At 72.6% G+C, this 56,125-nt stretch carries 54 protein-coding genes, 1 rRNA gene and 1 pseudogene (1 of these 56 cut by a window edge); 16 read left to right on the top strand and 40 right to left on the bottom strand.

Annotated elements, in window-relative coordinates; genetic code table 11:
* The 4 genes from folB to VM95_RS02475 all read right to left on the bottom strand — a co-directional run.
* Positions 1–133: the 5' end (the start) of a dihydroneopterin aldolase gene (gene folB, locus VM95_RS02490; RefSeq protein ID WP_045692418.1), read on the bottom strand. It extends 227 nt beyond the left edge of the window; the window shows 133 of its 360 coding nt (coding positions 1–133); it begins with the start codon at positions 131–133; its stop codon lies off the left edge, out of view.
* Between the two features lie 273 nt (positions 134–406).
* Positions 407–886 (bottom strand): nuclear transport factor 2 family protein, encoded by a 480-nt coding sequence (locus VM95_RS02485; RefSeq protein WP_045692301.1) that lies wholly within the window; start codon positions 884–886, stop codon positions 407–409.
* A 14-nt stretch (positions 887–900) separates the two neighbouring features.
* Complete coding sequence (folP, locus tag VM95_RS02480) at positions 901–1,782, bottom strand: dihydropteroate synthase (protein ID WP_244178590.1); 882 nt, start codon at positions 1,780–1,782, stop codon at positions 901–903.
* 69 nt (positions 1,783–1,851) lie between these two features.
* A complete protein-coding gene (locus tag VM95_RS02475; protein WP_078859532.1) occupies positions 1,852–3,693 on the bottom strand; it encodes a phosphatidylglycerol lysyltransferase domain-containing protein in 1,842 nt (613 codons plus the stop codon).
* Positions 3,694–4,071: 378 nt separating this feature from the next.
* Between VM95_RS02475 and VM95_RS02470 the strand changes: the two genes are divergently transcribed.
* Positions 4,072–5,226, top strand: a complete 1,155-nt coding sequence (locus VM95_RS02470; RefSeq protein ID WP_045692415.1) for an alpha/beta hydrolase — start codon at positions 4,072–4,074, stop codon at positions 5,224–5,226.
* Between the two features lie 113 nt (positions 5,227–5,339).
* Positions 5,340–6,128 carry a hypothetical protein gene (locus tag VM95_RS02465; protein WP_045692300.1) on the top strand — a complete coding sequence of 263 codons (789 nt, stop codon included), beginning with the start codon at positions 5,340–5,342 and terminating at the stop codon, positions 6,126–6,128.
* An 8-nt stretch (positions 6,129–6,136) separates the two neighbouring features.
* Here the strand turns inward: VM95_RS02465 and folE are convergent, their stop codons facing one another.
* From folE to dacB, 6 genes are all read right to left on the bottom strand, one after another.
* Positions 6,137–6,742, bottom strand: coding sequence for a GTP cyclohydrolase I FolE (gene folE, locus VM95_RS02460; RefSeq protein ID WP_030309924.1), 606 nt, complete (start codon positions 6,740–6,742; stop codon positions 6,137–6,139).
* Positions 6,743–6,847: 105 nt separating this feature from the next.
* On the bottom strand, positions 6,848–8,905 hold the full coding sequence (gene ftsH / locus VM95_RS02455; protein WP_045692299.1) for an ATP-dependent zinc metalloprotease FtsH: 2,058 nt from the start codon (positions 8,903–8,905) through the stop codon (positions 6,848–6,850).
* A gap of 223 nt (positions 8,906–9,128) precedes the next feature.
* Positions 9,129–9,683: a hypoxanthine phosphoribosyltransferase gene (hpt, locus tag VM95_RS02450; RefSeq protein WP_045692298.1), complete on the bottom strand. Its 555-nt coding sequence runs from the start codon at positions 9,681–9,683 to the stop codon at positions 9,129–9,131.
* A 71-nt stretch (positions 9,684–9,754) separates the two neighbouring features.
* Entirely contained in the window at positions 9,755–10,882 is a 1,128-nt protein-coding gene (gene tilS, locus VM95_RS02445; protein ID WP_045692414.1) for a tRNA lysidine(34) synthetase TilS, read from the bottom strand.
* A gap of 277 nt (positions 10,883–11,159) precedes the next feature.
* Positions 11,160–12,347: a zinc-dependent metalloprotease gene (locus VM95_RS02440; protein ID WP_045692297.1), complete on the bottom strand. Its 1,188-nt coding sequence runs from the start codon at positions 12,345–12,347 to the stop codon at positions 11,160–11,162.
* Between the two features lie 503 nt (positions 12,348–12,850).
* Positions 12,851–14,476 carry a D-alanyl-D-alanine carboxypeptidase/D-alanyl-D-alanine endopeptidase gene (gene dacB, locus VM95_RS02435; RefSeq protein WP_167352886.1) on the bottom strand — a complete coding sequence of 542 codons (1,626 nt, stop codon included), beginning with the start codon at positions 14,474–14,476 and terminating at the stop codon, positions 12,851–12,853.
* A gap of 76 nt (positions 14,477–14,552) precedes the next feature.
* On the opposite strand from dacB, the gene VM95_RS02430 reads away from it, so the two are divergent.
* Positions 14,553–15,044 (top strand): inorganic diphosphatase, encoded by a 492-nt coding sequence (locus tag VM95_RS02430; protein ID WP_045692412.1) that lies wholly within the window; start codon positions 14,553–14,555, stop codon positions 15,042–15,044.
* A gap of 144 nt (positions 15,045–15,188) precedes the next feature.
* On the opposite strand, the gene VM95_RS02425 is transcribed toward VM95_RS02430, so the two are convergent.
* The 3 genes from VM95_RS02425 to VM95_RS02415 form a co-directional block, all read right to left on the bottom strand.
* A complete protein-coding gene (locus VM95_RS02425) occupies positions 15,189–15,398 on the bottom strand; it encodes a dodecin (protein WP_045692296.1) in 210 nt (69 codons plus the stop codon).
* A gap of 100 nt (positions 15,399–15,498) precedes the next feature.
* Positions 15,499–16,458 (bottom strand): asparaginase, encoded by a 960-nt coding sequence (locus VM95_RS02420; protein ID WP_045692295.1) that lies wholly within the window; start codon positions 16,456–16,458, stop codon positions 15,499–15,501.
* 73 nt (positions 16,459–16,531) lie between these two features.
* Positions 16,532–17,173 carry an RsiG family protein gene (locus tag VM95_RS02415; protein ID WP_244178589.1) on the bottom strand — a complete coding sequence of 214 codons (642 nt, stop codon included), beginning with the start codon at positions 17,171–17,173 and terminating at the stop codon, positions 16,532–16,534.
* A gap of 510 nt (positions 17,174–17,683) precedes the next feature.
* Here VM95_RS02415 and dtd point away from each other — a divergent pair.
* Positions 17,684–18,124: a D-aminoacyl-tRNA deacylase gene (gene dtd / locus VM95_RS02410; RefSeq protein WP_045692294.1), complete on the top strand. Its 441-nt coding sequence runs from the start codon at positions 17,684–17,686 to the stop codon at positions 18,122–18,124.
* A 33-nt stretch (positions 18,125–18,157) separates the two neighbouring features.
* On the opposite strand, the gene ygfZ is transcribed toward dtd, so the two are convergent.
* From ygfZ to VM95_RS02395, 3 genes are all read right to left on the bottom strand, one after another.
* The gene (ygfZ, locus tag VM95_RS02405) at positions 18,158–19,120 is read right to left on the bottom strand and encodes a CAF17-like 4Fe-4S cluster assembly/insertion protein YgfZ (protein WP_063773439.1); all 963 of its coding nucleotides are present in this window, start codon (positions 19,118–19,120) and stop codon (positions 18,158–18,160) included.
* Between the two features lie 19 nt (positions 19,121–19,139).
* On the bottom strand, positions 19,140–19,622 hold the full coding sequence (locus VM95_RS02400; RefSeq protein ID WP_045692292.1) for a Fur family transcriptional regulator: 483 nt from the start codon (positions 19,620–19,622) through the stop codon (positions 19,140–19,142).
* 122 nt (positions 19,623–19,744) lie between these two features.
* Positions 19,745–20,329 carry a heme-binding beta-barrel domain-containing protein gene (locus tag VM95_RS02395; RefSeq protein WP_045692291.1) on the bottom strand — a complete coding sequence of 195 codons (585 nt, stop codon included), beginning with the start codon at positions 20,327–20,329 and terminating at the stop codon, positions 19,745–19,747.
* Positions 20,330–20,714: 385 nt separating this feature from the next.
* Here VM95_RS02395 and VM95_RS02390 point away from each other — a divergent pair, with 385 nt between their 5' ends.
* Complete coding sequence (locus VM95_RS02390) at positions 20,715–21,077, top strand: DsrE family protein (RefSeq protein WP_030059603.1); 363 nt, start codon at positions 20,715–20,717, stop codon at positions 21,075–21,077.
* An 18-nt stretch (positions 21,078–21,095) separates the two neighbouring features.
* On the opposite strand, the gene VM95_RS02385 is transcribed toward VM95_RS02390, so the two are convergent.
* The 7 genes from VM95_RS02385 to VM95_RS02360 all read right to left on the bottom strand — a co-directional run bounded on the left by VM95_RS02385 (position 21,096) and on the right by VM95_RS02360 (position 25,785).
* Positions 21,096–21,374, bottom strand: a complete 279-nt coding sequence (locus tag VM95_RS02385) for a DUF3099 domain-containing protein (RefSeq protein WP_078859530.1) — start codon at positions 21,372–21,374, stop codon at positions 21,096–21,098.
* An 82-nt stretch (positions 21,375–21,456) separates the two neighbouring features.
* On the bottom strand, positions 21,457–21,747 hold the full coding sequence (locus tag VM95_RS02380) for a DUF1416 domain-containing protein (protein WP_045692289.1): 291 nt from the start codon (positions 21,745–21,747) through the stop codon (positions 21,457–21,459).
* A 39-nt stretch (positions 21,748–21,786) separates the two neighbouring features.
* Entirely contained in the window at positions 21,787–22,623 is an 837-nt protein-coding gene (locus VM95_RS02375; protein WP_045692410.1) for a sulfurtransferase, read from the bottom strand.
* Positions 22,624–22,869: 246 nt separating this feature from the next.
* A complete protein-coding gene (locus VM95_RS45560; protein ID WP_350517234.1) occupies positions 22,870–22,950 on the bottom strand; it encodes an Ms5788A family Cys-rich leader peptide in 81 nt (26 codons plus the stop codon).
* A 250-nt stretch (positions 22,951–23,200) separates the two neighbouring features.
* Positions 23,201–23,920, bottom strand: coding sequence for an LmeA family phospholipid-binding protein (locus VM95_RS38465; protein WP_052707099.1), 720 nt, complete (start codon positions 23,918–23,920; stop codon positions 23,201–23,203).
* 165 nt (positions 23,921–24,085) lie between these two features.
* Positions 24,086–25,486, bottom strand: coding sequence for a hypothetical protein (locus VM95_RS02365; RefSeq protein ID WP_052707098.1), 1,401 nt, complete (start codon positions 25,484–25,486; stop codon positions 24,086–24,088).
* Between the two features lie 5 nt (positions 25,487–25,491).
* Positions 25,492–25,785, bottom strand: coding sequence for a MoaD/ThiS family protein (locus VM95_RS02360; RefSeq protein ID WP_045692288.1), 294 nt, complete (start codon positions 25,783–25,785; stop codon positions 25,492–25,494).
* A 688-nt stretch (positions 25,786–26,473) separates the two neighbouring features.
* Between VM95_RS02360 and VM95_RS02355 the strand changes: the two genes are divergently transcribed.
* From VM95_RS02355 to VM95_RS02335, 5 genes are all read left to right on the top strand, one after another.
* Positions 26,474–27,205, top strand: coding sequence for a response regulator transcription factor (locus VM95_RS02355; protein WP_045692287.1), 732 nt, complete (start codon positions 26,474–26,476; stop codon positions 27,203–27,205).
* 113 nt (positions 27,206–27,318) lie between these two features.
* A complete protein-coding gene (locus VM95_RS02350; protein ID WP_045692286.1) occupies positions 27,319–28,377 on the top strand; it encodes a LacI family DNA-binding transcriptional regulator in 1,059 nt (352 codons plus the stop codon).
* Positions 28,378–28,492: 115 nt separating this feature from the next.
* Complete coding sequence (locus tag VM95_RS02345; RefSeq protein WP_045692285.1) at positions 28,493–29,665, top strand: S1C family serine protease; 1,173 nt, start codon at positions 28,493–28,495, stop codon at positions 29,663–29,665.
* A 78-nt stretch (positions 29,666–29,743) separates the two neighbouring features.
* Positions 29,744–30,517: a response regulator transcription factor gene (locus VM95_RS02340; protein WP_045692284.1), complete on the top strand. Its 774-nt coding sequence runs from the start codon at positions 29,744–29,746 to the stop codon at positions 30,515–30,517.
* Positions 30,514–31,989, top strand: coding sequence for a sensor histidine kinase (locus VM95_RS02335; protein WP_244178588.1), 1,476 nt, complete (start codon positions 30,514–30,516; stop codon positions 31,987–31,989). The genes VM95_RS02340 and VM95_RS02335 overlap by 4 nt, the downstream gene beginning before the upstream one ends.
* A gap of 66 nt (positions 31,990–32,055) precedes the next feature.
* On the opposite strand, the gene VM95_RS02330 is transcribed toward VM95_RS02335, so the two are convergent.
* The 6 genes from VM95_RS02330 to VM95_RS02305 form a co-directional block, all read right to left on the bottom strand.
* Complete coding sequence (locus VM95_RS02330; protein WP_045692283.1) at positions 32,056–33,855, bottom strand: bifunctional metallophosphatase/5'-nucleotidase; 1,800 nt, start codon at positions 33,853–33,855, stop codon at positions 32,056–32,058.
* A gap of 227 nt (positions 33,856–34,082) precedes the next feature.
* Positions 34,083–35,432 (bottom strand): ATP-binding protein, encoded by a 1,350-nt coding sequence (locus VM95_RS02325; RefSeq protein ID WP_045692282.1) that lies wholly within the window; start codon positions 35,430–35,432, stop codon positions 34,083–34,085.
* Positions 35,433–35,491: 59 nt separating this feature from the next.
* Complete coding sequence (locus VM95_RS02320; protein WP_045692281.1) at positions 35,492–37,081, bottom strand: SCO6880 family protein; 1,590 nt, start codon at positions 37,079–37,081, stop codon at positions 35,492–35,494.
* Between the two features lie 7 nt (positions 37,082–37,088).
* A complete protein-coding gene (locus tag VM95_RS02315; protein WP_045692280.1) occupies positions 37,089–38,363 on the bottom strand; it encodes a hypothetical protein in 1,275 nt (424 codons plus the stop codon).
* Positions 38,353–39,168 carry a DUF8175 domain-containg protein gene (locus VM95_RS02310; RefSeq protein WP_045692279.1) on the bottom strand — a complete coding sequence of 272 codons (816 nt, stop codon included), beginning with the start codon at positions 39,166–39,168 and terminating at the stop codon, positions 38,353–38,355. The genes VM95_RS02315 and VM95_RS02310 overlap by 11 nt, the downstream gene beginning before the upstream one ends.
* Positions 39,169–39,331: 163 nt before the next feature.
* Positions 39,332–39,682, bottom strand: a complete 351-nt coding sequence (locus VM95_RS02305) for a hypothetical protein (protein ID WP_045692278.1) — start codon at positions 39,680–39,682, stop codon at positions 39,332–39,334.
* A 248-nt stretch (positions 39,683–39,930) separates the two neighbouring features.
* Between VM95_RS02305 and VM95_RS02300 the strand changes: the two are divergent.
* Together VM95_RS02300 and VM95_RS02295 are read left to right on the top strand one after the other, a co-directional pair.
* Positions 39,931–40,926 (top strand): annotated as a pseudogene (locus VM95_RS02300) (C40 family peptidase); the annotation flags it as partial.
* A gap of 417 nt (positions 40,927–41,343) precedes the next feature.
* Complete coding sequence (locus VM95_RS02295; protein ID WP_045692277.1) at positions 41,344–42,072, top strand: phosphatase PAP2 family protein; 729 nt, start codon at positions 41,344–41,346, stop codon at positions 42,070–42,072.
* A 36-nt stretch (positions 42,073–42,108) separates the two neighbouring features.
* On the opposite strand, the gene VM95_RS02290 is transcribed toward VM95_RS02295, so the two are convergent.
* Entirely contained in the window at positions 42,109–42,297 is a 189-nt protein-coding gene (locus VM95_RS02290; RefSeq protein WP_078859548.1) for a hypothetical protein, read from the bottom strand.
* 160 nt (positions 42,298–42,457) lie between these two features.
* Between VM95_RS02290 and VM95_RS02285 the strand changes: the two genes are divergently transcribed.
* Entirely contained in the window at positions 42,458–43,357 is a 900-nt protein-coding gene (locus VM95_RS02285; protein ID WP_052707096.1) for an SCO4651 family lipoprotein, read from the top strand.
* 218 nt (positions 43,358–43,575) lie between these two features.
* Entirely contained in the window at positions 43,576–43,803 is a 228-nt protein-coding gene (locus tag VM95_RS02280) for a hypothetical protein (protein ID WP_157881974.1), read from the top strand.
* A gap of 11 nt (positions 43,804–43,814) precedes the next feature.
* Here VM95_RS02280 and VM95_RS02275 read toward each other — a convergent pair whose 3' ends face one another.
* Positions 43,815–44,183, bottom strand: coding sequence for a metal-sensitive transcriptional regulator (locus tag VM95_RS02275; RefSeq protein ID WP_078859528.1), 369 nt, complete (start codon positions 44,181–44,183; stop codon positions 43,815–43,817).
* Positions 44,184–44,542: 359 nt separating this feature from the next.
* On the opposite strand from VM95_RS02275, the gene VM95_RS02270 reads away from it, so the two are divergent.
* Together VM95_RS02270 and VM95_RS02265 are read left to right on the top strand one after the other, a co-directional pair.
* Positions 44,543–45,163, top strand: coding sequence for a DUF47 domain-containing protein (locus VM95_RS02270; RefSeq protein WP_030059626.1), 621 nt, complete (start codon positions 44,543–44,545; stop codon positions 45,161–45,163).
* 5 nt (positions 45,164–45,168) lie between these two features.
* A complete protein-coding gene (locus VM95_RS02265) occupies positions 45,169–46,164 on the top strand; it encodes an inorganic phosphate transporter (RefSeq protein WP_045692275.1) in 996 nt (331 codons plus the stop codon).
* Positions 46,165–46,298: 134 nt separating this feature from the next.
* On the opposite strand, the gene pstB is transcribed toward VM95_RS02265, so the two are convergent.
* The 9 genes from pstB to rrf form a co-directional block, all read right to left on the bottom strand.
* Positions 46,299–47,075, bottom strand: coding sequence for a phosphate ABC transporter ATP-binding protein PstB (gene pstB, locus VM95_RS02260; protein WP_045692274.1), 777 nt, complete (start codon positions 47,073–47,075; stop codon positions 46,299–46,301).
* Between the two features lie 42 nt (positions 47,076–47,117).
* On the bottom strand, positions 47,118–48,194 hold the full coding sequence (pstA, locus tag VM95_RS02255; RefSeq protein WP_045692273.1) for a phosphate ABC transporter permease PstA: 1,077 nt from the start codon (positions 48,192–48,194) through the stop codon (positions 47,118–47,120).
* Entirely contained in the window at positions 48,191–49,168 is a 978-nt protein-coding gene (gene pstC, locus VM95_RS02250; protein WP_045692272.1) for a phosphate ABC transporter permease subunit PstC, read from the bottom strand. The genes pstA and pstC overlap by 4 nt, the downstream gene beginning before the upstream one ends.
* Before the next feature lie 150 nt (positions 49,169–49,318).
* Positions 49,319–50,455 (bottom strand): phosphate ABC transporter substrate-binding protein PstS, encoded by a 1,137-nt coding sequence (gene pstS, locus VM95_RS02245; protein WP_045692271.1) that lies wholly within the window; start codon positions 50,453–50,455, stop codon positions 49,319–49,321.
* 227 nt (positions 50,456–50,682) lie between these two features.
* On the bottom strand, positions 50,683–51,180 hold the full coding sequence (locus tag VM95_RS02240) for an NUDIX hydrolase (RefSeq protein WP_425265280.1): 498 nt from the start codon (positions 51,178–51,180) through the stop codon (positions 50,683–50,685).
* Positions 51,181–51,230: 50 nt separating this feature from the next.
* Positions 51,231–52,319: a CHAD domain-containing protein gene (locus VM95_RS02235; RefSeq protein ID WP_052707095.1), complete on the bottom strand. Its 1,089-nt coding sequence runs from the start codon at positions 52,317–52,319 to the stop codon at positions 51,231–51,233.
* Positions 52,320–52,435: 116 nt separating this feature from the next.
* Entirely contained in the window at positions 52,436–54,613 is a 2,178-nt protein-coding gene (locus VM95_RS02230; protein WP_045692270.1) for an RNA degradosome polyphosphate kinase, read from the bottom strand.
* A gap of 348 nt (positions 54,614–54,961) precedes the next feature.
* A complete protein-coding gene (gene mshD, locus VM95_RS02225) occupies positions 54,962–55,939 on the bottom strand; it encodes a mycothiol synthase (RefSeq protein WP_045692269.1) in 978 nt (325 codons plus the stop codon).
* Between the two features lie 99 nt (positions 55,940–56,038).
* A 5S ribosomal RNA gene (gene rrf / locus VM95_RS38460) occupies positions 56,039–56,125 on the bottom strand; the annotation flags it as partial.

Below are 56,125 nucleotides of genomic sequence, written 5' to 3'. Positions count from 1 at the left end.
CTCCGGACGCGGCGGGGCGGGTGTCCAGGTACAGCACGAGGTCGACCACGAAGGTCTGGCCCTCGATGCGCTCCCGCTCGAAGACACCGTGGTGGCCCCGGGCACGCAGCCCCCGCAGGGTGACGCGGTCCAGCAAACGAATCACTGCTCCCAGTCGGACGGGCCCCGCCCGGAGGAACGAAGCACGGACGGGCAGGGCGAAAGGCGGGCGGCGGACCCGCCACTCCGTTTCGAATCTACCCGCGAGCGCGGACAACACCCGACCGTCCTACCCGGCACGAACCGTCGCCACGCGCACCGGAATGGCGATTGACGTGAACGTTCGGTGACCACTCGGGAATTCCCCGGCGACGCCGCGGCGCGGATTCCCCGGCGCGCCCGGAACAGCCCGGGAATGCCCCCGGAATCAGTCCTCGTCCTCCTCGTCCCCGCTGGTCAGGACGGGTGAACCGTGGTGCGACCAGAGCTTCCACCCGGCCGGCGTACGGCGGAACAGATTCGTCGACACGACCTTTCCGCCGACCAGCGGTCCGAGTTCCCCCTCCTCCTCGGCCTCGCCCCCCGAGAGGATGTTCTCGGTGCACGTGACAAGGGCCACATCCCCGTGCACCTCGGCCTCGACATCGGTCAGGAAGAACTGGATGTACTCCGTGTTCATCATGATCAGCATGTACGACCGGGTCACCTGGGCCCGCCCGCGCAGCACCGGCCAGCCGGGGTGCACGCACACCACGCCGCCCTTGTCGTCGGCGTCGGCGGCGCCCAGCCAGACCTCCTCGACCGCCTCCAGGTCCCCGCGCTCCAGCGCCTCGTAGAGCGCCCGGTTCGCCGCGAGCACCGCCTCCAGGTCCGCCTCGCGGGCCCGTCCCGCGGTCCCGCCGCTCAACCTGCCGTCACCTGTCACAGACCCTCCCTCACCCCAGCCGCACGCTGCCAGGCCGCGACCACGCGGACGGCGTCCGCCGTGCCGGACACGTCGTGCACCCGTACCGCCCAGGCGCCGGCCCGCGCCGAGAGCACCGAGACGGCCGCGGTCGCGTCGTCGCGCTCCCGGGCCGGGCGCAGTTCCCCGGTTTCCGGGTCGGCGAGCAGCGTACCCAGGAACCGCTTGCGCGAAGCGGCGACGAGGACGGGGCGGCCGAGCGCGGTGAGCTCGTCCAGCCGGCCGAGCAGCGCCCAGTTGTGCTCGGCGGTCTTGGCGAAGCCGAGCCCCGGGTCGAGGATCAGCTGGTCCTCCTTGACGCCGGCCGCCAGCAGCGCGTCCATCCGCGCGGTCAGCTCGGCGACCACGTCGGCCACCACGTCCCGGTAGACGGCCAGCCGGTCCATGTCCGCGGACTGCCCGCGCCAGTGCATCACCACGAAGGGCGCGCCGGTCTCGGCGACCACCCGGGCCATCGCCGGGTCGGCGAGCCCGCCGGAGACGTCGTTGACGACCACCGCGCCGGCCTCGACGGCCCGCTCGGCGACGGAGGCCCGCATGGTGTCCACGGACACCGCCACCCCGGCGGCGGACAGCTCGCGCACCACCGGCAGCACCCGGCGCAGCTCCTCCTCCTCGGGCACCCGCTGCGAGCCGGGCCGGGTGGACTCGCCGCCGACGTCCACCAGGTCCGCGCCGCGGGCCCGCAGCGCGAGCCCGTGCGCGATCGCCTTGGCGGGGTCGTGCCAGAGCCCGCCGTCCGAGAAGGAGTCGGGCGTCACGTTGACCACGCCCATCACGGCGCAGCGGCCGAGCCGCGGCAGTCCGGCCGGCAGGGTGTACGACGGCGAATCGTTCATGACCCCATTATCGAACGGGGCCCCCGCCGAGGATTCTCGACGGGGGCCCCGGGGCGACGCGGGCGCGGCTCAGGCGGCCTCGCCGACCTCGCGGGTCGACGGCACCGGCATCAGTCCCTCGCGCTGGCGCTTGCGGCCGAAGCGCGGCATGCCGAGGGTGATGAAGGCCTCGGCCTGCATCGCGGCGAAGCCGATCCGCAGCAGGTCCCGGGTGTTCGGGAAGACCAGGAAGCGCGGCTCCCACTCGGGCTGGAACTTGGCGTTGAACTTGTACAGCGACTCGATCTGGAACCACCGGGAGAGGAACACCAGCAGCCCGCGCCAGGCCCGCAGCACCGGCCCGGCGCCGATCCGCTCGCCGCGGGCGAGCGCCGAGCGGAACATCGCGAAGTTGAGCGACACCCGGCGGATGCCCATGGCGCCCACGGCCTGCAGGGCGGCGACGATCAGCAGCTCGTTCAGGCCGGGGTCGGCGGCGCGGTCGCGGCGCATCAGCTCCAGCGAGATGCCGTCCGGCCCCCAGGGCACGAAGTGCAGCACGGCCTTCAGGTCGTCGCCGCTCTCGCCCTCCTCCGGGGCCTTGTGGGCGGTGACGACCACGCAGTCGTCGTCCAGCGGGTCGCCGAAGCGGCCGAGGGCCATCGAGAAGCCGCGCTCGGTGTCGGTGCCGCGCCAGCGGGCGGCGGCGTCGGCGATCCGGTACTTCTCCTCGACGCTCAGCTCGGAGACCCGGCGGACCTTGCACGAGTAGCCGTTGCGCTCGATCCGCTTGACCATCTGGCGGACGTTGCGCATGGCCCGGCCGGCCAGCGAGAAGGTGGCGGTGTCGACGATCGCCTCGTCGCCCAGCTCCAGCGCGTCCAGGCCCGCCTCGCGGGTCCAGACCTCGCCGCCGACCTCGCTGCAGCCCATCACGGCCGGCACCCAGGCGTGCTCGCGGGCCTCGGCCATGAACACCTTGATCGCGCCCGGCCAGGCCTCCACGTCGCCCACCGGGTCGCCGGAGGCCAGCATCACGCCGGAGACGACGCGGTAGGAGATCGCCGCCTTGCCGGTGGGCGAGAACAGCACGCTCTTGTCGCGGCGCAGGGCGAAGTAGCCGAGCGAGTCGCGCTCGCCGTGCCGCTTCAGCAGCTCGCGGACCTTCTCCTCGTCCTCCACCGTCAGCACCGGCTTCGGCTTGCTCGGGCGCAGCGCCAGGTAGGCGGTGGTGAAGGCGGTCAGCAGGCCGAGGCCGCCGAGCAGCATGGAGACCAGGTCGAACATCCGGTCGTTGCTGTAGCGCAGGGGCCCCTCGAAGCCGACCAGCCCGTACCCGACGTGCTGCAGCCGCTCGCTGAAGCCGGGGTGGCCGAGCTCGTACTTGGTGCGGGTCCAGACGATCACCAGGCCGAGCAGGACGCTGAGGGCGCCCATCACGACCAGGTTGACCACCGCGCTCCGGCGGGTGCGCGGGTCGGCCTTGGCGTAGAACTCGCGCTGGTGCACCAGCATCACCGCGAGGACGACCAGCGAGACGACCGCCGGGCCGATCTGGTGCCAGCGCACGATGTGCAGCGAGGCGCTGACCGGCAGCAGCACGCAGACCGCCCGCCAGGCCCGCCGCTTGCGCCGGCGCAGCGCGTGCGCGAGCGGCACCAGCAGGATGCCGACCATCATCGTGCCGACCGCGGCCAGGCTGGTGGTGCCGCCCGGCAGCTGCCCGGCGAAGGTGTGCATCCTGGTGTGCCGGAGCTTGGGGAACACCGCGCTCGCGATGTTCACCAGCCCGATCAGCAGGCAGGCGTAGCCGACCGCGCTGGGGAGCCAGGACCTCGGGACGGCGGCCGCCTGGTTGCGCAGCGTCTGCAGGCCGCGGCGACGGCGCGGCGGCTGCTCGGGGCTCGGCTCAACGGACACGGGGACGCTCATGGGAGTTCAGCGTAGAGGCTGCGGGGAGGTGCCCGGTCGCCCTGGTGGGCGACGCGTGATGGACCTTCATGCCTATTCCTTCATCAGGCAATGCGCATACCAAGGACCCGGAAACGGTCGGTAAACCGGGGCCGTGGTCGCGCTGCGGGTTGAGCCGGTGGCGGGAGTGGAGCGCTCGTCGCCGCGTGGCGCGACGAAGCCCTCCGGGACGCGTTACGTACGGTGGACGCCGCATTCTAGGGCGCCGGTTGCCGGCGATTCCCCCCGCCCTCCCCGGTCCGCCCGGGCGTCCGGACAGCCTAGCTGCGGTGGCCCCGCCTGACGGGCCGCCAGACGATGAAGCCTGCACCGACAGTGTCCCACCGGAAGGCCGACGGCATGGAACTGACCAGCGACGCGCTGGTGAACTCGCTGCTCGCCCTCGGCGCTGCGGCCCTCGTCACCACCCTGTGGATCTGGCCCCGGCTGGCGCGGCAGCGGCCGCTGCCGGTGCTCGGCCGGATCGGCCTGCTGACGGTCACTCAGGCGTCCGTCCTGGCCGTGCTGGCGCTGTCGGTCAACAACTCCTTCGGGTTCTACACGTCCTGGGACGACCTGCTGAACCCCGGCGGCACGCAGCTCGCGCTGACCAGCAACGAGAACCACAAGGGCGGCGCCCCGGCCGGCGACGCCCTGATCCAGCCGACCACCGAAGGCGGCCTGGAGACCGTCACCGACCTGCCCAAGGGCCCGCCCGAGGAGGTCGGCAAGGTCGAGTCGGTCCGGGTGTCCGGCAAGGAGACCGGCCTGTCCGACCAGATGTTCGTGTACCTGCCGCCCGAGTACTTCGACCCAAAGTTCGCCCTGGTCCGCTTCCCGGTGCTGGTCTCCATCGCCGGCTTCCCCGGCACGACGCTCAACCTGATGAAGGAGCTGCCGGTCGTCCGGACCGCCGCCGAGCTGCAGAAGACCGGCAAGATGCCGCCCACCATCGTGGTGCTGGCCCGGCCGACCGTCGCTCCGCCGCGCAACACCGAGTGCGTGGACGTCCCGGGCGGCCCGCGCGCCGAGACCTGGTTCGTCAAGGACGTCCCGGAGGCGCTGCGCACCACCTACCGGATCGGCCGCTCGGCCGGCTCCTGGGGCGTCTTCGGCTACTCCACCGGCGGCAGCTGCGCGATGCGCCTGGCGATGCGCTTCCCGAACGTCTACGGCAGCGCGGTGGGCCTGCACGGCGACTTCTCGGTGCACGAGGACCAGTTCACCGGCGGCAGCCTGTTCAACGGCGACAAGGCGCTGGCCCAGCAGAGCGACCTCTCCTGGCGGCTGCAGAACCTGCCGGCCCCGCAGCTGGCGATGCTGGTGGTCTCCACCCGCAAGGAGGCGGACTACCCGCAGACCGTCCGCTTCGTCGAGCAGGCCCAGCAGGTGGCCGCGGCCAACCCGCAGTTCTCCGTCGAGTCGCTGTACCTGGACGACGGCGGGCACAACTTCGACAGCTGGGTCCGGGAGCTGCCCGCCTCGCTCGAATGGGCGGGCGCGCACCTCGGCTGACGCGTGCGAGTGACTACCCGCCGGTCGGCCCGTCCATCCGGCGGCCGGGGGGAACGTATCGCGACCGCCCGCCCGCTCCCCGCGGGCGTCGCCCCGTCCGCGCAGGAGGCACCGTGCTGAGCACCAGATCGCTGTTCGACGAGATCTACCGGAACGACCAGGCCTACCAGCTGTTCTGCAGCATCGCGGCCGGCGGCGAGGACCAGGGCGGCTGGGAGAACGAGCGGATCACCGCCCTCACCCGGGACCCGGTCCTCGCCCCGAAGGTCGCCCGGCACGGCGCCGACGAGCGCAAGCACGGCCGGATCTTCACCCAACTGCTGAACAAGCGCGGCCTGCCCAAGGTGCCCGTCCCGGACGAGGCCGACTACTGCATGCTGCTGGAGCGCCAGGGCGTCGGCCTCTCGCACGAGCGGCTGAACAGCGACGTCCCGCTGAGCGAGCGCGAGATCATCACCTACCTCGCGCACAGCCGGGTCACCGAGCAGCGCGCCGCCGAGCAGATGCGCCAGCTGGTGAAGGCCTACGCCGACAACCCGGACCTCGACCGGGCGATGCGGATGATCTCCTCGGACGAGGACGACCACCTGGCGTACTGCCACGAGGAGCTGCTGCGGCTGGTCGCGGCCGGCCACGGCCCGTACGTCCGGCACGCCCTGGAGACCTGCGCCCGGGGCGAGATCCGCACCCACCGGGACGTCGGCCTGGCGGTCACGTCCCGGATGGCGGAGATCCTGCGCTGGCCGCGCTGGCAGCTCGCCCTGGTCACCCTCGGGGTGCACGCGCTCTACCTGTACGACCGCGCCTTCGGGTGGCGCCGGATGGTCTCGCTGCGGATGCCGGAGCGCCGCAACGCGCTCGGCACCCCGGCTCCGCCGCACGCGGAGCACGGGGTGCTCTGAGGAACGGCCTACCGGCCGATGATGAGGCTCATCGCCTCGGCCCGGGTGGCGGGGTCGCGCAGCTGGCCGCGCACGCACGAGGTGATGGTCTTCGCGCCGGGCTTGCGGATGCCGCGCATCGACATGCACATGTGCTCGCACTCGACGACGACGATCGCCCCGCGCGGCTCCAGGATGCGCATCAGCGCGTCGGCCACCTGGCTGGTCAGCCGCTCCTGCACCTGCGGGCGGCGGGCGTAGACGTCGACCAGCCGGGCCAGCTTGGACAGGCCGGTGATCTTGCCGCTGGTGGACGGGATGTACCCGACGTGCGCCACGCCGCGGAACGGCACCAGGTGGTGCTCGCAGACGGACGTCAGCTCGATGTCCTTGACCAGCACCATCTCGTCGTGCCCGAGGTCGAAGGTGGTGGTGAGGACGTCCTCGGGCTCCTGCCACAGGCCCGCGAATATCTCCTTGTAGGCGCGCGCGACGCGGGCCGGGGTCTCCAGCAGACCCTCGCGGTCCGGGTCCTCACCCACGGCGAGCAGCAGCTCGCGGATGGCGTTCTCGGCCCGCTTCTGGTCGAAGGTCCCGACGGCGGGCGGACCGTCGAGCGTCACCGGGTCGATCATGCGGGCCTCGCTTAGGTGTGGGACGACTTGGGCTGGACAGCACGGATGCCGCGCCTCCAGGGTACAAACCCTGATGACGCGGCATCCATTCCGTACCGGGAGCGGTCAGCTCTCGGTCGGGCGCTCCGGGGCCTGCAGCGGCGGGAGCTTGACGATGTCGACCGGCGCGCTCTCCACGGCGGCGGCGGCACCGTTGGTGACCGCCAGCTCCTTCGGCGACTGCACCGGCGGCCGGGTGGACGGCGTCCGCCGGGCCGAGCCGGTCCACGCCGCGCGGTGCGGGCGCTTGACGATCGGCGCGAAGATCTCGGCGATCTGCTCCTTGTTCAGGGTCTCCTTCTCCAGGAGCTCCAGGACCAGGTTGTCGAGCACGTCGCGGTTCTCGACCAGGATCTCCCAGGCCTCGTTGTGCGCGGCGTCGATGAGCTTCTTGACCTCTTCGTCCACCAGCCCGGCGACCTCTTCCGAGTAGTCGCGCTGGTGGCCCATCTCGCGGCCCAGGAACGGCTCCGAGTTGTCCGAGCCGAACTTGATCGCGCCGAGGCGCTCGGTCATGCCGTACTGGGTGACCATGGCCCGGGCCGTCGCGGTGGCCTTCTCGATGTCGTTCGAGGCACCGGTGGTCGGGTCGTGGAAGACCAGCTCCTCCGCCGCGCGCCCGCCCATCATGTAGGCCAGCTGGTCGAGCATCTCGTTGCGGGTGGTGGAGTACTTGTCCTCGTCCGGCAGCACCATGGTGTAGCCGAGGGCCCGGCCGCGGGACAGGATGGTGATCTTGTGCACCGGGTCGCTGTACTGGCAGGCCGCCGCGACCAGGGCGTGGCCGCCCTCGTGGTACGCGGTGATCTTCTTCTCCTTGTCGGACATGATCCGCGTGCGCTTCTGCGGACCGGCCACGACGCGGTCGATCGCCTCGTCCAGGATGCCGTTGTCGATCAGCTTCTTGTCCGAGCGGGCGGTCAGCAGGGCCGCCTCGTTCAGCACGTTCGACAGGTCGGCGCCGGTGAAGCCGGGGGTGCGCTTGGCGACGGCCGAGAGGTCGACGTCGGGCGCGATCGGCTTGCCCTTCTGGTGCACCTTGAGGATGTCCAGGCGGCCCTGCAGGTCGGGGCGCTCCACCGCGATCTGGCGGTCGAAGCGGCCCGGGCGCAGCAGCGCCGGGTCCAGGATGTCCGGGCGGTTGGTGGCGGCGATCAGGATCACGCCGCCCTTGACGTCGAAGCCGTCCATCTCGACCAGCAGCTGGTTGAGGGTCTGCTCGCGCTCGTCGTGGCCGCCGCCGAGGCCCGCGCCGCGGTGCCGGCCGACGGCGTCGATCTCGTCGACGAAGACGATCGCCGGGGCGTTCGCCTTGGCCTGCTCGAACAGGTCGCGGACGCGGCTGGCGCCGACGCCGACGAACATCTCGACGAAGTCCGAGCCGGAGATGGAGTAGAACGGCACCCCGGCCTCGCCCGCGACGGCGCGCGCCAGCAGGGTCTTGCCGGTGCCGGGCGGGCCGTAGAGCAGCACGCCCTTGGGGATCTTGGCGCCGACGGCCTGGAACTTGGCCGGCTCCTGCAGGAACTCCTTGATCTCGTGGAGCTCCTCGACCGCCTCGTCGGCGCCCGCGACGTCCGCGAAGGTCGTCTTCGGGGTGTCCTTGGTGAGCAGCTTGGCCTTCGACTTGCCGAACTGCATGACGCGGGAGCCGCCGCCCTGCATCTGGTTCATCAGGAAGAGGAAGACCAGGACGATGATCACGATGGGCAGCATCGACAGCATCAGGCTGACGAGGGTGCTCTGCTTCTCCGGGCTGACGGTGTAGCCCTCGGACAGCGTGTTCGGGTCCTTGTCGTTCATCTGGATCTGCAGCTTGTCGGCGATCGCCACGCCCTGGTCGCCGATGTACGACGCCTGGAACTTGCTGCCGGACGGGGCCTTGCCCGACCCGGCGGCGGGCAGCTTCGCGCCGTCCTTCAGCTGGATCTTGATCGTGTTCGAGTCACCCGTGGTGAGCTGCGCTGACTTGACATCGTGCGCGTCGATCGCCGAGATCACCTGACCGGTGTCCACCGTCTTGTAGCCGTTCGAATCCGAAACGACCTGCATCAGAACGATGACGGCGAGGACGGCCAGCACGATCCACATGATCGGCGCACGGAAGTATCGCTTGACGTCCATCCATGCGGGGCGTTGCCGCCCCGTCCCTCCTGCCACTCAACGGCGCCGTGTGGCTGTGGGCCGCGGCGCATCCGGTCGGTGCTCATGTGAAGAGCGGTTTATTGGACCGTACCGCAGTCGCGCCCGTCCATGACGGGAGCGCGGCGGCACGGCTGTGCTTCTTCCCCACCGGACAACGGGCGGGAACCACCTGCTGTTCCCACCCGTAGCCCGAACGGGGCTCTCAGCCGCCGTAGACGTGCGGGGCGAGGGTCCCGATGAAGGGGAGGTTACGCAGCTTCTCGGCGTAGTCCAGGCCGTAGCCCACCACGAACTCGTTCGGGATGTCGAAGCCGACGTACTTCACGTCGATCTCGACCTTGGCCGCGTCCGGCTTGCGCAGCAGGGTGCAGACCTCCAGCGACGCCGGGCCGCGCGAGCCCAGGTTGCCCAGCAGCCAGGACAGCGTCAGACCCGAGTCGATGATGTCCTCGACGATCAGCACGTCGCGGCCCGCGATGTCGGTGTCGAGGTCCTTGAGGATGCGCACCACACCGGAGGACTTGGTCCCCATGCCGTACGAGGAGACGGCCATCCAGTCCATCGTGACCTGCGAGTGCAGGGCCCGGGCGAGGTCCGCCATGACCATCACGGCCCCCTTGAGGACGCCGACGATCAGCAGGTCCTTGCCTGCGTAGTCCCGGTCGATGCGCTCGGCCAGCTCCTGGAGCTTGGCGTCGATCTCGTCCTTGCTGATGAGCACCTTCGCGAGGTCAGCGCCCATGTCGTTCTGGTCCACCGGGGATACGTCCTCAAACGTTCGGGGTCTGTGTGGCCGGCGGCCGGCCACCCCTGGGCATGCCGCGCCCGTCAGTCACCCTGCCGCCGAAAGACCAGCGTGCCACACCTGCGGGTGGCCTCGACTCCCCCGGGTAGGTGCAGCGGGCCCTGGCCGCGCCATCCGGTGACCAGCAGGTCGATCGTCTCCAGGTGCCGCGCGAACAGGTCCCCGGCCGGGCAGCCCGCCCGCAGCGCGGCCCGGCGCAGCACCCGGCGGCGCACCGCCGGCGGCAGCTCGGCCAGTTTCACCGCGTCCAGGGCGCCTTCGCCGGTGCGGAGGTCGCGCTCGGCCAGCGCGGCCCACTGGTCGAGGGCGTCGGCGTCGTCGCGGAACAGCCGCGCGGTGCGGGCCAGCGCCTCCACCACTCCGCCGCCCAGGTGCTTCTCCAGCACCGGCAGCACCTCGTGGCGGACCCGGGAGCGGGTGTAGGCGGGATCACAGTTGTGCGGGTCGTCCCAGACCGGGATCGACTGCGCCGAACAGGCCTGCCGGGTGGCCGCCCGGTCCAGCTCCAGCAGCGGGCGGCGGTAGCGGCCCTTCTGGGCCGGCATCCCGGCCAGCGAGCGGGCGCCCGAGCCGCGGGCCAGGCCCAGCAGCACCGTCTCGGCCTGGTCGTCGCGGGTGTGGCCGAGCAGCACCGCGATCGCGCGGTGCCGGTCGGCGGCCTCGTCCAGGGCCGCGTAGCGGGCGTCCCGGGCGGCGGCCTCCGGGCCGCCGGCCCGGCCGACCCGCACCGGGACGGCCTCGACCGGGTCCAGGCCCAGCGAGCGCAGCCGCTCGGCCACCTGGGCGGCGCGCTCGGCGGAGCCGGCCTGCAGACCGTGGTCGACGGTGACGGCGCCGACCCGCAGACCGATCTTCGGGGCCTCGAACGCGGCGGCGATGGCCAGCGCCATGGAGTCCGCGCCGCCGCTCACGGCGACCAGCACCAGCGGCGAGCCGGGGGCCGCCGGGGTGCGGGGCAGGCCGGACGGGTGCCGGGCGGCGTTGCCGATCAGCGTGGTGCCGAGCGCGGCGCCCACCAGCGGGGCGCCGGCCGGGCGCTCGCGGGGCGTACGGGCGGGCGGCGTGAAGGTGGAGCCGGCTTCGGCGGCCAGCTCGGTGAGCGAACGGCGGACGGCCAGGCGTATCGCGGCGACGGCGGGGTGAGGGCCCACGGACGACTCCTCGGCGGGAGGTGCGGACAGGACGGCGACGAGCGCGGTGGTGCCGCGCGGCCGCATGAGCGCCGCGTTACCGGGCGCTCACAGATGGTGGCAGATAGTGGCTACCCGCTACGCCACCCGCGCCCCCGGTACGACCACCGTCCCACGTTCGGGTGAATGGAGAAACGTATCTTCACTAGCGGTCTGCCCGATTGGACCACTCGTACGAGCGGGTTTGACCACCGCACGCCCCTTTTGCCGCCCGGCTCGGGGCGGCCGTGGCCCTCCGCTACCGGGCCACCCGGGCCACCCACGCGGCCGGATCGTGGATCTCGTCCTTGGTCGGCAGGGTGTTCGGGGAGGTCCACACCCGGTTGAACCCCTCCATCCCGACCCGCTCGACCACCCCGCGCACGAACACCGCGCCGTCCTGGTACTGGCGCAGCTTGGCGTCCATGCCGAGCAGCCTGCGCAGCATCAGGTCGAGCCGGTTCGCACCGCGGTCGCGGCGCTGCTGGAACTTCTCCCGGATCTCCGCGACGGTCGGCACCACGGCCGGGCCGACGCCGTCCATCACCACGTCCGCGTGGCCCTCCAGCAGCGACATCACCGCCGTCAGCCGGCCCAGGATCTCCCGCTGCGCGGGCGACTGGACGATCTCCAGCAGGTTCGACGAACCGGAGCCCGAGCCGGAGCCCTCCTTGCCGCCGGCCCGCGGCAGGCCGCCGCCCAGCGCGCCGGCCGCGTCGCGCAGCCGCTCCAGCAGCGCGCCCGGATCGACGTCCGTCTCGGCCAGGAAGGACTGCACCTCGGACTGGATGTGGTCGCGCAGCCACGGCACCGCCGTGAACTGCGTCCGGTGCGTCTCCTCGTGCAGGCAGACCCAGAGCCGGAAGTCGGCCGGGTCGACGTCCAGTTCGCGCTCCACGTGGACGATGTTCGGCGCCACCAGCAGCAGCCGGCCCGGCCCGGGGCCCTCCGGGCCCGTGCGCGGCTTGTCGAACAGCGCCGCCGGGCTGTCCGGCGCCTCCAGCGAGGGCTCCGCCGGGGCGAAGGTCTCGTACTGGCCCAGCACCTTGGTGGCCAGGAACGCCAGCAGCGCCCCCACCTCGATCCCGGTGGCCTTCTCCCCCACCGAGCCGAACACCCCGGCCGCGGCGCCGCCCGTCCGGCGCGCCTGCAGCTTCTCCACCAGCGGCTGGACGACCGTCCGGAAGCCCGCCACGTTCGCCCGCACCCAGCCCGGGCGGTCCACCACCAGCACCGGCGTCGCGGTGGCGGCCGTCAGGCTGCTCGACCGCATCCCGGTGAACGCCCGGACGTGCTCCTCCGCCTCCAGGGCGTGCCGGCGCAGCTCGGCGACCACCGCCGCCGCCTCCGCCCGGCTGACCTCCGGCCCCGGCCGCACCAACCTGGTCGCGGTTGCGACCGCGAGGTTCCAGTCGACCATCTCAGCCCCGCCACTCGCGCTCGTCATGTCCTCACCGTACGTGCTCGCCTCCGCCAACGGCAGCCACCCGTCCCCCAACACCTACCCGGGGCCGGCCCCGCCCTCACCCGCCCGACGCCCGCACCCGGACCACCGTGCCCGGGCCCGCCGGGAAGCGGCCCGGTCCGGCACCCCGTCGATCGCGGACGGTCCGCCGAGGACCGGCTCACGCGTCCCGGGCCCGCCCCCGGAACAGGGGCGGGCCGAGGCCGGACGGCGCCCGGGCACGCCCCGAGCCCCGGTGCCGGGCGGCGGCCACGGCCCGGCCGTCCGAAGCCCCGCGTGCCACACGTCGGAACACGGGTACGGAACCCCGCCGGAGGAACCGGACCGGCTCACCTGCCCGCCCGAACCCGCACACGTACCGGCGGTCCCACCCCGTCGCCGGACGACGGGGCCACGCCCGGGTCCGGACAGGATTCGGCCGCCCGCCGCGCGGGCAGCGCCTCGCCGTCCGGTCGGCGCCCGGCGAGGGCCCGCCGCTCGGGCGGTCAGTGGCAGCCGCAGGTGGCGAGTCGGGCGGCGATGCGGTCCATGGCGGCACGGGTGGAGTCGGCGAGGGCGGGGCTGCGGGTCATGACGGCGAAGACGAGGAGGCGGCCGTCCGCGTCGACGACGGTGCCGGCGAGGGTGTTGACCCCGCTGAGGCTGCCGGTCTTGGCGCGGATCAGTCCGGCCGCGTCGGCGGCGCCGGAGGCGGAGCCGTAGCGCTTGGCGAGGGTGCCGGTGAAGCCGGCGACCGGGAGGCCGGTGAGGACCGGGCGCAGCGCGGGGTGCTGGTCGGAGGCGGCCAGGGCGAGCAACCGGACCAGGACGGCCGGCGGGATGCCGTTGCCGGTGTGCAGGCCGCTGCCGTCGTTGAGGGTGACGCCCGCCATCGGCACGCCGAGCTTGCTGAGCTCCTGGGTGACGGCGGCGGCCGCGCCCTCGAAGCTCGCCGGCTGGTGGGCGGCGAGCGCGGCCTGGCGGGCGACCGCCTCGGCGAGCTGGTTGTCGGAGGTGGTGAGCAGCCGCTCGACCAGCCGGGCGATGGTCGGCGAGTCGACCCGGCCGAGCAGCGGCGCGTCGGCGGCGGCCGGGGCGGCGGCGGGCTTGGCCCGGCCCTCGACGGTGACGCCCTGGGCCCTGAGCAGGCCGGTGAAGGCCTCGGCGGCGGAGGCGGCCGGGTCGGCGACCCGCTTGGGCGCCTCCTCGCGGCTCTTCGGGTCGACCTTGCCCTCGTCGACCATCAGCGGCACGACCGGGGCGATGTTCGTGTCGTCGTCGTGGAACTTGTGCAGCGGGTTGCCGCTGTACAGCGAGACGTCGTAGTCGAGCGTGACGGTGGTCGTACCGGCGGCCTTGAGGGCGGCGGCGGTCTGCCGGGCGAGCGCGTCGAGGGAGGCGGGGGCGGTGTCCGGGTCGGTGGGCTGCCCGCCGATCTGCACCTGGTCGGCGGGCAGCGCGGTGAGCGTCGGGTCGCCGCCGCCGACGAGGGTGATGCTGCCGGGGGTGGTGCCCTTGACGACCCGGGTGGTCAGCCGGGTGTCGCCGGGGACGAGGGACAGGGCCGCGACGCAGGTGGCCAGCTTGGTCGTGGAGGCGGGGGTGGCGGCGGTGTTCTCGCCGGAGCCGTACAGGAGTTGACCGCCGGCGGCGTCCGCGACGGCGAGGGTGACGGTGCCGAGGTTCCGGTCGGCGAGGGCGGCGGCGAGCGCCTGCTGGAGGCCCTGGGTGGTGGGGAGGGCGGCCTCGGGGCCGGTCTGCGCGGTGGCCAGGACGGCGGCCGCGGCGGGCGCGGGGCGCGCGGCGGTCGGGTCGCCCCCGCCGGGGGCGGGCGGCTCGGCCCGGCGGGTCGGGCTCGCGCCCGGGCGGGGCCTGCCCTTGTCCTTGTCCCTGTCCTGGTCGCCCTTCCTGCCGTCGTGCTCGCCCTGGCCGCCCTGGTCGTCCCGGCCCTGGTCGTCCCGGTCGCCCTGGTCCCCGCCGGCGCGCGCGGTGCTGTGGCCGCCCGGGGTCGGCGCGGGCTGCGCGTACGCACCGCCCGAGGTCAGGACCGTGCCGGCGACGAGCAGCGCCGTCCCGAACAGTCCGGCGGCCGTCCCCCTGCGGCGGCGCGCCGCCCCCACCCCTGCTCCCACCGACCGGCCCCTTTCCCGAGCACTCACTCCCGTAGGAGACACTTGGATTCTGTCAGTCCCTACCTTGGAGGAACCGTTGGAGTTCGACGTCCTTATCGAAATCCCGAAGGGCTCTCGTAACAAGTACGAGGTCGACCACGAGACCGGCCGTCTGCGGCTCGACCGGATGCTCTTCACCTCGACCCGCTACCCGGCCGACTACGGCTACGTCGAGGGCACCCTGGCGGACGACGGTGACCCGCTGGACGCCCTGGTCATCCTGGACGAGCCGACCTTCCCCGGTTGCCTGATCAAGTGCCGCGCCATCGGCATGTTCAAGATGACGGACGAGGCCGGCGGCGACGACAAGCTGCTCTGCGTCCCGGCGACGGACCCGCGCTGGGAGCACCTGCGCGACATCCACCACGTGTCGGAGTTCGACCGCCTGGAGATCCAGCACTTCTTCGAGGTCTACAAGGACCTGGAGCCGGGCAAGTCCGTCGAGGGCGCCGACTGGGTCGGCCGCGCCGAGGCCGAGGCCGAGGTCGCCGCTTCGATCAAGCGTCTGGCGGACCAGGGCGGTCACTGAGCCGTCGTTCCGACCGTTCGAGGACAGTTTCGAGGTAGGTCGGGACAGCCGGAGGCCGGGGTTCGCGGATTCGTCCGCGAACCCCGGCCTCCGCCGTTTCCGGGAGCGGGCCGCCGGCACCGCCCCGGGCGCGCCCGGGGCGGGTCAGTCGTCCAGGCGGAAGCCGACCTTCATGCACACCTGGTAGTGCTTGATCCGGCCGTCCTCCAGGTGGCCCCGGACCTGCGAGACCTCGAACCAGTCGAGGTTGCGCAGGGTCTGCGCGGCCCGGTCCACGCCGTTGCGGATCGCGGCGTCGACGCTCTCGGACGAGGATCCGACGATCTCGGTCACCCGGTACACGTGGTCACTCATGGCGGACTCCCTCAGCTGTGCGACGGCCCCCGGTCCACCGTGCACCGCCGTCCGCCCGGCCGCACCCCGGCACCGCCCGCACGGGCGTGCCCCGGAGGGCTCAGAACGCCGCCCGCACCCCGCCGACCGGGCGGCCGCCGCCGAGCAGCGGGGCCGCGCCGATCCGTTCGAGCGTGTCGTCCGCGCCGGTCACGCCGAGTCGGCGCAGCGCGGCCGCCAGCACCGGGCCGCGGGCCCGCTCGCCGCCGTCGTCGATCTTGAAGGCGAGCGCCCGTCCGTCCGGCAGGGCGACCACCTGGACGGCCTCGGCGCCCATCTTGGAGAGCGCGCCGGGGACGGCCCGCATCAGCCAGGTGTCTGCGCGGCGGGTGCCGGCCACGTACTCGGGGTGGGCGCGCATCGCGTCGGCCACCCGGCGCTGCGCGGTGCCCTCCGCGGCCAGCACCAGGGCCCGGTAGCCGCGGGCCAGGGCGGTGAGCGGGACGGCGAGCAGCGGCGCGCCGCAGCCGTCCACCCCGGCGTGCGCGGGGGCCGCGCCGGTGCTCTCCTCCAGGGCCTCGCGGGCCAGCCGCTGGATCGGGTGGGCCGGGTCGAGGTAGCTCTCGGTGTCCCAGCCGTTGGCGACGCAGGCGGCCAGCCAGCCGGCGTGCTTGCCGGAGCAGTCCATCAGGACGGGGGCGCGGCGGCCGCCGGCGGCGAGCAGCAGCTCCGCCTCGGTCTCGTCGAGCGGGAGGTCCGCCGGGGTGCGCAGGGCGCTCTCGTCCAGCCCGGCGGAGCCGAGTATCGCTCGTACACCGTCGAGGTGAAACGATTCTGCCGAGTGGCTGGACGCCGCCAGCGCCAGCAGCTCGCCCTCGATCGCCAGCCCGGCCCGCAGCGTCGCCATCGCCTGGAACGGCTTGGCGGTGGACCGGGGGAAGACCGGCGCGTCGGGGTCACCGAGCGCGAACTCGACCGAGCCGTCGGCGGCGAGCAGCACCAGCGAGCCGTGATGACGGCCCTCGGTGAAACCCGAACGGACGACCTCGGCGAGGACGGGCGGGGTGGCGGACTGGGGCATGGCAGGGAGCCTTCCGGGGGGCGAGGGTGGGACCGGGGGCGAGCCGGGCCCCCGCCCGCAGTGCCTCAACCGATCAGAGCGGGCCGCCCGCGAGCAGGTCGTCGACCCGTGCTTCCCCATCACGGTACCTGCGGGTGATCTCGGCATTGCAACCGTCCGCCGTGCGCAGCAGCCGCTGACGCCGTCCGGACACCTCCCGCTCGTGGGCGCGCAGGCGCTCCAGCGCGGCCAGCAGCTCCTCCGCCGGGTGCGCGGCCAGGTCGGCGAGCTGGACGTCGCCCATCAGCTCGTCCGCCTCCAGCCGGGACTCCCGGGTGCGCGGCGGGCCGAGCGTGACGTGCCGGGCCGAGCGCCGCACGGTGGAGGGGGCGTCGGTGAGGATGGCCGCCAGGCGGCCCAGCAGGTCGCCGGGGGGCTGCTCGCCGACCGCCGCCGCGGCCCGGGCCGGGCCGCCGCCGGGGCGCCGGTCGAGCTCGGCGCGCAGGATGTCCATCCGGCCGTGCAGCAGCCGCCGCAGGTAGGAGAGGTCGGCCTCCTGCTCCAGGGTCTCGCGGCGCAGGATCCGCAGCTGGTCCAGGCCCAGCCGCTCCAACTCGGGCTCGCCGTCCGCGCCGGCCGGATCCGCCAGGTCCACCAGGTCCGCCGGGTACCCGGGGGCCCCGGGGGCCGGGGCCGACCGATCGGAGCGCTCCGGTGCCGCGCTGCTCGCGTCCATCATCCAACCACCTGCCGTCGTCCGATCCCGCCCGCTCACGGCACCCCGTCCCTGCCGCCGGTCCGGCCCGTCGGTCGACGGGCTCGCGCGTCCCGTACGTCGGCACGCCCTGGCGTCGCCGGCGGTTCCGCCTCCCGCCGGGAACCACCCGCCGGGGCGACCCCGCCGGAACGCCTGACCCACCGGCACGACCGCCCGGCCGAACCCCGGCCCGGCGCGGCGGACCATGTGACGCCCCGGACCCTTCGTGTGGTCCACCAGCGTGCCACCCCGCCCGGCGCGCGCGCACCGCCCGTGCACCCGAACGGCCCCCTGGCGAACGGGGGTGGCTGATATGACCGGGCCTTTCCGCAGGAAGAACGGCGCCCGCCCCCGCGCAGGCGCCCAGTACACGGCGTGCGCCACCCGTGCGCGCGCCCCTGCTCTGCGCCCCCGCAGGCCCCTCCGGGGCTTCCGGGGGCCTTCCGGGGGCCTTCCGGGCGCGGTTCGGGGCTCCGGCACAATGGCGGCATGCGAGCAGTGGTGCAGCGAGTGACCGAGGCCCGGGTGACCGTGGCCGGAGAGACCGTCGGCGCGATCGAGGGGCCCGGGCTCTGCGTCCTGGTCGGCGTGACCCACGAGGACACCCTGGCCAAGGCGGCCCAACTGGCCCGCAAGCTCTGGACGCTGCGGCTGCTGCCGCCCGGCGAGGACGGCGTGGAGCGCAGCTGCTCGGACATCGGCGGACCGCTGCTGGTGATCAGCCAGTTCACCCTCTACGGCGACGCCCGCAAGGGTCGCCGCCCCACCTGGAACGCCGCCGCCCCGGGCCCGGTCGCCGAGCCGCTGGTGGACGAGGTGGTCGCCCAGCTGCGCGCGCTCGGCGCCAAGGTGGAGACGGGCCGGTTCGGCGCCGACATGCGGGTGGCGCTGGTGAACGACGGCCCGTTCACCGTCCTCGTCGAGGTCTGAGGGCCCCCGGTCCGGGGGTTCGGGCCCGAGGCCCTACTGCGGGACGATCACGTCCTGGGTGCCCGGCACCGTCCCGGCCAGCAGCACCGCGTCCGCCGGGACGTTCCGCTTGACGAGCGCCAGCGCGATCGGCCCCAGCTCGTGGTGCCGCGCCGAGGACGTGACGAAGCCGAGCGCCCGCCCGTCCGGGTCCGAGGCGAGCCGCACCTCGGTGCCGTGCGGGGGCAGCACCTCCTCGGTGCCGTCCAGGTGCAGGAAGACCAGCCGGCGCGGCGGGCGGCCCAGGTTGTGCACCCGGGCGACGGTCTCCTGGCCGCGGTAGCAGCCCTTCTGCAGGTGGACGGCGGTGCGCAGCCAGTCCACCTCGTGCGGGATGGTCCGGTGGTCGGTCTCGAAGCCCAGCCGGGGGCGGTGGCCCTCGATCCGCAGCGCCTCGTACGCCCAGACGCCGGCCGCCGGCCCGAACCCGGCGGTGAGCTTCTCCAGCTCGGCGCGCGGCACGAACAGGTCGCGCCCGTACGGGAGTTCGCGGACGGCGGCGGCGCCCTCGGCGGAGCCGTCGGAGCCGGCCGGCAGGTGCACCACGGCGTAGTCGGCGGTCGCGTCGGCGACCTCCACCCGGTAGAAGAACTTCATGCTCTCCAGGTAGGCGACCAGCGCGCCCTGGGTGCCGGGTTCGACGTGCGCCCAGGTGGTGGTGCCGTCGTCGACGAGGGAGAGCGCGTGCTCGACGTGCCCGTTCGCGGAGAGCACCAGCGCCTCGACGGCCTGCTGCGGCGGGAGTTCGCTGACGTGCTGGGTGAGCAGCAGGTGCAGCCAGCCGAGCCGGTCCGGGCCGGTGACGGTGACCACGCCGCGGTGCGAGAGGTCGACGAAGCCCTCTCCCCGGGAGAGGCGGCGTTGCTCGCCGAACAGCTCGCCGTAGTGGGCGGCGACGCCCTCGTCGGGCCCCTCGGCGGGGACGGCTCCGGGCAGGGCAAGCAGCGGGCTCTTCAGACCGGTCATACCGGCCAGCTTACGACCGGCCGTCCGCGAGCTTGCCGGTGCAGTCGGCGCAGCGGCCGAAGATGGCGAAGTGCTTGAGGTCGGTGTCGAAGCCGTGCTGCTCGCGCAGGCGGTCGATCAGCGGCTGGGCGATCTCGGTGCCGGTCTCGGTGACCTTCTCGCAGTCCCGGCAGACCAGGTGCAGGTGGTGGTGGCGGCCGGCCAGGTGGTAGGTCGGGGCGCCGTGACCGAGGTGGGCGTGCGAGACCAGGCCAAGTTCCTCCAGCAGCTCCAGGGTCCGGTAGACGGTGGAGATGTTGACGCCGCTGGCGGTCCGCCGGACGTGGCCGAGGATGTCGTCCGGGGTGGCGTGGTCCAGCGCGTCGACGGCCTCCAGCACGAGCTGGCGCTGCGGGGTGAGCCGGTAGCCGCGCTCGCGCAGGTCCGCCTTCCAGTCGTCGGAGAGGTGCCGGTCGCCGGAGAGCTGCCAGTCGGTGGTGCCGGTGTCCGCCATGCTGCTGTCCCTGCCGAGGTCGGGGTCCTGAGGCAAGTGTAGGGACCGGCTGCGGGCCGGTCCCTACCTCCTGCGCGATGCCGAGCGCGGTGCGGAAGCCGCACGGCGCCCGCGTGCGGGGCCTACTTGAAGAAGGCGATGCCGTCGTCCGGCAGGTCGTTGATGTCCTTGACCAGCTGGGCCGGGCTGAGCACCTTCTTCAGCTGCGCGGACATGTACGGGCGCAGCGGCACGTTCGGGGCGGCCTTCTCGCCGACCCAGAGCAGCTCGCCGTTGACGAAGCCGTACAGCCGCTTGCCACCGGAGTACTCCGGGGAGCCCTCGATCCGGGCCACCGCGTCCGTGGAGACGTCGATCTGGGGCTTGCCGTCCGCCAGCTCGCCGTACCAGATCTCCACGGTGCCGTCGTCACGGACGGAGGAGATCTCGATCCCACGGGCACCGCTGGTGCCGTCGTGGTTGCTGGTGATGCGCCAGAACGCGTGCTCGCTCTCCAGCGGCCGGACCTTCTCGCCCTGCTCGTTCAGCACCCAGGTGCGGGAGCGGAACTCCAGGAAGGGGCGGCCGTCGTGCCGGATCACGATCTCCTGGCCGAAGTTGCACTTCTCCGTGCCCGGGAAGTCGAAGACGCCCGCGCCCTCCCAGGTACCGAGGAGGAAGGCGAGCGGGACGACGTCCTTGTGGAGGTCAGAGGGGATCTCGATCATGTTCCTGGTCGCTGTCGTCGGTGTGCGGATGCCTCAACCGTACGGCAGGCTCAGCGCTGGCCCTGGTACAGCTTCATCACCGAGAAGATGGCGAACCAGGTGATCAGCACGGCCATGAGGGCCAGCAGACCGTCGAAGAAGATTTCCAGACCGGACACGGGGGGCTCCCAGGCGGCGACAGTGTGGTGGATTTTGCTGGCGCTCACTCTATCCGTCGAGCTGGGAGCCTTCACGGCGAGCCCCACCCCCTCGGGCCGGGCGCGCCACGCGGGCGGGCCGGGCACCGGTCGCCGGGCCGCCGGGCCCCCGGGCCGCCGTCCAAGATTCGCCCAAGGGATCCGGGGATGACGGCGGGCGGCGGGCGGCGGGCCAATAAGGTGGCGCCATGTCGAAGAAGCTCGTCATCAAGGTCACTGCCGGGGCGGACGCGCCGGAGCGGTGTTCGCAGGCGTTCACGGTCGCGGCGGTGGCCGTGGCCAGCGGGATCGAGGTCTCGCTCTGGCTGACCGGGGAGTCCTCCTGGTTCGCCCTGCCGGGGCGGGCGGCGGAGTTCGAGCTGCCGCACGCGGCGCCGCTGCCGGACCTGCTGGAGTCGATCCTGGCGGCGGGCTCGGTGACGCTGTGCACCCAGTGCGCGGCCCGGCGCGGGATCGAGCAGAAGGACACCGTCGAGGGTGTCCGGATCGCGGGCGCTCAGGTCTTCGTCAGCGAGATCATGGCGGACGGCGTCCAGGCGCTCGTCTACTGACGGCCGGGCCCCGGCGGCCTACGGGCGGTCGCGCGGCTCGTGGTCGGGCCGGTCCCGGTCGTGGCCGGGGTCGTCCCACTTCGGGTCCTCCCAGCGCGGGTCGTTCCACCAGTCGTCGTCCGGGTCCCGCTTGTTGGCGAACACCGCGGCGGCCGGCGGGATGACCATCGCCACCAGGCACAGGCCGATCGCCGCGCCCACCGAGAAGAACCGCACCACGCCCCAGGCCAGCACGAAGAGGCCGAGGCAGACGCCCATCATGGCGTAGTAGTAGCGACGCCGCCGCCTTGCCTGCACGTCTCCACGGTACGGCCGATCGGCGGCACGGAGGAGGGCCCCCGCCGGGCGGGGGCCCTCCTCCGTGCCGTTCGGGGGCGGATCAGACCGCGATCGCGACCTCGACGGCGGCGCCCTGGGAGGCCACCACCTGACGGTCCACGGTCTGGCCCGGCACCAGCGCGCGCAGGGTCCACTTGCCCGGGCGGGCGAAGAACCGGAACTGCCCGGTCGCCGAGGTGGGCACCTCGGCCGTGAACTCGTTGTTCTCGTCCAGCAGACGGACGTAGCCGTTCACCGGCTCACCGTCGCGGGTCACCGAACCCTGGATGATCGTCTCGTTCGCCACGTCTACTCCTGCCAGGTCCGGGCCGCCGGCCTTCGCACCGCACATGTCTGTGTTTCCCTTCTGCCTTGCGCGCGAGCCGGGGGCTCAGTTGCTGCCGAGCTCGATCGGAACGCCGACCAGGCTGCCGTACTCGGTCCACGAACCGTCGTAGTTCTTGACGTTCGCCTGGCCGAGCAGCTCGTGCAGCACGAACCAGGTCAGCGCGGAGCGCTCGCCGATGCGGCAGTAGGCGATGGTGTCCTTCGCCAGGTCGATGCCCTCGGCCTCGTACAGGGCCTTGAGCTCGTCGTCGCTCTTGAAGGTGCCGTCGTCGTTGGCGTTCTTCGCCCACGGGATGTTGCGGGCGCTCGGCACGTGGCCGGGGCGCTGCGACTGCTCCTGCGGGAGGTGGGCCGGGGCGAGCAGCTTGCCGGAGAACTCGTCGGGCGAGCGCACGTCGACCAGGTTGAGGTTGCCGATGGCGGCGATCACGTCGTCGCGGAAGGCGCGGATCGAGGAGTCGGCGGCCTGCGCGGTGTACTCGGTGGCCGGGCGGGCCGGGACCTCGGTGACCAGGTCGCGGGAGTCCAGCTCCCACTTCTTGCGGCCGCCGTCCAGCAGGCGGACGTCGCCGTGGCCGTACAGCTTGAAGTACCAGTAGGCGTAGGAGGCGAACCAGTTGTTGTTGCCGCCGTAGAGGACGACGGTGTCGTCGTTGGCGATGCCCTTGGCGCTGAGCAGCGCCTCGAACCCGGCCTGGTCGATGAAGTCGCGGCGGACCGGGTCCTGGAGGTCCTGCTTCCAGTCGATCCGGACGGCGTTGCGGATGTGGTTCTTCTCGTAGGCGGAGGTGTCCTCGTCGACCTCGACGATGACGACCTTCGGGTCGTCCAGGTGGGCCTGGACCCAGTCGGCGTCGACCAGGACGTCGCTGCGGCTCATGGTGGTGTTCTCCATCCGAGGGCGGTTGGCGGAAGGTACTGCTCAGGGGAGGCCGTGCACGGGTGCCCGGACGACAGAGGGTCCGAAAATCCGTCCGAATATCGAGACGGAGCGGGGGTCCGGTACGACCGGGCGGGAACTGCGGGGCACGACGGCGACCAGCGGCCCGTACGGCCGGGCGAGGTCACCGGGGAGATCGGCAGGAAAATCGGCAATGGGCGTCAACTGCCCTGCCGGGGTGCCGAGTTAGCGCATTCGACACAGACAGGCGGCCACGCGGCACAGGTCGACCGCCCGCCGCTTCGTGAGATCCGTCTGTCGCTTCATGCTGACGATGCTAGGGACACCCGAGGGCCGCTGTCATCAGCGTACCGAATTCTGAGACCCGACCGCCCGAATGCCGGGATTCGCCCCCGGTGCGGCCGGACCCGGCCCGCCCCACGCCGCGACGGGGCCCCGGCCGCGGGGCACAACGGGCGGAAACGGCACCGCTCCGCGGTCCGCGCCGGACAGCGCGTCTCGCGGAGCGGAACGTCGGGCAGGGGCGGCGGGAGGCCTGCGGGCGCGGCCGGGCCGGTCAGCCGAGGAGCTTGACGCCCTTGCCGTCGAAGGCCAGCTTCAGCCCGTCCTCCTGCGGCGTCGCGCCGTCCTTGTCGGCCAGGCTCAGTCCGGCCGGCAGCGAGTCCAGGGTGAAGCTCATCGGCTCCAGGCGCTGACCGGTCGCCCCGGCCAGCATCCCGGCCAGGCCGTCCAGCTGGAAGCCGTCCACGGTGATGGTGTTCCCCTGGTTGTGCACGGAGCCCTCCCCGACCGGGATCGGCCCCAGCGAGGCCTTCACCTTGCCCGGCCCGGCGTAGGACAGGCTGAACCGCGAGGAGCCGCCCACCGGGAGCTTGCCGTGCACCAACTGGCTCGCCGGCGGCAGCAGTTGCGCGAGGTCCGCGTAGGTGATCACCCCGCTGCCGTTGGCGCTGTCCACGGTGGCGCTGTTCAGCCCGCCGCTCACCGCGACGCCGGACAGCTCGGCCTTGAACGAGTGCAGCGCCACCTGCTGGCGGCCGTCACCGACCGCCAGGCCGTCCGAGGAGATCCGGACGTCGTCCAGCTTCCTCGACAGCGCCTGGGTGAGGAACGGGAAGCCGTCGATCGACACGTCCGGCCGCTGGCTCATCCGACCGCTCTGCACCAGCTTGTCGGCCGCCTCGTCCTCGGCCACCCCGACCGCTATCCGGTCGGCGCCCGCCAGCAGGCCGCAGAGCACCGCCAGGCCGATCGTCGCCTTCAGCCATCCGCGCATCGCACTCCCCCGTCGTCGCCGGTCGCGGCCGTCGTCCGTCGTCGTTCACCGTCTCGTGGCGGCCGCTCGGCACGGCCACGCCCGCACGACCGTACGACGAACCGCCCCGGAGCATGGTTCCGGGGCGGTTCCTGGTGCGCAACGGTCTCGAAACCGCGGCGCGGGTCAGACCAGCAGGTCGGTGGCGATCCAGATCAGCGGCGCGGCCACCGCCAGCGGCAGCGCCACGCCCGCCGTCATGTGCACGAAGCGGGACGGGAAGTCGTACGCCGCGACCCGGCGCCCGATCAGCGCGCCCAGCCCGGCGAGCGCACCCAGCGCGAGCGGCGCGCCCACCAGCAGGCCCAGCAGCACCGCGGCCGCCAGGCCCAGCACCGGGCCCAGCTGCTTCGGGCCGGGCAGCGGCGCCGCGGCCAGCACGGTGGCCAGGGCCACCGCGCCCACGCCGGCCGGCACCCAGTCGGCCAGCAGCAGCATGGTGCACAGCGCCGTCACCACGGTGGCCGAGCCCAGCACCGTCAGGGCGTAGAAGCGCTCCTTCGGGTCCGAGGGGCGGAACGTCTGCAGCACCAGGACCAGCAGGAAGAACCCGCCCAGCGTGCCGACCACGGCGGCCGCCGAGCCCTCCGAGTCCGCCAGCAGCACGGCCGCGTCCGCGGTCAGCCCGGCCAGCGCGGCCAGCAGGATGCCCTGCCGGGCCGGCCACATGCCGTTCAGCCGGAACCAGCCGGCCGCCGTCAGCAGCTGCAGCGCCGCCACCACCAGGGCGAGCGCCACCTGCCCGAGCGCGGCCCCGCCGTCCAGCAGCGCGGCGACGGCGGCGGTGATCAGCGCGGGCTGCAGGCCGGGGTCGATGATCGGCGAACCGGTCCGCCCGGCCGGGCCCTGCGGCAGCGGCTGGGGCTGGGCCTGGGCCCGGGCCTGCGGCTGCTGCGACGGGACGCCCGGGTACGGCGGGCCGGCGGGCACGTCCGGGCGCTTGAGCGCCATGGTCGGCGGGTCGAAGTCCGGCACCGCCGGCTGCGGCGGCATCCCCGCCGGCGCCACCGGCTGCTGGGCGACGGGCTGCGGCGCCGCGGCCCGGGCGGGCGCGGCGTGCCGCCCGGGCCGCGGCTGCGGCTGGAACGGCGGCTGGGGCTGGGGCTGGACCGGCGCCTGCGGCGGGAAGGGGGCCTGTACCTGCGGCGGGTACGGCGCCGACTGCTGGAACGGCGCCTGCGGCTGGAACGGCGGCGGGGCGACCGGCAGCGCGCCGGAGACCGTCACCGGCGGCAGCAGCGTGGTCGCCGCGTCGTCCAGCGGCGGAACGGGCGGCAGCAGCGCCGTCGCGGCCTCGTCCACGGCCGGGACCGGCGGCAGCAGCGTGGTCGCCGCCGCGTCGTCCAGCGCCGGCACGGGCGGGAGCAGCGCCGTCGCGGCCGCGTCGTCCACCGGGTAGCCGTACGGCGGCTGCTGCCCCTGCGGCGGGTACGGCGGCAGCCCCTGCGGCGGGTGCGGCTGCCGCGGGGGGACCTGCTGCGGCCACTGCCCGTAGCCGCCGTCGTTCGGGTTGTTCATGTCCGTCACGCCGCTCAGCCTCCCGCGAACGGCGGAAGGACCTCGACCGTCCCGCCCTCGGTCAGGGCGACGGTGCCGTGCTCCCGGCCGCCCACCTGCACACCGTCGACCAGGTACGAGCAGTGCCCGAGCAACTGGACGAACTTCGGCCGGTCGGCGTGCCGCTCCTTGGCCGCCGCCAGCGCCTCCGCCAGGGTCGCCGCCTCGTACGGCTCCTCGGCGAGCCCGGCCTCGGACTTCGCCGCCGCCCAGTAGCGGATCGTCCCGCGCACCCGGGCGCCGCTCGCGGGCTCGGTGGTCGCGCCCATCGGGCCACCCCTTCTCGTCGTCCTCGCCCGGCCCGGGTGCCCCGGTCCGGCTCGCCACCGCGACGGCCGCCGAAACCACCCGAACGATGGACCCGAGCTGCGCCGCCGGTGTGCGTCCCCATGATGGCCGGTCGGCCGCCGCGAGCGGCAATCGCCCTGGCCGGAGGGGCCGCGGCGATCGTCCGAAGCTGTGTCCAGGCTCACCCGGGCCGCGGCCGAATTGAGCGAAGTGCCGGTTTCGGCACCTCCCGGCCCGGCCGGGGGTCGGCTATCCTCGTCCACCAAGAGAGGGACCCGGGCAGAGTCGCCCCCGGGTCCTTTCGTGCTTACAGGACGCCAGTACGGACGTCCGTGCGATTCGTCGGCCCACCCCCGGCGCGTCGCAGGGACCGCCCCCGCCGATCGCGGCACGACGACGTGCCCGGCCGCCAGGGGTGTCGCCACCGGGGCCCGGGCCGCCGCCCGGTACCGGACCAGACCGGAGGGTTCGCGGGATGAGCAGGGCCGAGACGGTGCGCCAGGGGTCGCCGACCCCCGGGCGCGCGCGCCGCCGCGCCCGGCACCGCCCGCACGCCCCCGGCACGTCCCGGGCGCCCGTCGTCCACTCCCCCACCTCAGCACGTGCGCCATCCGGCTGTGGCGGCAGCCGAACAGCGACCGCGACGACCCGGAAAGGGGACCACCGGGTATGAGTTCTCTCCTCCTCCTCACCAACGCACTGCAGCCCTCCGCCGAGGTGCTGCCCGCCCTCGGCCTGCTCCTGCACAACGTCCGGGTGGCCCCCGCCGAGGGCTCGGCCCTGGTGGACACCCCCAGCGCGGACGTCATCCTGGTCGACGGCCGGCGCGACCTGCCGCAGATCCGCAGCCTCTGCCAGCTGCTGCGCTCCACCGGCATCGCCTGTCCGCTGATCCTCGTGGTCACCGAGGGCGGGCTGGCCGCCGTGACCGCCGAGTGGGGCATCGACGACGTCCTGCTGGACACCGCCGGCCCGGCCGAGGTCGAGGCCCGGCTGCGGCTCGCGCTCGGCCGGCTGCAGGTCGCCGTCGACGACAGCCCGATGGAGATCCGCAACGGCGACCTCTCGGTCGACGAGGCCACCTACTCCGCCAAGCTCAAGGGCCGGGCGCTCGACCTCACCTTCAAGGAGTTCGAGCTGCTCAAGTACCTCGCCCAGCACCCCGGCCGGGTCTTCACCCGGGCGCAGCTGCTGCAGGAGGTCTGGGGCTACGACTACTTCGGCGGCACCCGGACGGTGGACGTGCACGTGCGACGGCTGCGCGCCAAGCTCGGCGTCGAGCACGAGCAGCTGATCGGCACCGTGCGCAACGTCGGCTACCGCTTCGTCGTCCCGGAGAAGCCCGAGAAGGGCGAGCGCCCGGAGCCCGTCCAGCGCTCCACCGCCGCACTGGAGGCCTGACGGAAGTCGGGCGGGCCGCACCCCGCCCGACTCGTCCGCATTGCTCCCGGTGCGCCCTGCGGCGGTCCCAGATCACACTGCCGCCCCGGAGGCCACACGCGTAGACTCCCTCCGTGGCCAAGGTGACGCGCGACGATGTAGCCCGACTGGCTGGGACCTCGACCGCGGTCGTCAGCTACGTGATCAACAACGGGCCGCGCCCGGTCGCGCCCGCGACCCGGGAGAAGGTCCTCACGGCGATCGAGCAGCTCGGCTACCGGCCGAACAGCGTCGCCCAGGCGATGGCCTCCCGCCGCACCAACCTGATCGGCATGGTCGTCCCGGACGCCCGCCAGCCCTTCTTCGCCGAGATGGCGCACGCCGTGGAACGCGCCGCCTCCGAGCGCGGCAAGCTCGTGCTGATCGGCAACTCCGACTACGTCGACGACCGCGAGGTCCACTACGTCCGCGCCTTCCTCGGCATGCGCGTCTCCGGCCTGATCCTGGTCAGCCAGGGCCCCTCGCAGCGCGCCGCCGAGGAGTTCGCCGCGATGGAGGGCGCCAAGGTCGTGCTGCTGCACCGCCGCCCCGAGGCGATCGACGACGTCGCGGTGGTCACCGACGACGTGGGCGGCGCCGAGGCCGTCGTCCGCCACCTGCTGGAGGAGCACGGACACCCGTACGTGGCCTGCTTCGGCGGCCCGGTCGACTCCCCCGCCCCCGGCGACCCGGTCATCGACCACGTCGAGGGCTGGCAGCGGGCCATGGACGCGCACGGCGTCCCCACCGAACCGCACCTGATCGACGCGCCGTTCCACCGCTACGGCGCGTACGAGGTCGCGCTCGGCGTGCTGCGCTCCCCGGACCGGCCGCGGGCGATCTTCTGCTCCACCGACGACCAGGCCATCGGCGTGCTGAGGGCCGCCCGCGAGGTCGGCCTGCGGGTCCCCGAGGACCTCGCCGTGGCCGGCTTCGACGACGTGCCGGAGGCCGCCCTCGCCGACCCGCCGCTGACCACCGTCGCCTCCGACCGCGACGCGATGGCCCGCGCCGCCGTCGAGCTGGTGCTGGACGACTCGCTGATGGTCCCCGGCTCGGACACCGAACGGGTCCGCAAGTTCCCGGCCCGCCTGGTCATCCGCCGCTCCTGCGGCTGCGACGGGACCGCCCCCGGCCGGGCCGCGGCGGAATAGCCGGTTCCGCTCCACGGGCGGCCTGACCAGGCTTTATGAGAAGCCGACGGGCTTCTCGGACCGTTCTGAGCCGCTTCTCATCCGCTCCTCATCCACCGGGCGGAGCTTGGTCGGCATGAGCGAACAGCACCGGCACCCCAGCGACCCGTACGGCCCCCCGCAGGACGCCTACGGCCCCCACGGCGAGCAGCAGAACGGCCCGTACGACCCGTACCGGCAGCCCCGCGTGCTCGAAGGCACCGTCGTCACCGGCGGCCACGCCCCCCACGCCCACCGCGAGGACCACTCAGCCGGCGGCTTCGACGGACCGCCCCCGCCGCCGCCCGTACCGCCCGAGCCGCCCACCATCCTCGGCCCCGGCGGCGGGCCCGAGGGCGAGGGCGGCCGCGGCGGCCGGGCCCGGCGCGGCCTGCTGCGCGGCCGGCTGGCCCTGGTGACCGCCGTCGCCGCCGTCGCCGCCGCCCTCGGCGGGGTCGCCGGCGGGCTGGTCACCGCCGACCGGCAGGGCGCCGACACCCGCACCGGCACCATCGCCAGCCCGGTCTCCGCCCGCTCGGACGGCGGCGCCGACGTGCCGGCCATCGCCGCCGCCGTCTCGCCCAGCGTCGTCGAGATCACCGTGAAGAGCGCGGGCGGCACCGCCACCGGCACCGGCGTCGTGCTCGACAAGGACGGCCGGATCCTGACCAACTACCACGTGATCGACACCGCGGCCGGCGGCGGCCGGATCACCGTCACCTTCCACGACGGCTCCACCGCCCAGGCCACCGTCACCGGCACCGACAAGGCCCTGGACGCCGCCGTCATCACCGCGAACGGCGCCCGCGACCTCACCCCCGCCGTCCTCGGCGACTCCTCCGCCGTCGCGGTCGGCGACCCGGTCGTCGCCATCGGCAACCCGGACGGCCTGACCGGCACCGTCACCTCCGGCATCATCAGCGCCGAGAACCGCACCGTCACCGTCCAGCTCGACGAGGGCAGCACCAGCGCCAACGGCGGCTTCGGCCTCCCCCACCTGCCCGGTCAGAACGGCCGGCAGTCCGGCGGCGGCAACACCACCACCTACAAGGCCTTCCAGACCGACGCCGCCCTCAACCCCGGCAACTCCGGCGGCCCGCTGATCAACGCGAGCGGCCAGGTCATCGCCGTCAACTCGGCGATGTACGCGCCGAACGGCTCCGGCTCGTCCGGAAACAGCTCGGCCGGCAGCGTCGGCCTCGGCTTCGCCATCCCGATCAACGACATCAAGCAGGTCCTGCCGAAACTCGAAGCGGGCCAGACCCTGTAGCCCACCACCGCCACCCGTCCGCACGACGGACAATGGCTCCCAGCAGGCCCTCCACCCCAGCAGAAAGGGCAGCCGCCCATGACCGCGTCCGCCGACGACCGCACCCCCGCCGAGCCCGGCCAGCCCGCCGCCCGGCTCCTCGTGGTCGACGACGAACCCGCCCTCCGGGACGCCCTGGAGAGCAGCCTCGCCTTCGAGGGCTACGAGGTCGCCACCGCCACCGACGGCTACGAGGCCCTGGAGTCCGTCGAACGCGACAAGCCCGACCTCGTTCTGCTGGACATCATGATGCCCCGGATGGACGGCCTCACCGCCGTCCGCCGGATGCGCTCGCGCGGCGACACCGTCCCCGTCCTGATGCTCACCGCCCGCGACGCCGTCGGCGACCGCGTCACCGGCCTCGACGTCGGCGCCGACGACTACCTCGCCAAGCCCTTCGAACTCGACGAGCTGCTCGCCCGCGTCCGCGCCCTGCTGCGCCGCAACGCCCTCGCCGTCGAGGCCGCCGCCGCCCGCGCCGCCGCCGCGGACGACAGCGAGGTGCTCTCCTTCGCCGACCTGCGGATGAACACCGCCACCCGCGAGGTCGAGCGGGCCGGCAAGCCGGTCGAACTCACCCGCACCGAGTTCATGCTGCTCGAGATGTTCCTCTCCCACCCGCGCCAGGTCCTCACCCGCGAGCAGATCCTCAAGGCGGTCTGGGGCTTCGACTTCGAGCCGTCCTCCAACTCCCTGGACGTGTACGTGATGTACCTGCGCCGCAAGACCGAGCAGGGCGGCCTGCCCCGCCTCATCCAGACCGTCCGTGGCGTCGGCTACGCCCTGCGCCCGGCGGCCGGCGCGAACGCGTGAGTACGGTTCCGCCCCCGCCGCTGGCCCCGCCGCGCACCGCCAAGCGCCGTCGGCGGCTCGCCCGCTGGTTCCGGTCCCAATCGCTGCGCAGCCGCCTCACCTTCCTGAGCGCGGCCGCGGTGGCGGTCGCCATCGCGATGTCGGCGCTCGCGTGCTGGTTCATCGTGCACAAGCAGCTGTACGACCAGGTGAAGTCGGATCTGGCGGGCGCGCCTCCGGCCCTGCCCGGCAAGCTGATCTGCTACCCCACTCCGGAGGACGCGCTGGAACACCAGCGCGGCGGCGCCATGCCGGAGATCAGCGGTGCCGTGCCCCGCGACACCCAGTTCCTCTCGCAGGCGGGAGTCTGCCTGCCCCCGGGAGCGACCAAGGCGATCGTGACCAAGCCCGAGGACACCGCCGCCCTCCGGCTCCCGCCCGGACAGTCGGTCATCCGGGAGGGGAAGTACACCAACGGCTCCCCCGCGATCGTCCGGTTGACCTCCAGCCACAAGTTCTCGGTGCCCACCGTCGTCATGGTCGCCACCCCCACCCAGCCCGTCGAGGAGTCCCTCCAGGGCCTCGCCATCCTCCTCGGCGCCGTCTCCCTCGGCGGCATCCTGCTCGCCGCCGTCGCCGGGCGCCTGGTGGCCCACTCGGCCCTCAAGCCGGTCGACCGACTCACCGACGCCGTCGAGCACATCGCCCGCACCGAGGAGGTCGGCACCACCATCCCCGTCCACGGGGACGACGAGATCGCCCGGCTCTCCACCTCCTTCAACTCCATGAGCACCGCCCTCGCCAACTCCCGCGACCGGCAGACCCGGCTGATCGCCGACGCCGGGCACGAGCTGCGCACCCCGCTCACCTCGCTGCGCACCAACGTCGACCTGCTGATCCGCAGCAACGACACCGGCCGCCCGCTACCGGCCGCCACCAAGACCAAGCTGCTCGGCAACATGAAGGCCCAGATGCAGGAACTCACCGTCCTGATCGGCGACCTGCTCCAGCTCTCCCGCCCCGACTCCCCCAAGCCGGTGCGCAACCTCGCCGTCGTCGCCCTGCACGAGATCGTCGGCCGGGCCGTCGAGCGGGCCAAGCTGCGCGGGCCCGGGCTGACCTTCGACACTGTCGCCGAGCCCTGGTACGTGCACGGCGACGCCGCGTCGCTGGAGCGGGCCGTCATCAACCTGCTCGACAACGCGGTCAAGTACAGCCCGCCCGGCGGCACCATCGACATCCGGCTCCAGCAGGGCGTGCTGACCGTCCGGGACCACGGCCCCGGCATCCCGCCGGACGAGCTCCAGTACGTCTTCGACCGGTTCTGGCGCTCCCCCTCCTCGCGCCAACTGCCGGGCTCCGGCCTCGGGTTGTCGATCGTGGCGCAGAGCGTCAGGGAGGCGGGCGGCGAGGTCACCCTGGGCCCGGCCGAGGACGGCGGCCCGGGCGCGCTGGCCACCCTCCGGCTGCCCGGCGGGCCGGCCCCCGAATAGCCCGGGAAAGCAGGACGGGCGGGGCGCCCCGACAGCGCCCCGCCCGTCCTCATGTCCGGCTCACGGTCAGTCGATGTCGCTGCCCGGGCCGAGGACCTTGATCCGGTCCTGCGCCGGAGCCTTCAGCGGCGCGGCCGCCGAGCTGTGGGCGCTCAGGTAGGCCGTGAAGACGTCCAGGTCGGAGGCGCCGACGAGCTTGTCGGTGCCGGCCGCGAAGGCCGGGAAGCCGTCGCCGCCGCCGGCCAGGAACTCGTTGGCCGCGACGCGGTACTTGCCGGCCGGGTCGATCGGCGCGCCGTTCAGCCGGATCGAATCGGCGACCACCCGGTCCGCGCCGGTCTTGCGCATGTCCAGGGTGTAGTGCAGGTTCGCGGAGTTCTGGAGGATCTTCGGCGCCGCGTCGTTGGGGCCGCTCACCTGCTGCTGGAGCAGCTGGACCAGCTGGGCGCCGGTGAGCGTCTTGACCTGCATCATGTTGGTGAACGGCTGGACGGTGAACGCCTCGCCGTAGGTCACCACGCCGTCGCCCTCGCTGCCCGAGGCCTTGTAGACCAGGTCGGAGCGGATCCCGCCCGGGTTCATGAAGGCGACCTGCGCCCCGCCCTTGCCGGCCGGGGAGAGCCCTTCCAGCTGCGCGTCGGCGATCACGTCACCGAGCGGCTTCTCCAGGTCGCTGCTGCCACGGCCGTTGATGTCCGAGCCGATGTAGCCCACCGGGCGGTTGGCAATCGGAGCGGCCAGCTTCTGGTAGTGCTGGACCAGCTCGGTCATGTCCGGCGCCTTCTCGACCGTACGGCGCACCACGTGGTTCTCGGCCTTGACCGAGGGACGCACGATCTCGCCGGTGGTCTTGTCCAGCTTCATGTCGATCTCGGTGAACAGCCGGCCGAAGGACGCGGCGCTGGTCACCGAGCGCGGCACGCCGTTCGGGTCCGGGATGCTGCACGCGTACGCGTTGTGGGTGTGGCCGGTGACGATGGCGCCGACCGCCGGGTCGATCTTCTTCGCGATGTCGACGATCGGGCCGGAGATGCCCTGGCCGGCCGCGCCGCAGTCGTAGTTGTAGACGTTGCTGGCCGGGTAGCCGCCCTCGTGGATCAGCGCGACGATCGAGTTGACGCCCTTGGACTTCAGCTCCGCGGCGTACTTGTTGATCGTGGTGACCTCGTTGGCGAACTTCAGGCCCTTGACGCCCTCGGCGGTCACGATGTTCGGCGTGCCCTCCAGGGTGACGCCGATGAAGCCGATCTTCACGCCCTGCGACTTGGTCACCCAGTACGGGGGCAGCAGCGTCTTGCCGGTCTTCTCGTCGGTGACGTTCGCCGACAGGTAGTTGAAGTTGGCGCCCTTGAACGTACGGCCGGGCTCGTAACAGCCGTCGGTCGGGTGGCAGCCGCCCTCCTGCATCCGCAGCAGCTCCGCCGCGCCCTCGTCGAACTCGTGGTTGCCCACCGAGGTGACGTCCAGGCCGAGCTTGTCCATCGCCTCGATGGTCGGTTCGTCGTGGAACAGCGCCGAGGTCAGCGGGCTGGCACCGACGATGTCACCGGCCGCGACGGTGATCGAGTCGTCGGCCGGGATCCGGGCCTGGCGCAGTTCGGTGGCCAGGTACTCGATGCCGCCGGCCGGCGTCGAGACGACCTGGCCGGTGGCCGGGTCGATCTCCTTGACCGTGCCGGACGAGCCGGCCGGGGGCTCCAGGTTCCCGTGGAAGTCGTTGATCGCCAGCAGCTGGAGGTTGACGGTCTTGTGACGCTTCGCGTTGGCGTCGGCGGCCTGCGCGGCCGTCGGCACGGCCACCGTGCCGAACAGACCTGCGGCGGCGACGACGGCGAGCGCCGCACGTCGGGATCTGACGGTGAGCATGAGGGTCCTCTGCACCTTGGGGGAGCGCCGGCTGTGGACCAGGACCGGACGTTCGGGCGGAGCGGAACACGGGAAAAGCAGGTGTTCCGCCCGTGCAGCCTAGGGTCAACGCGCGTAGCTGTCAGGGGGTCGGACGTAACAAGAGGATTACCTACTGACGAACCATCGCCGTCCGGCCGGTGCGAGAGCCGTGTGCGAGCCGCCCGCACGCCGTCTGCGGGCCGGCCTCAGACCCCCGGCTCGGCGGCCAACTGCCGCTCCGCACGCACCCGTTCGGCCACCGCGTCCTCGGTCATCGCGCGGTCGGTGTACACCAGCGGTCGCTCCGCCTCGGTGATGATGTGCTTCACCACCTGCACGTTGCCGTTGACGTCCCACACCGCGATGCCCGGCGACAGCGTCGGGATGATCTCCACCGCCCAGCGCGGCAGACCCAGCACCCGGCCGGTGGCCCGCGCCTCCTCGGCCTTCTGCATGTAGATCGTCCGGGTGGAGGCCATCTTCAGGATCGCCGACGCCTCCTTGGCCGCCGCGCCGTCCACCACGTCCGACAGGTGGTGCACCACCGCCACGAACGAGAGCCCCAGCCGCCGGCCGAACTTCAGCAGCCGCTGGAACAGCTGGGCCACGAACGGGCTGTTGATGATGTGCCAGGCCTCCTCGACCAGGAAGATGCGCTTCTTCCGGTCCGGCCGGATCCAGGTGTGCTCCAGCCACACCCCGACGATCGCCATCAGGATCGGCATCGCGATCGAGTTGCGGTCGATGTGCGAGAGGTCGAAGACGATCAGCGGCGCGTCCAGGTCGATGCCCTCGGTGGTCGACCCGTCGAACATGCCGCGCAGGTCACCGTCGACCAGCCGGTCCAGCACCAGCGCCACGTCCAGGCCCCAGGACTGCACCTCCTCCACCGCCACGCCCAGCGACTCCACCGACGACAGATCGGGATTGCGCAGGGTGTCGATGATGTCGTCCAGCACCGGCTGGCGGCCCTTCACCGATGCCGCGACGTGCGCGTGCGCGGCCTTCAGCGCGAACCCGGCCCGCTCCTCCAGCCCGCGCCCCATCGCCACCTCGACGATGGTGCGCAGCAGCGACAGCTGCCCGGTCTGGGTGATCGCCGGGTCCAGCGGGTTGAGCTTCACCCCGCCGTCCCGGGCCGCCATCGGGTCCAGCCGGATCGACTTTATGCCCAGCGCGTTCGCGATCAGGTTCCACTCGCCGACGCCGTCCTCGCCCTGCGCGTCCAGCACCACGACCTGCCGGTCGCGGAACCTCAACTGCCGCAGCACGTACGTCTTCTCCAGCGCCGACTTGCCGTTGCCGGACTCGCCGAGCACCAGCCAGTGCGGGGCCGGCAGCTGCTGCCCGTACAGCTGGAACGGGTCGTAGACGTAGCCCTTGCCGCTGTACACCTCGCGCCCGATGATCACTCCGGAGTCGCCCAACCCCGGTGCGGCGGTGGGCAGGTAGACCGCCTGCGCCTGCCCCGTGGAGGTGCGCACCGGCAGCCGGGTGGTCTCCACCTTGCCGAACATCAGGCTGGTGAACGCCTCGGTGAGGTTGCCGAGTGCCATGGGCGGCCTCCTGGGGTGTCAGCGGTGGACGGACAGCGGTGGGACGGGTGCGCGCGTGCTCAGCGGCGGATGCCGGTGGCGAACGGCAGGGTGTTGACGAACGCCCGGTGGTGCTCGCGGTCGCACCACTCCAGCTTGAGGTAGCTCTTGCCGGCCGAGGCACGGATGGTCCGCTTGTCGCGGGCCAGCGCGTCCGGATTGCGCGAGGAGACCGTGATGTAGCCGACCAGGTTCACCCCGGCCGCGCCGGAGGCCAGGTCGTCACCGCGCTGGTCCACCCGGCCGGTGTGGGCCAGGTCGCGCGGGTCGACCGTCCGGTTCATCTTGGCCGCGCGGCTCGCCTCGGCCTCGTCGTTGGTCTTCTCGGTCAGCATCCGCTCGATCGCGACGTCGGTGGGCTCCAGGTCCATCGTCACCGCGACCGTCCGGATCACGTCCGGGGTGTGCACCAGCAGCGGCGCCAGGAAGTTGACGCCCACCGGGGTCAGCGGCCACTCCTTGATCCACGCGGTGGCGTGGCACCACGGCTCCCGGGTCGCCGACTCCCGGGTCTTCGCCCGCAGGAACTGCGCGTGCGTCGCGTCCAGTTCGGCCGGCCAGGCGTTGCGCCGGGACATCGCCTGGATGTGGTCGATCGGGTGGTCCGGGTCGTACATCGAGTGCAGCAGCGAGGACAGCCGGGCCTGGCCCAGCGGCTGGCGCACCCGGATGTCCGCCTCCGCCAGCCGGGCGCAGATGTCGGTCAGCTCGCGCGCCATCACGGCCGCCAGCCCGTCGTCGTCCCGGGCCCGCCGGCCGGCCGAGGGCTGGTCGTAGGCGCTGCGGCCCATCGCGTGCGCCTCCGCCGCCAGGTCACGGGTGTAGTGCATGCAGGCCACCAGGTACGCCCGGTGCTGCTCCGAGGAGGTCGACACCATCGACTGCAGCTGGTCGTACGAGTCCTGCAGCCAGCGCGGCGCGTCCGGATCGCCCCGCCGCTCGACGTCCTTGGCGTGCGCGTCCGGGTCGGCCGGCAGCGTCCGGGCCAGGATCTGCAGCCGGGTCACGAAGCCGTCCCCGTTGGCCACGTGCTTCAGCAGCGTGCCGAACCGGTCGACCAGCGCCTCCTGGTCCTCCGAGTCGCGCAGCCCGACGCCCGGGCCCTCGATCTCGATCGCCGCCGTCACCGTCCGCCGCTCCAGGTGCATCAGCACCCCGACCTCGTCCGGCCCGAACGGCGCGGTCAGCCAGCGCAGCCGCCCCACCCCCGGCGGCGGGCCGACCTCCACCTCCCGGCCGTCCAGCCGGGTGCCGGCGTCCATCGCGTCCGACCGCCACACCGCCCGCCCGCTGCGGACCGTCCGCCGGTACGTCCGGTTGATCTCCGCCCACTTGTAGAACGTCCGCTTGCGGTACGGCACGTACACCGCCGCGATCGCCAGCAGCGGAAGGCCGACCAGACCGGCGATCCGCAGCGGCAGGACCGGCATCAGCAGACCCCAGAGCATGCCGAGGAACGCCCCGAAGATGATCAGCACGATCTCGCCGGACTCCCGGTTCCGGCCGATCGGCGCGTTCGGGCGGGCCTTGCCGATCAGGTAGGTGCGGCGCTGGTGCACGTACGGCTGGGCGTACTGGGCGCCGTACTGGCCGAGCGGTTCGCTGCTCACTTACCCGTCACCCTCCCTTCGCTGGATTGCTGTCACGGATCGGAACCGGCGTCTGCGGCGGCCCGGCCTGCTGCGGCGGGGCCGGCGTCCGGCCGGCGTGCGCGGCGATGCCCGGCGCGACCGACCCGCCGCCGGCGCCCCCGCCGCCACCCCCGCCGACCGGACCGCGGTCGCCGTGGGTGGTGATGCCCTGCTTCATCAGGTTCGCGGTGCCGTTGATCATCGCCGAACCGGCCTGCACCGCGCTCGCCCGGGCCCGGCGCATGTTCAGCATCTCGTCGCCGAAGCCCGGCACGAAGCGGTACACCGCGGCACTCGCGAAGATCGACAGGAACAGGATCGCCAGCCCCGACAGCACCCGCGAGAACGTGTCGTCCGCCCCGCTCCCGCCGGCCACGGCACCCGCCAGGCCCAGGATGATCACGATGATCGGCTTCGCCAGATCGACCGCCACCATCATCCCCGCCCACCGGCGCACGTGCTTCCACAGCTGCTTGTCCACCAGCCCCGCGTACACCGCCGTCCCCAGCAGCGCGCCCACGTACAGCATCGCCGCGCGGATCAGCAGCTCGATCCACAGCACCGCCGCGGCCAGCACCGCCACCAGCGACACCATCACCAGGATCAGCGGCCCACCGCCGACGTCCCCCTTCTCCAACGTGTCGGCGAACCCGCCCAGGTACGTCCCGGTGTCCGACTTCGTCCCCACCGCGATCGCCTTGGTCAGCCCGTCCGTCACGCTCACCACGGTGTACAGGATCAACGGCGTGAACGCCGAGGCCACCACCGTCAGCCACAGGAAGCCGATCGCCTCCGTGAACGCCGTCGTCAACGGCGCCCCGCGCACCGCCCGCTTCGTCACCGCCAGCAGCCACAGCACCAGCGTGATCACCGTCGACACGGCGAACACCACCGCGTACTGCTGCAGGAACGACGCATTGGTGAAGTCCACCTTCGTCGTCCCGTCGATCGCCCCCGACAGGTTCCGCACCACCCAGGCCGCCGCCTGCGCACACCCCTTGGCCAACGACCCGAGCGGATCGGTCACACTGCCGACGGCACCGCCACCGGGGATGACGACAGCTCCATTGGGCGCGCATCCGGCATCACTGCCGGGAATCGGGAGGTCGACCTTCTGACAGGTGGGTGTGGCGGTCGGCGAGGGATCGGCGAACACGCGCTGCGCCGTCAGCAGCGCCGACACCTGGAGGGTGGTCAGCACACCCGCCAGCGCCCCCACTCTGCGGGCGAGGGGACGGCGCGAGGTCTGGTCAACGGGCATAGCGGAACCCCCCGAACTGCTGGACAGCGCCGGTGATCTCGTCGGCGGTTGCGGCCTGCTGGTCCCCTGGCATCGGTGCGGGGCCCTGCTTGCTGCTGAAGTCGGTGACCTTCCAGTCGCCGCCCGTCCAGCGCAGCGCGAGCGTGAGGGTGAACCAGTTGGTGGTCACCGGCTGGACGGAGAGCTGCCCGGCGAGGCCGGTGAGCCCCGTGCACCACACCTCGACCTTGGCCTCGCCGTCGTTGTAGCCGGTCGACTTGGTGCCGACCGGGACGGTGCGGCTCACGAAGGTGAGGTTCTTGGGGGCGCGGCCCTGGGCGTCGAGCCCGTAGCGGGCGGCCGTCTCCGGAGAGAAGCCCTGGTCCAGGCGGCTCTGCAGCGTCGCCACCGCGCCCGGGTCGGCGATGGTGGCGACGATGGTGTGGCGGCTGTCGGTGCGGAACATGTCCGCGGAGCCGATCGCCACCGCGTAGTTGGCGGCGGCCGACTGGGCGCCCTGGTCGCTGTGCGGGAAGCCGGAGGCGATGCCGTTGGCGGTGGTGGTGACGGGCTGGTCGCCGCTGGGTGCGGGGCCGGCGCCGGAGGCGGCGCTGGGGGCGGCGCGGTCGGCGGAGTGGCCGGAGTCGCCCGGGTCGGGCTTGCCGCGGTTGGCGATGGAGATGGCGATCACGAGCAGGGTGACGACCACGAGGATGGTCAGCAGGGTGCGCAGCGGCCTGGACTGACGCTGGTTCGACTGGGAGGAGGGCTGTTCGCCGACCGGCAGCCGCGTACGGGTGTGCGGCTGGTCGTCGGACAACGGCACGGCGGCCCTCCTGGTGCGGGGAGCCGGGCGGCTCCGGGGGCCCTCCGCCCGGGGGCGGGCGCGGACGGAGGGTGGGTACGGGGTGGGTTCCTGGCGGGGCCGGCCGGGGCGGTCCGGTCGGGGGACCTGGCCTCGGACGTTCCGGACCAAGACTGCCCGATCGTCAGATCGCCATACCGTAGACAATGGTGAACAGAGTGCCGAGCGATCCGATGATGAACACGCCGGTCAGGCCGGCGACGATCAGTCCCTTGCCCTGTTCGGCGCCGAAGCTGTCCCGCAGCGCGGTCGCACCGATCCGCTGCTTGGCCGCACCCCAGACGGCGATGCCGAGGCAGATGAGGATGGCCACGGCCATGACGACCTCGACCATCACCCGCGCCTCCGACCCGAGGCTGGCGAACGGCCCCCAGTCGGGGGCGATGCCCCCGATGATGGTGTCGATATTCGCCTTCTTTGGAGGGTCCTCGGCCAGGTGGCCGACCGCGTAGGTGTGCACGCTGCTCAGGTTCATTTCCATCTCACCGCCCGATCAGGCAAATTCAAGGGCCCTGACCCCGCCCGCGCGAAGGGTCGGTGCCTATTCTTGGCCAGATCTGATGTCGACTTGGCTACTTCTCGCGGATTGGTCGTGAGGCATCGGACACGTACGCGAGGATGTCCACCGTACGAAGGATAGCGCTCACTCTTTGTATCTCTGATGATTGCGGTGAGCAACGCCTTCCGGGACACTTCGACTGACGATTCGTCGGGATGGTGCTGATGGTACTCCGGAAGGGCGGTACAGCCGCCGCTGCAGCGGGAGTTGTCGCGTTCGGCTTCATCGGCCTGGTGACGATCGGGACGTATGCGGCGAGTGGGACGCCGCAGCAGTCGGCGAATCGCTCCGCCCTCGCCCCCGGAACGGTCCCGGCGGTCTACCAGGACGCCATCCAGAAGTGGGGATCGCTCTGCCCCGAGATCTCCCCGCCGATGCTCGCGGCGCAGCTGTACCAGGAAAGCGGTTTCGACCCGAAGGCCCGCTCCGGTGTCGGCGCCGAGGGAATGGCGCAGTTCATGCCGGGCACCTGGGCGTCGTACGCCACGGACGGTGACGGGGACGGCAAGAAGGACGTCTGGAACCCCTTCGACGCGATCGCCTCGGCGGCGGTCTTCGACTGCGCGCTCGCCAAGGACGTCGCCAACGTTCCGGGCGACCGGCAGGCCAACATGCTGGCCGCGTACAACGCCGGCCCGTACGCGGTGACGAGCAACAAGGGGATCCCGCCGTACAAGGAGACCCAGGGCTACGTGCGGAACATCCAGGCGATGGCCCGCAGTTTCACCGCGCCGACCGCGCCGGTGGAGGTGTCCGCGCAGTCGGCCGCGGCGATCTACTTCGCGCAGACCAAGCTCGGCACGCTGTACCTGTGGGGCGGGGAGGGCCTGGCCTCGCAGGGCGGCCGGTTCGACTGCTCCGGACTGACGAGGGCCGCGTACGAGAGCGTGGGCATCGAGCTGCCCCGGGTGGCGAACGACCAGTGGTACGCCGGGCCGCATCCGTCGCGGGATCAGTTGCGGCCGGGGGACCTGGTGTTCTTCGCGACCGACCTGAGCGACCCGCGCAGCATCCACCACGTCGGGATCTACGTCGGCGGCGGCTACATGATCAACGCGCCGCACACCAACGCGGTGATCCGCTACGACAAGATCGACACCCGGGAGTACATCGGCGCGACCCGGGTCACCTCGGACGGCGCCCAGGCCCTGCCGACCCGCGACAACAACGGCAACGGCACGGTCAACGCCCCCAGCCGCCCCGGCGCCACGACGGCGCCCGCGGCGGCGGCCGCGGCGCCCACGACGGCCGCCAGGCCGGCCGTGGCGGCCCCGCCCGCACCGACCGCGGCGGCCCAGACCTCACCGCTCGCCGCACCGGCCCGGTCCGCCCCCGCCGCCCCCGCCGTCCCCACCACTCCCGCCGCCGCCCCCGGCCGAGCGAGCCGGAACGGCTGAGGCGGAGCGTGAGCTGTGTGCGCGGTGTGGACGCTGAGTCAAGTTTCGATAACCGCGCGTTTCGAGTGGAACGGCCCGTCCCGGCGATGACGTTTGGTCTGGTGGCCCCCCGTCAGCTTTCCGCGCCGGGCGGGCCCCGGCGGTAACGACCAGGTGTAGCGGACCAGAAGGAGGTGCGGCGTGTCGACGCCGCTTGCCGACACGACCAACCCCGACCTCGGCCTGCTCTACGCCGTCAACGGCCTGGCCAAACGCTCCCCGCAATGGCTGGACCACCTGGTCTCGTGGATCGGCGAGTACGGCATCCTGATCGGCCTCGCCATGCTCGGCCTGGTCGCCTGGCTGCAGGCCAGACGCCGCCCGGACGCGCCGGTGGCGGTGGCCGGGCTGCTCTGGGTGCCGCTGTCGGTGGCGATCGCCGAGCTGGCCAACCTGCCGATCGCCGCGATCGTGGACCGGCCCCGCCCCTTCGTGGACCACTCCGGGCTGCTGGTGCTGGTGGACGGCAAGGCCGGCACCCACTCCTTCGTCAGCGACCACTCGACGATGACCATGGGCGTCGCGGTGGCGCTGTTCCTGGTGAACCGACGGCTCGGCTGGATCGCCGGCGGGCTGGCCCTGCTGCAGGGCTTCTGCCGGATGTTCATGGGCGTGCACTACCCGACCGACGTGATCGGCGGCTTCGCGCTGGCCGTCGCCGTGGTGCTGCTGCTGGCACCGATCGCGATGGCGGTGCTGGTGCCGTTCTGCCACGCGCTGACCCGCACCGCCGTCGCCCCGCTGATCCGGGCGCCGGAGCGCGGCGGGGCCGCCCGCGGCGAGGCCGGGCCGCGCGGGCGCGGACGCCGGCGCGGCCGGGGGCCGGTGCGGGCCGAGGAGCAGCCGCCGGAGTCCGACCTCGCGGCCTGAGCCGGCCTGAGCCGGCCAGGGTCCGCAGGAGAGGGCCTAGTCCGGCCCCGTGCCGCTCTCGGCGAGGTGCTCGGCCCCCTCGCGGCGGGCCAGGTCGCGGGAGCGGCGGGCCGGGGCGTACCAGCCGCAGCTGCAGCTCGCGAAGGCGAAGGAACCGCGTTCGCTGATCGCGACGTGGTGCTCGGGCATGCGGGTGCCGGGCGTGGCCGGCAGCTCACTGTGCACGTGGTTCACCGTAACGCGCCGACCGGCCCGGGCGCGACGCGCTTCGTGAGCCGGTACCCGTAACCCTTCGCCGCTCAACTCGTTTGCCCGGAAAGAGCTCTGCCCGGCCGGTGGTGTCCGGTGGGCAGTCGGGCCCGAGGGGGTTGTCGCGAGGATGAAGATGACCGACCAGCAGTGCGGTGCGCGGCCGGCAGGCCGCCGGGTGCCGCGCCTGCGTCCGGCGGCCGGGGCCGCCCTGCTCGCCGCCGTCCTGGCCGCGGGTGCGGCCGGCTGCTCGGGCGGCTCCGGCGGCGGCTCCTCCGACCAGCAGTCGAGCGTGCCCGACAAGCTGGCCGCCGACCCGCTGACGGCCGTGCGCGGCGCCGCCGACATCACCGGCCGCACCGGCTCCGCGCACACCGCGACCGAGCTGGTCACCGAGTCCGCCGAGAAGAAGGCCTCGTTCAGCGGGTCCGGCGGCTACGACTACGTGAAGCGGATCGGTCGGCTGGAGGTCCAGGTGCCGCCGGGCGCGGCGACCACCGGGAAGATCGTCGAGGTGGTCCTGCCGGGCACCGTCTACCTGCAGAACAGCGGCGCCAAGGTGCCCGAGGGCAAGTGGGTGAAGCTGGACGTGCGCCAGCTGCCGGACGGCAACCTGGTCAGCAGCGGCGCGACGGACCCGGCCTCGGCGGCGGGGGCGCTGCGCGGGGCGCAGAAGGCGGAGGCGGTCGGCACCGAGACGGTGGACGGGGTCGCGCTGCACCACTACCGGGGCACCCTGGACCTTTCGAAGGCGGCCGACGCGACCGGCGGGCGGGGCGGGGACGGCCTGCGGATGGGGGCGCAGACCTTCACCGTCAAGGAGGTCCCGTACGACGCCTGGCTGGACGACCAGGGCCGGCTGCACAAGGTGGTCGAGGTGTTCACCTTCGCCGGGGTGGCCGGTTCGAAGGAGCCCAAGGACCAGGTGAAGGTGACTTCGACGACCACGCTGAGCGACTTCGGCAAGGCGGTCGAGGCGGCCGAGCCGCCGGCCTCGGACATCTACCAGATGAAGCCCTCGGAGAGCCCGAAGTAGGGCCCGGAGGGGGACGCGCCCGGCCGCGGGGCGGTGCTCCGGCGGCCGGGGCGAGACGGGGCGCCGCCGGGGCGGGTGGCCGTCCGGGGAGCGGCGGCCACCCGTTTCGGCGGCGCGGAGATGGCCCGTCCGTGCCATGTGGACGGGCCCCGGAGTGCCTAGGCTGGACGTCGGGTGGCTGCCGCCCGGGCTGGCGAGGCACTGAAGGGGTGGTGCAGGTGGTGTCGTCCACGGGCGGCCGCAGCGGCGGCCACGACGACGCGGCCCTCGACGAGATCGAGCTGGCCGGCGAGCTGATGATCGCCGCGACGGCCAGCCCCGGGGAGCGGCTGCCGACCGAGCGGATCGACGAGGTGCTGCTCGACCGGGTGGTGCCCAGGCCGTCGGACCGGCCCTCGGACCGGCCCTCGGACCGGGCGGCGGAGGAGCAACGGCCGGGGCACTGACGGACGCGGCCTCAGCTGCGCAGCAGGCGGCTGATCGCGGCCGTGGCCTCGGCCACCTTGGCGTCCAGCTCGGCGCCGCCCTCCTCGGCGGCGGCGGCCACGCAGTGCCGCAGGTGCTCCTCCAGCAGGGAGAGCGCGAAGGACTGCAGCGCCTTGGTGCTGGCCGAGACCTGGGTGAGCACGTCGATGCAGTAGACGTCCTCGTCGACCATCCGCTGGAGGCCGCGGATCTGGCCCTCGATCCGGCGCAGCCGCTTGAGGTGGGCGTCCTTCTGGGCGCTGTAGCCGTGCGGGCCGTGGGCGGGCGCGGCGGCGTGGCCGGCGTGCGGGTCGGTCCCGGGCACGTCGTCCTGCTCGGTGCGCGCTTGCGTCGTGGTCATCGGCCCGCCTTCGTCCTGGGTGCCTGCTGGCTGCGTCGGGTTCCAGTGTCCAACACCCGGACCGTCCGTGGTGTTCCGCCGGCCGACCCGGCACGTGCCATCGGGTGCGGGCGGGCGGTGCCGGGATTGCGCCGTCTGAGCGGCGCCCCGGTCTTCCGGGCCCACGACGGGGGCAATCCGTGCGAGGTTCCGTCAGACTGAGGAACCGCGTCCGCACCTGGAGGCGCGGTCCTGGTCAGTCGGCACGACAGTCGAACGGAACGGGAGGTTCCGCCTCCTGTCTCACCACCCCGTTTGCGCGATCGCGCTTGGTTGCACCTAGCATCGTTCAGTCCCTACCCCGCACATCGGAGATTTCCGTGCGTTTTAGCCTGACCCCGAAGGAGACGAGCTTCTACGACATGTTCGCCGCCGCGGCGGAGAACCTCGTCGTCGGTTCGAAGCTCCTGCTCGAACTGCTGGGATCAGACGTGTCGGCCCGCGCGGAGATCGTCGAGCGCATGCGCGCCGCCGAGCACGCCGGGGACGACACCACCCATGCGGTGTTCCACCAGCTGAACTCCTCCTTCATCACGCCCTTCGACCGCGAGGACATCTACAGCCTCGCCTCGTCGCTGGACGACATCATGGACTTCATGGAGGAGGCCGTCGACCTGGTCGTCCTCTACGACATCCAGACCCTGCCGAAGGGCATCGAGCAGCAGATCGAGGTGCTCGCGCGGGCAGCCGAGCTCACCGCCGAGGCGATGCCGAACCTGCGCAGCATGTCGAACCTCACCGAGTACTGGATCGAGGTCAACCGGCTGGAGAACCAGGCGGACCAGATCCACCGCAAGCTGCTCGCCCACCTGTTCTCCGGTCAGTACGACGCGATCGAGGTGCTCAAGCTCAAGCAGGTCGTGGACGTCCTCGAAGAGGCCGCGGACGCGTTCGAGCACGTCGCGAACACGGTGGAGACCATCGCGGTCAAGGAGTCCTGACCCTCGTGGACATGGCAGCACTCATCGCCGTCATCGGCGTTGCGTTCTTCTTCACCTACACCAACGGCTTCCACGACTCGGCGAACGCGATCGCCACCTCGGTCTCCACCCGGGCGCTGACGCCCAAGGCCGCGCTCGCGATGGCCGCGGTGATGAACCTGGCCGGCGCCTTCCTGGGCAGCGGGGTGGCGCACACCGTCTCCAAGGGGATCATCGAGACCCCCACCGGCAACCAGGGCATGGCGATCCTGTTCGCCGCCCTGATCGGTGCGATCGCCTGGAACCTGGTCACCTGGTACTTCGGCCTGCCGTCCTCCTCCTCGCACGCCCTGTTCGGCGGCATGGTGGGCGCGGCGCTGGCCGGCGGGATCGACGTGATCTGGAGCGGCGTGATCGACAAGATCATCGTCCCGATGATCCTCTCGCCGGTGGTCGGCCTGGTCGGCGGCTTCCTGGTGATGCTCGCGATCCTGTGGATCTTCCGCCGGGCCAACCCGCACCGCGCGAAGCGCAACTTCCGGGTCGCCCAGACCGCCTCGGCCGCCGCGATGGCGCTGGCGCACGGTCTGCAGGACGCGCAGAAGACCATGGGCATCGTGGTGATGGCGCTCACCATCTCCGGCCACCAGAGCACCGGGGACATCCCGGTCTGGGTGAAGATCTCCTGCGCGACGATGCTCTCGCTCGGCACCTACGCGGGCGGCTGGCGGATCATGCGGACCCTCGGCCGCAAGATCATCGAGCTGGACCCGCCGCAGGGCTTCGCCGCCGAGGCGACCGCCTCGACGGTCATGTACATCACCTCGTTCGTCTTCAAGGCGCCGATCTCCACCACCCACGTGATCACCGCGGCGATCATGGGCGCGGGCGCCACCAAGCGCATCCGCGCGGTGCGCTGGGGCGTGGCGAAGAACATCGTGCTCGGCTGGTTCATCACGATGCCGGCGGCCGCGCTCGTCGCGGCGCTGGTGTACTGGTTCGTCCACCTGTTCTGGGGCTGACGGCCCCGGGACGCCGCAGCGGCGAGCGGACGAACGACAGAAAGCAGGGCCCGCCCCCACATCTCGGGGGCGGGCCCTGCTCGTGCTCCGCGGCGGCACCGCCATGCAGCACCGAGGAGCAGCTGGGATCCGGCCTAGCCGAAGCGGCCGGAGATGTAGTCCTCGGTCGCCTGGACCGACGGGTTGGAGAAGATCCGCTGGGTGTCGTCCAGCTCGATCAGCTTGCCGGGCTGCCCGACGCCGGCCAGGTTGAAGAAGGCGGTGCGGTCGCTGACGCGGGCCGCCTGCTGCATGTTGTGGGTCACGATGACGATGGTGAACTGCGACTTCAGCTCGCCGATCAGGTCCTCGATGGCCAGGGTGGAGATCGGGTCGAGCGCGGAGCAGGGCTCGTCCATCAGCAGGACCTGCGGCTCGACCGCGATGGCGCGGGCGATGCACAGGCGCTGCTGCTGACCGCCGGAGAGGCCGGCGCCCGGCTTGTTCAGCCGGTTGTGGACCTCCTTCCAGAGGTTGGCGCCCTTCAGCGAGCGCTCCACCACCTCGTCCAGGACGGCCTTCTTCTTCACGCCGGCGAGCTTGAGCCCGGCGACCACGTTGTCGTAGATCGACATGGTCGGGAACGGGTTCGGGCGCTGGAAGACCATGCCGATGGAGCGGCGCACGGCGACCGGGTCGACGTTGGAGGCGTACAGGTTCTCGTCGTCCAGGAGGACCTTGCCCTCGACCCGGGCGCCGGGGATCACCTCGTGCATCCGGTTCAGGGTGCGCAGGAAGGTGGACTTGCCGCAGCCGGAGGGGCCGATGAAGGCGGTCACCGAGCGGGGTTCGATGCTCATCGAGATGTCCTCGATGGCCTTGGTGGTGCCGTAGTAGGCCGACAGTCCGCTGACGTCGATGCGCTTGGCCATGATCGTTGCTTCTCTCGTCTTCTTCGTACGTCAGTCGGTCGCTCAGTGTCCGCCCTTGGGCGAGCGCCAGCGTGCGATGCCCCGGGCGATGAGGTTGAGCCCCATCACGAAGGCGATCAGCACCAGCGCCGCACCCCAGGCACGGGCGTAACCGTTGTCGTTGTTGACCACCGAGTACTGCTGCCAGATGTACATCGGCAGGGACTGCTGCGGTCCGTCGAACGGGTTGCTGTTGATGTAGTCGGCGCCGAACACCAGCATCAACACCGGGGCGGTCTCGCCCGTGATGCGGGCGACCGCGAGCATCACGCCGGTGGTGATGCCGCCGATCGCGGTGGGGAGGACGATCCGCAGGATCGTCTTCCACTTCGGCACGCCGAGGGCGTACGAGGCCTCGCGCAGCTCGTTCGGGACGAGCTTGAGCATCTCCTCGGTGGAGCGGACCACGACCGGGATCATCAGGATCGCCAGCGCGAGGCTGCCCGAGAAGCCGGAGTAGTTGAAGCCGAGGGCGAGGTTCCACAGCGAGAAGACGAACAGGCCGGCGACGATCGACGGGATGCCCGTCATGACGTCGACGAAGAAGGTCACGGCCTTGGCGAGCCCGCCGCGGCCGTACTCGACCAGGTAGACGGCGGTCAGCAGGCCGATCGGGGCGGCCATCACGGTGGCCAGGCCGACCTGCTGCAGGGTGCCGAGCAGCGCGTGGTAGATGCCGCCGCCCTTGCCGGTCTGGATGACGCCCTTCATCGAGTGGCTCAGGAAGTTCCCGTCCACCACGCCGATGCCCTGCTGGATCGTGTACACGGTGAGCGAGACCAGCGGGACCACGGCCAGGATGAAGGCGACCCAGACCACCGAGGTGGCGAGCCGGTCCTTGGCCTGGCGCCGGCCCTCGACCCGGGCCGAGATCAGGTAGCCGCCCAGCAGGAACAGCAGCGCCGAGATCAGGCCCCACTGCAGGTGGCTCTCCAGCCCGCCCGCGGCACCGATCCCGCAGCCGAGCGCGATCGCGCCGGCCGCCACGGCGGGCGGGGTCCAGCGGGGCAGGCGGTTGGCGGTGAGCTTCGGGCCGGTCTGCGGCCGGGCGTCCTCGGGGACGGTGGTGACGACACTCATGCGTTGGCCCCCGAGTACTCCTTGCGGCGGGCGATGATCAGTCGCGCGGCACCGTTCACCAGCAGGGTGATGACGAACAGGACGAGACCGGAGGCCATCAGCGCGTTGCGGCCGTTCTCGCCGGCCTCGGCGAACTTCAGCGCGATGTTCTGCGCGAAGGTGCCGCCGCCCGCGTCGAGGATGTGCAGCGACAGGACGCTGTTGGAGGAGAGCACCACCGCGACCGCGATGGTCTCGCCGAGCGCACGGCCGAGGCCGAGCATGGAGGCCGAGATGACGCCGGGGCGGCCGAACGGCAGCACCGCGGTGCGGATCATCTCCCAGCGGGTCGCGCCGAGCGCGAGCGCCGCCTCCTCGTGCATCCGCGGCACCTGGCGGAACACCTCGCGGGAGACCGCGGTGATGATCGGCAGGATCATGATCGCCAGCAGGATGCCGACGGTGAACAGGTTGCGCGGGGTGCCGGACTGGGTCTGGTCGAAGAGGTACGTCCAGCCGAGGTACTGGTTGAGCCAGCTGGTCAGGCCGTCCAGGTGCGGCACCAGGAAGAGCGCGCCCCACAGGCCGTAGACGATGCTGGGCACCGCGGCGAGCAGGTCGACCAGGTAGGCGAACGGCTGGGCGATCCGCCGCGGCGCGTAGTGCGAGATGAACAGCGCGATCCCGATGGCCACCGGGACGGCGATCACCATCGCGATGAGGGCGCTGACGATGGTGCCGAAGACCAGGACGGCGATGCCGAAGACCGGCTTCGGGGCGTCCGGCGTCCACTCGAAGGTGGTGAAGAAGTTGCCGTCGTTCTTGCTGAGGGCCAGGCCCGAGCGCCAGGCCAGGAAGCCGGCGATCGCGGCCATGATGACCAGCAGCAGGATGCCCGCGCCGCGGGCGAAGTTCATGAAGATCTTGTCGCCGACGCGGCTGTCGCGCGCTCGGCGTTCCCTGCCTCGCGGGGCGGCAGGGGGGGATGAAGTCATTGGTCTACTCCGGTCTGGTGGCGCCGCCCCGGCGGGGGGACGGCACCATGGCGGCGGTGCCCCGGACGTTGGTGCTGGGTTCGTGCGTTCCGGTGGGACGGCCCCTGCCCCCCTCGCTCACGGGGCCGTCCCACCGGTGGTCCTGTCGGGTCAGGCCAGGGCGCCGACGGCGGCCTTGACCTTGTCGCCGATGGCGGCGGGCATCGGGACGTAGCCCTTGTCGCCGATCGACTTCTGGGCGGCGTCGCTGATCGTGTAGTTCAGGAAGGACTTGAGGGTGTCCAGGGTCTCGGCCTTGTTGCCCTTGTCGCAGGCGATCTCGTAGGTCACCAGGACGATCGGGTAGGCGTTGTCGGCCTTGGTGCCGTAGTCCAGGGTGAGGGCGAGGTCGCCGTCGGTGCCCGAGATGGTGGAGGAGGCCAGGGTGAGCGCGGCGTTGGCGGCGGTCGCCTCGACCGGCTGGGCGGCACCGGTGGAGATCTTGGCGCTCTTCAGGTTGTTCAGCTGGGCGAAGGACAGCTCGGCGTAGCCGATCGAGTTCTTGACCTGCTTGATCTGGGCGGAGACGCCGGCGCTGCCGTTGGCGGACTGGCCGTTCTTGCCCTTCCACGCCTTGCTCGGCTCGGCGGTCCAGGCGCCGCCGGAGGTCTTGGCGAAGTAGGAGGTCAGGTTGTAGGTGGTGCCGGAGTCGTCCGAACGGTGGAACGAGGCGATGTCGGCGTCCGGGAGCTTGGCGCCCGGGTTCAGGGCGACGATGGCCGGGTCGTTCCACTTGGTGATCTGCGAGTCGAAGATCTTGGCGGCGGTCGGGCCGTCCAGGACCAGGTTGTCGACGCCGTCGATGTTGTAGACCAGCGAGACCAGGCCGGCCACCATCGGCAGGTCGATCGCCTTGCCACCGGTGCAGACGGCCTTGGAGGCGTCGACGTCGGCGGGCTTCAGGGCGAAGTCGGTGCCGGCGAAGGCGACCTTGCCCTGGTTGAACTGCTGGACACCCGCGCCGGAGCCGCCACCGCTGTAGTTGACGGTGATGCCGGAGCAGGCGGCGCCGAAGCTGGCCTTCCACACGTCCATGGCGTTGGCCTGGGCGGTCGAACCGGCGCCGAGCAGCGTTCCGTTCTTGCCACAGTTGACCGCGGCGCTGGCCGCGGCGGAGCCGCTGGAGCCACCGGACGCCTTGGTGTCACTGTTGTCGTCCGAACCGCAGGCGGCGAGCGACAGCGAGCTGACGAGCGCCATGGCACCGATGGCGAGGGCCTTGGAGCGGCCGTTCCGCTGGAGCTTCACTGGGGTGTCCCTTTCTGTGGCATTGCCCGTCGCGCGGGCCGTACAGGTACGGCGGAGCACGGGTTTTGCTGTGGTCCGGGGCCCGTTCGGCCCTCCGGTAGTCCCGAAGTTAGGCCGGGTAAGTGACACGACAGCCGGTCGCAAGTGAACGGGGAGTGAACCTCGGAGGGATGCCAGGAAACTACGTCAGGTAGTAACGGTTGCGTCACGGCAAGGGCTCGGGAAGATCACTTCCACCGTTCCGCCACCGGCGGCTCCCCGTTCGTCCGCACGGGCCGCGCCCCCAGGATCACCAACAGGGCATCGATCAGCAACCGGTCGCGCTCGTGCGTCAGCCGGGCGCGGGCCTTCCCGGCCGGCAGCCACTCCAGCCGGTCCACCTCCCGGTTCGGCCGGAACGCCCCGCCGGCCGGCACCGCCGCCCAGTACCGCACCTCCTTCGGCCGGCCCTGCGCCAGGTAGTGCTGGGCGGGCAGCTCCGGGCCGAGCACGCAGGCGTAGCCGGTCTCCTCCCGGACCTCGCGCAGCGCCGCCTCGACCACGCCCTCGCCCGGGTCGAGCTTGCCCTTGGGCAGGCTCCAATCGTCGTACTTCGGACGGTGGATCACCGCGATCCGCGGCCGGCCCAACCGACCGCTCTTCTTCGGCCGGCCCGGCAGCCACAGCACCGCGCCCGCCGCGAGGACCACCCGGGCGGACGCCGGACCGGCGGCGGTGACGTCCACCGTCCGCCGCCCGGTCCACGGCTGCCCGGTCCTCGACTGTTCGTGCACACTCAAGCCATTCGTGGTGCGGGGGGATTCCCCCAGCCCTCGGCAGGGGGCAGTTCCAACCAGCCGTCCAAGCCGGGCGGGAGGTCGGGCCACCGGCGGCCGAAGGCGTACCGTGCCGCCTCCACCTCCAGTCGCTGATCAGCATGCACCACGCCCAGCACGTAGGCGGTCGCCGGGGTGATCCGGGGCGTGCGCGCCGCGGTGGCGACGGTCACCGCCGCGTCCGCCGCCTCCTGGTGGCGGCCCAGCACCGCGTCCAGCTCGTCCAGCTCGCTGGACGGGCGGCCGCACACCTCCAGCGCGTACCGGGCCCGCTTCAGCAGGATCCGCATCCGGGACCAGGGCGCGTCGTCCGCGGCCAGCGCCGTGTCCGCGTCCGCACCACCGCGGGCCGCCGGCACCGCGCCCAGCCGGCGCAGCACGTCCCCGCCGTACGGCGTCGCGGCCCGCTGCAGCGGCAGCTGCTGGGCGCTCGCGGACAGCGCGGTGAACGCGGCGGCCGCCTGCGGCAGCAGCACCGCCGACGCCCGGCCGCCCGCCGACTCCAGCAGCGGCGCCTCGCCGACCAGCAGCGTCATCCGGTCCGCGAGCGCGTGCAGCCGGGCCGAGCGCAGCTCCTGCAGCACCGTGGAGTGCGCCCTGGTCCGGGCCAGCGTCAGCTGGCGGTCCAGCAGGGCCCGCGCCTTCGGGGCGCCCGCGTGCCCGACCAGCATGCCGGTGCCCTCCGGGTCGGTGCCGCTCAGCGAGTCCAGCGCGCCGAGCAACCGGGCCGAGCGGCGGACGTAGCCCGGCTCCAGCGCCAGCAGGTTCAGCAGCCAGCGCAGCTCGGTGCGCGACTCCTGCGCCCAGGTCTGTTCGAACAGCGCGCCGAAGGTGTGCAGCAGCCCCCCGACCCGCCGGACGGACCGCAGCAGGTCGGCCGTACCGGCCGCCGGGACGGTCGAGGCGGTCCCCGGTCTGGCGCCGACCTCGCCCACGGCCAGCGGCAGGGCGCGCAGGAACGCTCCGGCCTGGGCGGTGAGCCGGCCGGAAAGGATGTCCCCGGCGGTCGCGGTGGAGGCCGCCTGGGCCGTCATCGGCGCATCGGTCATGGCGTGGTAGATCCCCGTTCCCCCAGGGGCCGTCCCCCCGGGGCTGGTGGCCGACCGCCGGAGCGGGCCCCGGTTCCCCCGGGGGCCTGCTCGGGCGGCTCGCATCAGTGGTCGCGTCAGCGCGAGGTGGCGGCCCGGCGGCGCTGGCGCGAGTCGATGAGCAGGTCCTGGACGTGCCGCAGCGGCTTGCCCTCGGCGTCCTGCGAGTGGCGGGTCCACGCGCCGTCCGGCCCCAGGTGCCAGGACTCGGTCTCGTCCGACACCCCGAGGTCGATCAGCCCGGACAGCTCGGCGCGGTGCGCCGGGTCGGTGATCCGCATGAGCGCCTCGATCCGGCGGTCCAGGTTGCGGTGCATCATGTCGGCGCTGCCGATCCAGACCTCGGGATCGCCGTTGTTGCCGAACACGAAGATCCGGGAGTGCTCCAGGAAGCGGCCCAGGATGCTGCGGACCCGGACGTTCTCGCTCAGACCCGCCACCCCCGGGCGGATCGCGCAGATCCCGCGCACCCAGACGTCCACCGGCACCCCGGCCTGCGAGGCCCGGTAGAGCGCGTCGATCACGGCCTCGTCGACGATCGAGTTGACCTTGAGCTTCACGTGGGCCGGCCGGCCCGCCCGGTGGTTGGCGATCTCGTTGTGGATCCGGGAGACCAGCCCGTCCCGCAGGCCGCGCGGGGCGGTCAGCAGGCGGCGGTAGGACTCGCGGCGGGAGTAGCCGGACAGCCGGTTGAAGAGGTCCGAGAGGTCCGCGCCGACCTGCGGGTCGGAGGTGAGCAGACCGAGGTCCTCGTACAGCCGGGCGGTCTTCGGGTGGTAGTTGCCGGTGCCGACGTGCGAGTAGCGGCGCAGGGTGTCGCCCTCCTGGCGGACCACCAGCGACAGCTTGCAGTGGGTCTTCAGCCCGACCAGGCCGTAGACCACGTGGCAGCCGGCCTCCTCCAGCTTGCGGGCCCACTTGATGTTGGCCTGCTCGTCGAAGCGCGCCTTGATCTCGACCAGCACCAGCACCTGCTTGCCGGACTCGGCCGCGTCGATCAGCGCGTCCACGATCGGCGAGTCGCCCGAGGTGCGGTACAGCGTCTGCTTGATCGCCAGCACGTCCGGGTCCGCGGCCGCCTGCTCCAGGAAGGCCTGCACGGAGGTGGAGAAGCTGTCGTACGGGTGGTGCAGCAGGACGTCCCGCTCGCGCATCGCGGCGAAGATGTCCGGCTGCGAGGCCGACTCGACGTCGGTCAGCCCGCGGGCCGTCCCGGCCACGAACTTCGGGTACTTCAGCTCCGGGCGGTCCAGCTCGGCGATCCCGAACAGGCCGGTCAGGTCCAGCGGCCCGGGCAGCGGGAAGACCTCCGCCTCGGTGATGTTCAGCTCCCGCACCAGCAGGTCCAGGATGTAGGGGTCGATCGACTCCTCGACCTCCAGCCGGACCGGCGGGCCGAAGCGCCGCCGCATCAGCTCCTTCTCCAGGGCCTTGAGGATGTTCTCGGTGTCGTCCTCCTCCACCTCCAGGTCCTCGTTGCGGGTGACGCGGAAGGCGTGGTGGGCCAGCACCTCCATCCCCGGGAAGAGCTCCTCCAGGTGCGCGCCCATCACGTCCTCCAGCGGGACGTACCGCTGGGGCGAGGCCTCCAGGAAGCGGGCCAGCGACTGCGGGACCTTGACCCGGGCGAAGTGCTTGTGGCCGGACACCGGGTTGCGGACGACCACGGCCAGGTTGAGCGAGAGCCCGGATATGTACGGGAAGGGGTGGGCCGGGTCGACCGCCAGCGGCGTCAGCACCGGGAAGATCTTCTGCCGGAACAGCGTGTGCAGCCGGGCCTGCTCCTTCTCGGCGAGCTCCGGCCAGCGGACCACCTCGATGCCCTCGGCGGCGAGGTCCGGCAGCACCTCCTGCTGGAAGGCCGCGGCATGGCGGGCCATCAGCTCGCGCGAGCGGGTCCAGATCAGGTCCAGCACCTCACGCGGCTGGAGGCCCGACGCGCTGCGCTGGGCGACGCCGGTGGCGATCCGGCGTTTCAGGCCGGCCACCCGGACCATGAAGAACTCGTCCAGGTTGCTCGCGAAGATCGCGAGGAACTTGGCCCGCTCCAGCAGCGGGATCTCCGGGTCCTCGGCCAGCTCCAGGACGCGTTCGTTGAAGGCGAGCCAGCTGCGCTCGCGGTCCAGGAATCGCCCCTGCGGCAGGGCGTCGAGCTCCTGCTCGTCCGTGGCCGGCAGCTCCGGCGGTGTCCCCAGCGCACCGGACATCCGGGCCGGTGGCGACAGCGGGGCAGAGACGGGGCGGGGGATGCTCATGGGTTCCAGCTCCTCCAGCAGCAGGACGGCGTCCGGACGCGAATGGCTCTGCGGGCCGTCGTCCTCGCCCGGGGCGGAGCCCAGGAGCAGCGCCCACCCGCCGGGCGCGGTCCCTACAGGACCGACCGGCGCGTGGCGGTCGACTCTGCACGAGCGAGACACTACGGACTTCATCCTGTGATCTTCGCGGCAGCAATTGAATCCACGGTAAACACCGCATGGCCAGGAGGAAAGCTGAGTCGGTCGGGGCAAGGGATCCGGGCGATTCGCACCCCTTGCCCGTCCCGCTCGGCTCGCCCGTCCGGCCGCCCGGTGTCAGGGCCGTACCGGTCGGCGGTCGGCCCGCTGTCAGGCCGACCGGTACCGGGCCCGGTACATGAGGTCCACCTCGTGGATGGTGAAGCCCAGTCGCTCGTACACCCGGACGGCCGCCGGGTTGTCGGCGTCGACGTAGAGCAGGACGGCCTCCAGGCCGCGCTCGCCCTCGCCGGAGCCGGTCAGGTGACGCAGGCCGGCGGCGGTGAGCGCGCGGCCGAGGCCGCTGCCCTGCTCGGCCGGGTCGACCCCCACCACGTAGACCTCGCCGAGCGCCGGCTCGGTGGCGGTGGCCGGGTGCACCTTCGTCCAGTGGTAGCCGACCACCTCGCCGTCGCGGGTCGCGAGGAAGAAGCCGGCCGGGTCGAACCAGGGCTCGGCCAGCCGGTCGGCCAGGTCCTGCTCCGTCCAGGAGCCCTGCTCGGGGTGGTGGGCGAAGGCCAGCGCGTTCAGCCGCAGCCAGGCGGTGTCGTCCTCCCCCGGGCGGAAGGTCCGCAGCTCGATGCCGGCCGGCAGCGGGACGGCCTCGGTCTGCGGGCCCGTACGGCGCATCTGCCGCAGTTCCCGGACCAGTTCGGCGCCGTACGCCCCGGCCAGGTGCCGGGCCGCCGGGTGGCCGCCGTGCACCCAGAAGTCCACCGCGTCGCGGCCCTCCTGGTGGGCCCGCGCCAGCACCGCGTCGACCAGGGGACGGGCCAGGCCACGACCGCGGGCCGCCGGGTCCACCACCAACTCGGCCGCGGGGTTGGCGGTTCGGCCCTCCGGGACCTCGAGCTGGCCGTAGCCGAGGACGGTGTCGCCCGGGGTGTCGCCCTCACCCTCGCCCTCGCCCTCGATGAAGTGGGTGACGCCCGGGCGAGGAGTCTCGGAGGAGCGGAGCCGGAGCCGGCCCTGCTCGGACACGGCGGCCCGGCCGTCGACCGCCTGGGCCTCCGCCAGCACACGCAGGGCGCCGTCGCGCTGCTCGGGGCGGAGCACGTTGTTCGCAATGACCGCTGTCTGATCGTCCATGCGTTGACGATACGTCACGGGAGATCATCACCGGAGGTCATCGGAAACGCGAAAAACCCCCACCCGGGTTTCCCTGGCTGGGGGTTCTTCTGAAGAATTGTTCGGCGGCGTCCTACTCTCCCACAGGGTCCCCCCTGCAGTACCATCGGCGCTGTGAGGCTTAGCTTCCGGGTTCGGAATGTAACC

Source organism: Streptomyces rubellomurinus, assembly GCF_000961885.1.
In the GTDB taxonomy this organism is placed as follows: domain Bacteria; phylum Actinomycetota; class Actinomycetes; order Streptomycetales; family Streptomycetaceae; genus Kitasatospora; species Kitasatospora rubellomurina.
The sequence above is the reverse complement of the archived record's forward strand: the minus strand, read 5'-3'. Positions and strand labels throughout refer to the sequence as shown.

Bases quoted from the DNA above. Each gene is read 5' to 3' on its own strand.
- folP (WP_244178590.1), bottom strand. From the start codon at position 1,782: ATGAACGATTCGCCGTCGTACACCCTGCCGGCCGGACTGCCGCGGCTC.
- VM95_RS02475 (WP_078859532.1), bottom strand. From the start codon at position 3,693: ATGAGCGTCCCCGTGTCCGTTGAGCCGAGCCCCGAGCAGCCGCCGCGC.
- VM95_RS02470 (WP_045692415.1), top strand. From the start codon at position 4,072: ATGGAACTGACCAGCGACGCGCTGGTGAACTCGCTGCTCGCCCTCGGC.
- folE (WP_030309924.1), bottom strand. From the start codon at position 6,742: ATGATCGACCCGGTGACGCTCGACGGTCCGCCCGCCGTCGGGACCTTC.
- ftsH (WP_045692299.1), bottom strand. From the start codon at position 8,905: ATGGACGTCAAGCGATACTTCCGTGCGCCGATCATGTGGATCGTGCTG.
- VM95_RS02440 (WP_045692297.1), bottom strand. From the start codon at position 12,347: ATGACGAGCGCGAGTGGCGGGGCTGAGATGGTCGACTGGAACCTCGCG.
- VM95_RS02425 (WP_045692296.1), bottom strand. From the start codon at position 15,398: ATGAGTGACCACGTGTACCGGGTGACCGAGATCGTCGGATCCTCGTCC.
- VM95_RS02420 (WP_045692295.1), bottom strand. From the start codon at position 16,458: ATGCCCCAGTCCGCCACCCCGCCCGTCCTCGCCGAGGTCGTCCGTTCG.
- VM95_RS02415 (WP_244178589.1), bottom strand. From the start codon at position 17,173: ATGGACGCGAGCAGCGCGGCACCGGAGCGCTCCGATCGGTCGGCCCCG.
- dtd (WP_045692294.1), top strand. From the start codon at position 17,684: ATGCGAGCAGTGGTGCAGCGAGTGACCGAGGCCCGGGTGACCGTGGCC.
- VM95_RS02400 (WP_045692292.1), bottom strand. From the start codon at position 19,622: ATGGCGGACACCGGCACCACCGACTGGCAGCTCTCCGGCGACCGGCAC.
- VM95_RS02395 (WP_045692291.1), bottom strand. From the start codon at position 20,329: ATGATCGAGATCCCCTCTGACCTCCACAAGGACGTCGTCCCGCTCGCC.
- VM95_RS02390 (WP_030059603.1), top strand. From the start codon at position 20,715: ATGTCGAAGAAGCTCGTCATCAAGGTCACTGCCGGGGCGGACGCGCCG.
- VM95_RS02380 (WP_045692289.1), bottom strand. From the start codon at position 21,747: ATGTGCGGTGCGAAGGCCGGCGGCCCGGACCTGGCAGGAGTAGACGTG.
- VM95_RS02375 (WP_045692410.1), bottom strand. From the start codon at position 22,623: ATGAGCCGCAGCGACGTCCTGGTCGACGCCGACTGGGTCCAGGCCCAC.
- VM95_RS45560 (WP_350517234.1), bottom strand. From the start codon at position 22,950: ATGAAGCGACAGACGGATCTCACGAAGCGGCGGGCGGTCGACCTGTGC.
- VM95_RS38465 (WP_052707099.1), bottom strand. From the start codon at position 23,920: ATGCGCGGATGGCTGAAGGCGACGATCGGCCTGGCGGTGCTCTGCGGC.
- VM95_RS02360 (WP_045692288.1), bottom strand. From the start codon at position 25,785: ATGGGCGCGACCACCGAGCCCGCGAGCGGCGCCCGGGTGCGCGGGACG.
- VM95_RS02355 (WP_045692287.1), top strand. From the start codon at position 26,474: ATGAGTTCTCTCCTCCTCCTCACCAACGCACTGCAGCCCTCCGCCGAG.
- VM95_RS02345 (WP_045692285.1), top strand. From the start codon at position 28,493: ATGAGCGAACAGCACCGGCACCCCAGCGACCCGTACGGCCCCCCGCAG.
- VM95_RS02340 (WP_045692284.1), top strand. From the start codon at position 29,744: ATGACCGCGTCCGCCGACGACCGCACCCCCGCCGAGCCCGGCCAGCCC.
- VM95_RS02330 (WP_045692283.1), bottom strand. From the start codon at position 33,855: ATGCTCACCGTCAGATCCCGACGTGCGGCGCTCGCCGTCGTCGCCGCC.
- VM95_RS02325 (WP_045692282.1), bottom strand. From the start codon at position 35,432: ATGGCACTCGGCAACCTCACCGAGGCGTTCACCAGCCTGATGTTCGGC.
- VM95_RS02315 (WP_045692280.1), bottom strand. From the start codon at position 38,363: ATGCCCGTTGACCAGACCTCGCGCCGTCCCCTCGCCCGCAGAGTGGGG.
- VM95_RS02305 (WP_045692278.1), bottom strand. From the start codon at position 39,682: ATGAACCTGAGCAGCGTGCACACCTACGCGGTCGGCCACCTGGCCGAG.
- VM95_RS02285 (WP_052707096.1), top strand. From the start codon at position 42,458: ATGACCGACCAGCAGTGCGGTGCGCGGCCGGCAGGCCGCCGGGTGCCG.
- VM95_RS02275 (WP_078859528.1), bottom strand. From the start codon at position 44,183: ATGACCACGACGCAAGCGCGCACCGAGCAGGACGACGTGCCCGGGACC.
- pstB (WP_045692274.1), bottom strand. From the start codon at position 47,075: ATGGCCAAGCGCATCGACGTCAGCGGACTGTCGGCCTACTACGGCACC.
- pstA (WP_045692273.1), bottom strand. From the start codon at position 48,194: ATGAGTGTCGTCACCACCGTCCCCGAGGACGCCCGGCCGCAGACCGGC.
- pstC (WP_045692272.1), bottom strand. From the start codon at position 49,168: ATGACTTCATCCCCCCCTGCCGCCCCGCGAGGCAGGGAACGCCGAGCG.
- VM95_RS02235 (WP_052707095.1), bottom strand. From the start codon at position 52,319: ATGACCGATGCGCCGATGACGGCCCAGGCGGCCTCCACCGCGACCGCC.
- VM95_RS02230 (WP_045692270.1), bottom strand. From the start codon at position 54,613: ATGAGCATCCCCCGCCCCGTCTCTGCCCCGCTGTCGCCACCGGCCCGG.
- mshD (WP_045692269.1), bottom strand. From the start codon at position 55,939: ATGGACGATCAGACAGCGGTCATTGCGAACAACGTGCTCCGCCCCGAG.